A 47215-nucleotide genomic window follows, 5' to 3' on the forward strand; every position below is an offset into this window, starting at 1 on the left:
GGCCAAGCGGCCAAGCGGCCAAGCGGCCAAGCGGCCAAGCGGCCAAGCGGCCAAGCGGCCAAGCGGCCAAGCGGCCAGGCGGTCAAGCGGTCAAGCGGTCAAGCGGCCCGCGTGAGCGCGGCTCGACGGGCCGCTATCGGCGCCGCTCGGCCGCAACGGGCTCCGACGGGCCGCCGCCGGTCATGCGCGCGCGATGTGCGTCGTCAGTCGACCAGTTCCCCGCTCGGTTCATAGAACGGATAAGGCCCGTCGCCTTCGTCCACGTACACGTGATGGGACATCATCCCCGTCTCCGGCGTATGGACGTGCACCGCGAACGCGGGCGGTTCGAGCCGGAACGCCGACGGCCCGTCCGCGCGCAGGTCGAACGCAACCTGATGCGCGGGCGCCGGCACGGCAGACGCGAGCGTGCCGCCGAAGCGCGTGAACATCGTCCGGTGCACGTGGCCGCACAACACGCGTTCGACGTTCGGATAGCCGCGCAGCAGCGCATCGAGCTTCGCGGCGGCGTCGGGCGCGAGGCGCAGCGCATCCATGTGCCGGATTCCGGACACGAACGGCGGATGATGCAGCGCGACGATCACCGGCCGGTCGCGCGCGGCGTCGAGCTGAGCGGCGAGCCACGCAAGGCGCGCGTCGCACAGGTCGCCGTGGCTCGCGCCGGGCACCTGCGAGTCGAGCGCGAGCACGCGCACCGCGCCGACGTCGAGCGCGTATTGCACGAACTCGCCGTCCTGCCATTCGGGGCGATCGGCGAACGCGCGGCGCAGCCCGGCGCGATCGTCGTGATTGCCGACCATCAGGTAATACGGAATCTCGAGCGGCGCGAGCAGGTCGCGCAGATGGCGATATTCGTCGTCGTGGCCGAAATCGGTCAGGTCGCCCGTGACGAGCACCGCGTCGGGGCGCGGCACCAGCGCGTTCAGCTTCGCGATGCAGCGCGCAAGCGCGGCGGCCGTGTCGACGCGCCGGTACGCGAGCTGGCCCGGACGCTTGATGTGGAGATCGCTGATTTGAGCAAGCAGCATCGTCGTTCCTCGGAATGTCTGGTTATCGTGGGGCGCCGTTACGCGGCGAGCGCGATCAGGCCTTCCGCCGCGATCGCGATGCCGACCGCCGTGCCGCGTGCGAGCTCGATGCGGCCCGGCACGTCGATCACGAGCGCGTCGGGCGCCGCATGCTCGATCGTGAGCCGCGTGCGCTCGCCGAGAAACGCGCACGCGCCGATCGCACCGCGCAGCGGCGCATGCGCGGGATCGGCGAGCTGCGCGTCTTCCGGGCGGAAGAACCACTCGTCGGCGGCGTGCGGCGTGACGATCGCGCCACCCGTCGTCACGAGCGCGCCGTCACGCCATTGTCCCGCAAGCCGGTTCAGCGTGCCGATGAACTGCGCGACCGTGCGGTTCGCCGGCCGGTAGTAGATGTCGCGCGGCGTGCCGATCTGCTCGATGCGGCCCGCGCCCATCACGACGATCCGGTCGCCGAGCTCCATCGCCTCGGCCTGGTCGTGCGTCACGTACACGGTCGTCACGCCGAGCTCGCGCAACAGCGCATTCATCTCGCGTCGCAGCACGTCGCGCAGCTTCGCGTCGAGCGCGGTCAGCGGTTCGTCGAGCAGCAGCACGCGCGGGCGCACCGCGAGCGCGCGCGCCAGCGCGACACGCTGGCGCTGGCCGCCCGACAGCTGATCGACCGGTTTGTCCGCGTGCGCGTCGAGCCGCATCATCGCGAGCAATTCGTCGACGCGTTCGCGCAGCGCGCGCGGCTCGGTCTTGCGAATCTTCAGTCCATAGCCGACGTTGCCGCGCACCGTCAGGTTCGGAAACAGCGCGTAGTTCTGGAACACCATGCCGACCTGGCGGCGCTCGATCGGAAGCCGGGTCACGTCGTCGCCGCCGAATGCGATCGTGCCGCCGGCGTCCGGCGTGTCGAGGCCGGCGATCAGGCGCAGCGTCGTCGTCTTGCCGCAGCCCGACGGGCCGAGCAGCACGAGCGTCTCGCCCGCGCCGATCGACAGGTCGAGCGGTTCGAGCACGCGCGTGCCGCGGAACGTCTTCGCGCAGCGGGTCAGGGTGATGGGCGTGGAATCGAGTTTCATGGGATCGGTAAAGTCAGCACAGGGTCAGCGCGGGCGGCGCTTCAGCGCGCGCGTGCCGGACGGATCGACGCCGAGCCACTGCATCGCGACGAGGAGCGGCAGCGTCATCAGCAGGAACACGATCGTGTAGGCGCTGCCGACTTCGAGCCGCAGCGACGCATAGGTATCGGCGAGTCCGACGGGCAGCGTCTTCGTGTCGGGCGTGTGCAGCATCCACGTCAGGTTGAATTCGCCGATCGACAGCGTGAGCACCGCGAGCGCGCCCGCGACGATGCCGGGGCGCAGGTTCGGCAGCACGATCGTGACGAAGCGCGTGACGAACGACGCGCCGAGGCTCGCCGCGCCTTCCTCGAGCGTGCGCAGGTCGGCACCCGCCGCGACGGCCGCGACCGCGCGCACCATGAACGGCAGCGTGAACACGACGTGGCCGACGACGATGAACCACAGGCTCATCCGGAATGCGGTGAAGCCGCCGTACACGACCAGCAGCGCGAGCGCCGACGCGAGGCCCGGCAGCGCGACCGGCAGCACCAGCGCTTCCTCGATCGCGCGGGCGACGCGGCTCTTGCTGCGCGCGAGCGCATAGCCGGCCGGCACGCCGATGGCGAGCACGATCGCAAGCGTCGCGAACGCGACGCCGAGCGACAGCGCGACCGAGCCCTGGTATTGCTGCCACACCTGTTCGAGCCAGCGCAGCGTGAGGCCGCTCGACAGCCCGCGGAAATAGTTGACGGTGAGGCCCGCGAGCACCGACATCACGACGGGCACGATCAGGAACGCGCACAGCAGCAGCGTGACGCTCCATTGCAGCGCGGCGATCGCGCGCGCGCCCGTGACGCGCGGCGCGCGTCGTGCGACGCCGTTCGCATGCGACGGAGCGGGCGCCGGCGACGGCGCGGACGAACCGGAAAGCGATTGCATGAAGGAATCCTCAGGCCGCGGCGGCGGCGGTATGGCCGGTGAACCGGCGCGCGAGCGCGAGCACGACCCACGTGACGATGCCGAGCACGATCGACAGGCCGGCCGCCGTCGCGATGTTCGCGTTCAACGTGAACTCGGTGTAGATCGTCATCGGCAGCACGTTCAGGTCGGTGGCGAGCGTAAACGCGGTGCCGAACGCGCCCATCGCGGTCGCGAAGCAGATCGCGCCGGCCGCGATCAGGCCCGGTGCGAGCGCCGGCAGCACGATGTCGATGAAGATGCGCCACGGCGACGCGCCGAGCGAGCGCGCGGCTTCCTCGAGCGACGCATCGAGCTTCGACGCGGCCGCGATCACGGTGACGATCACGCGCGGAATCGAGAAGTACAGGTAGCCGACGAACAGCCCGGCAACCGAATACGCGAACACCCACTTGTCGCCGGTCAGCTTCGCGGACAGCATGCCGACCAGCCCCTGCCGCCCGGCGAGCATGATCACCATGAAGCCGACCACGACGCCCGGGAACGCGAGCGGAAACGTGAGCAGCGCGAGCAGCACGCGCTTGCCCGCGAATTCGCGGCGCGCGAGCAGCAGGCCCGAGATCGTCGACAGCGCGAGCGTCGCGAGCGTGACGCCGGCCGACAACGCAACCGTTTCGCTGAGGCTCTTCATGTAGCGCGCATTGCCGAGCAGCGCCGCGTATTGCGTGAAGAACGCGCCGTCGGCGGACACGTGCACGAGCGCCGCCATCGGCAGCAGCCAGAACGCGGCGAACACCGCGAGCGCCGGCGCGACGAGTGCGACGCGCCAGCGCAGCGGGAAAGTCAGATCGAGCATCGCGTGGTTCCGGCCGCTTACTGCGTCGCCTGCAGGTATTGCAGGCCGAACGCCTGCTGGCCGGCCGCCATCTTGCCGAAGTCGACCGGTTTCGCGCGTGCGTATTCGCTCGCCGGCAGGAACTTCGCGGCGACGTCGGCGCCGAGCGTCTGGGCGCGCACCGGACGCAGATACGCGTTGGCCCACAGTTTCTGGCCTTCGTCCGACAGCACGAAGTCGAGCACCTTCTTGCCGTTCGCGTCGTGCGGCGCGCCCTTCACGAGGCTCATCACGTACGGCACCGCGATCGTGCCTTCCTGCGGAATCACGAACTCGACGTTCGCGTGATCCTTGTACTTCGCGCGATATGCGTCGAAGTCGTAGTCGAGCAGGATCGGAATCTCGCCGGACAGCACGCGCGCATACGCGGTCTGCTTCGGCACGATCGGCGCGTTCGCCTTCAGCTTGCGGAACCAGTCGAGCGCCGGCTTGAAGTTATCGAGGCTGCCGCCGAGCGCCTGGTTCACGGCGACCGCACTCGCATAGCCGACGAACGCGCTCGACGGATCGAGGTAGCCGACCATGCCCTTGTATTCGGGCTTCAGCAGATCGGCCCACGAGCGCGGCACCGGCTTGCCGTCGAGCGCGTCCTTGTTCACGAAGAAGCCGAGCGTGCCCGAGTGGATCGCGAACCAGTAGCCTTGCGGATCCTTCAGGTTCGCGGGAATGTCGTTCCAGTGCGCGGGCTTGTACGGCGCGATCACGCCCTTGTCCTTCGCCTGGAACGCCGACGACACGCCGAGATAGACGACGTCGGCGACCGGGCTCTTCTGTTCGGCGATCAACTGCGCGATTGCCTGGCCCGAGTTCTTGTTGTCGAACGGCACGCGGATCCCGGTTTTCTGCTTGATCGCCGCGATTTGCGCGGCCCAGTCGGCCCATTCGGGCGGGCAGTTGTAGCAGATCGCGGATTCGTCGGCATGGGCGGCTGGCGCGAACGCGACGAGGGCGGCGCAGGCGACGGGCGCGGCGAGCACGCGCAGCAGCGAGGTCAGGCGAAAGGACACGGCGGGTCTCCGGGCGGGGTAAGGGTAGTGGGCCGCGCGCGCTCGCGCGGCACACGCATTCAGGCTTCGTGCAACTGCAGGTTGGCGGCCGGCGGCGCGACCGTCGCGCCGTCGCGCACCGTGTGCGGCAGGATCAGCGACGTGCGCTCGATCGTCGCGCCGCCGATGCATTCGACGAGGCGTCGCCATGCATGACGGCCGATGTCCTGGTTCGGCGTCGCGACGCTGGCGAGCGGCGGGGCGAGCAGCTCGCCGATCGCGATGCCGTCGAAGCCGAGCACCGACAGGTCGTCGGGAATCGAGAAGCCCGCGCGGCGCAGGCCGCGCATCACGACCATCGCGAGCAGGTCGTTGCTGCAGAACAGGGCGGTCGGGCGCGTGGCTTGCGCGGTGAGGTGGGCGAGCACCGCGTCGGGCAGCTCGGCCGCGTTGAAGTCGACTTCGACCGGCGGCAATGTCGCGACGCCGGCTTCCTCGAGCGCTTGCGCGTAGCCGAGATGACGCTGGCGCGCGCGGTCAGACGCGGCGAGCGAGCCGGCCAGCATCAGCACGCGGCGATGGCCGCGCGCGGTCAGCAGACGGACGCCGTCGTAAGCGGCGCGGCGGTTGTCGACCGACACCGACGGGCGGCGTTGCGTGTCGTTGTGCATCAGCACATAGTGCGGGCCGTCGCTGTCGAGCATGTCGAGCAGCGGATGCGTGTCCGCGTCGGCGACCGTCAGGATCAGTCCTTCGACGCGTTGCTCGCGTAGCGTCTCGATCGCATGGCGCTCGCGTGCCGCGTCGTATTCGGTCGTCATCAGGATCAGCTTGAAGCCGGCGGCGGTCGCCAGTTCGTCGATGCCCTGCAGGCAGTCGGCGAACACCGGGTTCGACAGCGTCGGCACGACGACGCCGACAAGGCGTGTGCGCTCGCCGCGCAACTGCCGGCCGAGCGGGCTCGGGCGGAACTGCAGCGTGTCGATGGCGGTGCGGATCGTCGTCAGCGTGGCGGGGCTGACGGTATGCGGCGCGTTGATCGCACGCGAGACGGTGGCGATCGAAAAGCCGGCGAGCGCGGCGACATCCTTGATGGTCGGGGTCATGAAATTGCGCGATGTAAACGTTTTCGTCCGGAGGATTATCGATAATGTTTGTGACTTCGCGATGACTCACCAGACATCTGTTTCGTAAAAAATACGATACAAACATCGGACGTCTGGCGCCCGGCGAGCGGGCCCACTGATTGTATCGGGGGATGCTGCGGTGCGGTACGAAATCGATGGCGGTGTCGCGTCGAGATCAACGAACGCGTATCAATTCCGCTGCGGATGGTGAAGGCAAGCATGCTGCGGCGATGCACCGCGCGTGAATCAGGGAACGCATGCGCGAAGCAATGGTAGAATCGCGTCCGCCCTTTTGCCGGGGTGATGAAATTGGTAAACATAGCGGACTTAAACGATTGAGTGCCCGACCGGAAACGGTCGGTGCAGAACCCTTCAAATTCGGCGAAACCCCTGATGCGCGCATCGAGGCAACGCCGAGCCAAGCCTCGCGGTGAGATTGCAGCGAGGAAGGTGTAGAGACTAGACGGGGGGCGCCTAAGGCGCACGGGCGGCGATCACGCCCGCGCGCGACGGTGAAGGCATAGTCCAGCGCACGAACGGCGTCGTTTCCACGATGCCGGCTTCGAAAGAAGCAGTGTGACGAAAATCCGCCGCCTTAATTGGCTTGCCGGTTCAAGTCCGGTCCCCGGCACCAAAACCGCTTCCGTGTGATTCCACGAAGTTCCAAAGACCCGCGAGAAACAAGCCTCTCTCGCGGGTTTTTTGTTTTCACGGCGTTCCGTCGGGTGCGTTTGCCATCCCGGGGTATGCGGGGGTTTGTTCAGCGGTATGGGCGACATTCGTGGCCACCTTGGTAGGCGATACCCCCAATGCCTTTCACCGATGCCTCAACGCACACTGGTTCTTGTCGCTCCCGGAGTGCTGGCGGCCCCGTTGAGTACCAGATTCGATTCGCATGAAGTTCGGTCAGCCGTCGTCCAGCATCCGGGTTCAGCTCGCGTGGGGAGGCCAAATGGGACAGTGCCGTCGCGTCTATTCACGTTTCGTCGTCACTGGCTCGATCGCCGGCCTGGCGATTCTGGCAGGCCCGGGCCACGCGCACGCCGAGGACACTCCTTCGAACTCACCGACCGCGTTCAAGCCATCGGAAAGAACGATCAATGCTTATGCGGTGTATGGCGACGGACGCGCGACCGAGGGTGGCGATATGCATTGGCGTGCCTACGAAGTCGGCTTCGGCGACGTCTTGAACGACTACTTCTCGATCTACCTCGCCTATCTGAACGAGGGGCATCCGGCGGATCACCACCGTGACGGCTTCGCCGCCCTGGGTTCGTTTCGTTGGCCGATCGGTAATCGCGTGGCGCTCGAATTGTCGGCGGGGCCGTATTTCGGCATCGACACGACCCATGTCGACAACCAGGCGCGCAATGAAAAGCGCTGGGGCGTGCGCGCGTCGGCAGCGGTGCGGTATTACCTCGTTCCCGACCGCTTCTTCGTCAAGGTGCAGTACAACCACGTCCAGATGATTGGCGGATTCAATTCCGACGCGGTGCTGTTCGGCATCGGTTCGGATTTTGGCGGCGATCCTGGCCCCGCGTTGTCGGACGGCAAGACGCAGGTTAGCGTTTGGGCCGGGACGTCGCAGACGAACCGTCCTCAAGTGCCGATCGAAAAGGGCTATATGGTCGAAGTCAAGCGGCCGCTTGGCAATGCGTGGGCCTATTCCGCGAGCTTCGTCTACGAAGGCAATAATGGTGTCGCCGGCCGAAGAGGCGTGGCAGCGCAACTCTGGTACGTCGCGCCGATCAAGAGCAAGTGGACGCTTTCGGCAGGGGCGGGTCCGTATCTTTCGCACGATCGGGACGAAGTCTCGAGCAAAACGAGACTCAACGCGTTGCTCAGCGCGCAGGTGAGTTATCAGGTCACGAATGATTGGGCGGCGAGCTTGCGCTTCAATCGTGTCGCAACCGGCAACGACAAGGACCAGGACATGTTCATGGTCGGCTTGGCACGCAATTTCTAGGGCTTCATTCTCACGCGCGTCCTCGCGGCGCAATCTGAAATACATGCGGGCTCTGGCACAAGCATCGCACCACGAGCGGTGTTGCCGGATTCCGGCGTGCCGGCGGGATGGGCCGCGCGCGCTGAGCCGGGCACGAAAATCGCTGCGACACGCAAACAAACGTTGTACTGACAACCGACCAGGGGTTCAAGTTGCCTGCGTCGGTAAAAATCTCCCGCACATCACGGAATCGCGTGCAGCGTTGAAAGGGAGCGGCTACGAAGCGCAGGTTCGTGCAATACGCGTCCGCGGCGCTCCAGTCAGCGATTTCGCGATCTCTTGTTAAGGGGCAACGCCATGAACGTATTCACTAATTTGAGCCCATTGGTCTCGCTGATCGCCGGAATTCTGATTCTGGTGGTACCGCGCCTGCTGAATTACATCGTTGCGATCTACCTGATCATCATAGGATTGCTGGGACTTTTCGGCGGACACTTGCGCTGACGAGCCCTTTCCGCCACCGGCCGGGTTCAACGGCTTTCACGTTGTTGAAGGTTACGGAAATGCATTCGGGCGTGACCGTGCACGTCGTGGTCGGCGTGGCACGGATCGGGGTGGTTCGCCATCAGGAACCTGTCGAGTTTGGCAGGCGGCATCACCGATCGCTTCAATGCGATTCGACGAAGATTTGAAAAAACCGCGCGAAAATGAATGAGGCGCTCGCGGTTTTTTATTTGGTGTGGCGCATGCATCGGCGCTGCACCGTAGCTCGCGACTGCGCCTTCACTGCGACAAAACCGGCCCCATGTGATACTTGCCGCGCACATCGCACCGCACACCGTTGCCGCCCTCGGCACACGCGCGCCGGTCGATGGACTTCAACGCAGTTTGCCCGCCTCAAGACCACCCGCCATGACCGACTCGACCCATCACTATTACGAACCGTCGCAAGGCCACGGCCTCCCGCACGATCCGCTGAACGCCATCGTCGGCCCGCGCCCGATCGGCTGGATCTCTTCCCGCGGCAGCGACGGCACGATCAATCTCGCGCCGTACAGCTTCTTCAACGCATTCAACTATCGTCCGCCGATCATCGGCTTTTCGAGCACGGCCGCGAAGGACAGCCTGCGCAACGTGCAGGAGACCGGCGAGTTCGTCTGGAACCTCGCGACGCGCGATCTCGCCGACAGGATGAACCAGACCTGTGCGGCCGTGCCGTACGGCGTCGACGAATTCGAACTCGGCGGCCTGAGCGCGATCCCGTCGCACCTCGTCAATGTGCCGCGCGTCGCGGAAAGCGGCGTCAACTTCGAATGCAAGGTGACCGACGTGATCCCGCTGCGCGATCACCACGGCGTCGACACGCCGGCCACGCTGGTGCTTGGCGAAGTCATCGCCGTGCACATTCGCCACGACCTGCTGAAGGACGGCATTTTCGACACGTTCGGCGCGGGCATCATTCTTCGCGCGGGCGGCCCGTCGGCCTACGTGCACGTCAAGCCCGACAGCCGCTTCGACATCGCGCGCCCCGACGCGTAACGCATCGCGCCGGCACGAACCGGCAAGCGGGCGCGCAAGCGCCCGGGACCCACAGAGGCCCCGCCGAGACCCCGGATTTCGCGGGGTCTCGTGCTTCGTATCGTCCGACATGATCGATGCGCAGCAATCGGTGCGGCCTCGATCCGCCAGCTCCCGGCCGTTGACGCATCGCAGCACACGCGGCCTTCATTCATCGCGCCGGCGGCGCCGATCAGCCACCTTCGCCCCCCATGGCAAATCTGCTCACCGCAATCGAGCGGCTTGGTCATCGACGTCCCGCGCGGCGAGGCATAGATTTCCAAGGTTGGCGTGCTTATCCGTGCGCCAGCCCGCGCGTGAGCCGGCAACCGGCCGCGCGTTTCCATCAGCGTGAGACACAATCGAGCGTGGAGACGACACGATGAGCCTGTCAGAGCCATTGCGTCTGCATGTGCCGGAGCCCACCGGGCGTCCGGGCTGCAAGACGGATTTTTCCTATCTGCATCTATCGCCGGCCGGCGCGGTTCGCCGGCCGCCGATCGACGTTGCCCCCGCGGACACCGCCCATCTCGCCCGCAGCCTCGTGCGTGTGCTCGACGACCACGGCGCAGCGCTCGGCCCGTGGGCGCCGGACCTCGACGATGCGCGCCTGATCGCCGGGATGCGCGCGATGCTGAAGACCCGCATTTTCGACGCGCGCATGATGATCGCGCAGCGACAGAAGAAAATCTCCTTCTACATGTTGAGTCTCGGCGAAGAAGCGATCGGCGCCGCGCACGCGATGGCGCTGCGTCACGGCGACATGTGCTTCCCGACCTACCGCCAGCAAAGTATCCTGATCGCGCGCAACGTGCCGCTCGAACGGATGATCTGCCAGTTGATGTCGAACGAAGGCGACCCGCTGAAGGGGCGCCAGCTCCCGGTGATGTACTCGGACCGCGAAGCCGGCTTCTTCTCGATCTCCGGCAATCTCGCGACGCAGTTCATCCAGGCGGTCGGCTGGGCGATGGCGTCGGCGATCAAGGGCGACACGAAGATCGCGTCCGCGTGGATCGGCGACGGCGCGACGGCGGAAGCCGACTTCCACACCGCGCTGACGTTCGCGCACGTGTATCGCGCGCCGGTCGTGCTGAACGTCGTCAACAACCAGTGGGCGATCTCGACGTTCCAGGCGATCGCGGGCGGTGAGGGGACCACCTTCGCCGGGCGCGGCGTCGGCTGCGGCATCGCTTCGCTGCGCGTCGACGGCAACGACTTCCTCGCGATCTACGCGGCATCGACCTGGGCCGCCGAACGCGCGCGCCGCAATCTCGGCCCGACGCTGATCGAATGGGTCACCTACCGCGCGGGCGCGCATTCGACGTCGGACGATCCGACGAAATACCGGCCGAGCGACGACTGGGCCCATTTCCCGCTCGGCGATCCGATCGCGCGCTTCAAGCAGCACCTGATCGCGAAAGGCATCTGGTCGGACAGCGCGCACGACGCGCTCACGGCCGAGCTCGAAGCCGAAGTGATCGCCGCGCAGAAGGAAGCGGAGAAGTTCGGCACGCTGGCCGACGACCGGATTCCGTCGCCGGCCTCGATGTTCGACGACGTGTACAAGGAGCTGCCCGCGCACCTGCGCCGTCAGCGCCAGGAACTGGGAGCGTGATCATGGCGCAACAGGAAACGACGACGGCCTCGGCGCAGCCGATGACGATGATCCAGGCGCTGCGCTCCGCGATGGACGTGATGCTCGAGCGCGACGGCGACGTGGTCGTGTTCGGGCAGGACGTCGGCTACTTCGGCGGCGTGTTCCGCTGCACCGAAGGGCTGCAGGCCAAGTACGGCAAATCGCGCGTGTTCGATGCGCCGATCTCGGAAGGCGGGATCGTCGGCGCGGCGGTCGGGATGGGCGCGTATGGATTGCGGCCGGTCTGCGAGATCCAGTTCGCGGACTACTTCTACCCGGCGTCCGACCAGATCGTGTCGGAAGGCGCACGGCTGCGCTATCGCTCCGCGGGCCAGTTCACCGCGCCGATGACGATCCGGATGCCGTGCGGCGGCGGCATATACGGCGGCCAGACGCACAGCCAGAGCCCGGAGGCGATGTTCACGCAGGTCTGCGGACTGCGCACGGTGATGCCGTCGAATCCGTACGATGCGAAAGGGCTGCTGATCGCGTCGATCGAGAACGACGATCCGGTGATCTTCCTCGAACCGAAACGCCTGTACAACGGGCCGTTCGACGGCCATCACGAGCGTCCGGTCACATCGTGGCTCAAGCATCCGGGCAGCGCGGTGCCGGAAGGCTATTACACGGTGCCGCTCGATACGGCCGCCGTCGTGCGGCCCGGCAACGACTTGACGGTGCTGACGTACGGCACGACCGTCCACGTGTCGCTCGCCGCGGCCGAGGAGACCGGCATCGACGCCGAAGTGATCGACCTGCGCACGCTGTGGCCGGTCGACCTCGACACGATCGTCGCGTCGGTGCGCAAGACCGGCCGCTGCGTGGTGGTGCACGAAGCGACGCGCACCTGCGGCTACGGCGCGGAACTGGTATCGCTTGTCCAGGAGCACTGCTTCTACCATCTGGAAGCGCCGGTCGAGCGGACGACGGGCTGGGACACGCCGTATCCGCACGCGCAGGAATGGGCGTATTTCCCCGGCCCGGCCCGGGTTGGCGAAGCATTGCGACGCGTGATGGAGGCCTGAGATGGGGATTCATGTGATCAAGATGCCGGATATCGGCGAAGGGATCGCCGAGGTCGAGCTGGTGGCCTGGCATGTGGAAGTCGGGCAGACGATCAAGGAAGACCAGCCGCTCGCCGACGTGATGACCGACAAGGCGGCGGTGGAGATTCCGTCGCCGGTGGCGGGCAAGGTGCTGGCGCTGGGCGGCCGGATCGGCGAGATGATGGCGGTCGGCAGCGAGCTGATTCGTGTCGAAGTCGAAGGCGACGGCAACCTGAAACCGGGCGCGAAGGCACACGATGCCGGTGCGGATGCGACGCCGCGTCCGGCTTCGGTCGACGCGCCTGCCCGGTCATCGAAAGTCACCGAAGCTGCGGAAGCAGCCGAAGCGCACGACGCGCCGAAGGCCGCGCGCCACACCGCTGAGCGTGCACCGGCCGAGCCGCGTCGCACGGAACACGCGGCGCCGCCGCGCGCGGCCCTCGCGCCGGGCGAACGGCCGCTCGCGTCGCCTGCGGTGCGCCAGCGCGCATGGGACATGGGCATCGAGCTGCGCTACGTGCGCGGCACCGGCGAGGCCGGCAGGATCCTGCATGCGGACCTCGATGCATACGCACGCACGGGCGGCACGGCGGCGCGTGGCTCGCCAGCGCGCGGCTACGACGAGCGCAACGATGAAACCGAGGTGCCGGTGATCGGCCTGCGCCGCGCGATCGCGCGCAAGATGCAGGAAGCGAAGCGCCGCATTCCGCACTTCAGCTACGTCGAGGAGATCGACGTCACCGAGCTCGAATCGCTGCGCAGCGAGCTGAACCGACGCCACGGCGACGCGCGTGGCCGGCTCACGCCGCTGCCGCTGCTGATCCGCGCGCTGGTGCTCGCGCTGCGCGACTTCCCGCAGATCAACGCGCGCTACGACGACGAAGCCGGTGTCGTCACGCGTTACGGCGCGGTGCACATGGGCGTCGCGACGCAGACGGAGAGCGGCCTCACGGTGCCGGTGCTGCGTCATGCGGAAGCGCGCGACGTGTGGTCGATCTCGGCGGAAATCGCGCGGCTCGCCGACGCCGTGCGCGCGAACCGCGCGCAGCGCGACGAGCTGACCGGCTCGACGATCACGATCTCGAGCCTCGGCGCACTCGGCGGCATCGTGTCGACGCCGGTCATCAACCATCCCGAGGTCGGCATCGTCGGCGTGAACCGGATCGTCGAGCGGCCGATGATCCGCGACGGCGCGATCGTCGCGCGCAAGATGATGAACCTGTCGTCGTCGTTCGACCATCGCGTCGTCGACGGCGCGGACGCGGCCGAATTCATCCAGGCCGTGCGCGCGTTGCTCGAGCGCCCGGCGCTGCTGTTCGTGGAGTGAGCGCGATGGCGAACGAACACACCACGCTGCTCGTGATCGGCGGCGGTCCGGGCGGTTACGTCGCCGCGATTCGCGCGGGGCAGCTCGGCATTCCGACGGTGCTCGTCGAGCGCGAACGGCTCGGCGGCACGTGCCTGAACATCGGCTGCATTCCGTCGAAGGCGCTGATCCATGTCGCCGACGCGTTCGAGCAGGCGTGCGCGCAGGCCCGCGAAGGCATGCTCGGGATACGCGTGCGCGCGCCGGAGATCGACATCGCGAAAAGCGTCGCGTGGAAGGACGGGATCGTCGAGCGGCTCACGCGCGGCGTCGGCGCGCTGCTGAAGAAGCACGGCGTGCGCGTGCTGCAGGGCGACGCGCGCATCGTCGACGGCAAGACGGTCGATGTCGTCGCCGGTGACGGCACGACGCGCATCGCATGCGAACACCTGTTGCTCGCGACCGGTTCGGAACCGGTCGCGCTGCCGTCGATGCCGTTCGGCGGGCACGTCGTATCGTCGACTGACGCACTGTCGCCCGCGTCGTTGCCGACGCGGCTGGTCGTCGTCGGCGCCGGCTACATCGGGCTCGAACTCGGCACCGTCTATCGCAAGCTCGGCGTCGCGGTCAGCATCGTCGAAGCGGCCGAGCGCGTGCTGCCCGCGTACGACGCGGAACTCGCGAAGCCGGTCGCCGATTCGCTCGCGCGGCTCGGCGTCGGCTTGTGGCTGGGCCACACGGTGCTCGGTCTCGCGAGCGACGGCGCGGTGCGCGTGCAGGCGCCCGACGGCACGCAGAAGATGCTGCCGGCCGATCGCGTGCTGGTCGCGGTCGGCCGCCGGCCGCGCGTGGACGGCTTCGGGCTCGAAGCGTTGCCGCTCGATCGCAACGGCCGCGCGCTGTGCATCGACGACGAATGCCGGACCTCGATGCGCAACGTGTGGGCGATCGGCGACGTCGCGGGCGAGCCGATGCTCGCGCATCGCGCGATGGCGCAGGGCGAGATGGTGGCCGAGCGGATCGCGGGACGGCGTCGCAAGTTCACGCCCGCATCGATCCCGGCCGTATGCTTCACCGATCCCGAGGTCGTCACGTCCGGCTGGTCGCCCGACGACGCGAAGGCGGCCGGCGTCGACTGCATCAGCGCGTCGTTCCCGTTCGCGGCGAACGGGCGCGCGATGACGCTGCACGCGACCGACGGTTTCGTGCGCGTCGTCGCGCGGCGCGACACGCATCTGATCGTCGGCTGGCAGGCGGTCGGGCGCGGCGTGTCGGAACTGGCCGCGGCGTTCTCGCAGTCGCTCGAGATGGGCGCGCGGCTCGAGGACATCGGCGGCACGATCCACGCGCATCCGACGCTCGGCGAAGCGATGCAGGAGGCGGCATTGCGCGCGCTGGGACACGCGTTGCACGTGTGAACGCGCGTGGCCATCCGTCGCCGGACGAAGCCCCGCTGCGGCGCCGATCCGGACGGCTGGTGCGATCGCGATCGCGCTCGAGCATGCGCGGCTCGCGGGTCGCTGTTGACCCTCTCGCGTGAACCGTTCATCGTGTCGGTATCCCGTCCGATTCATCGGCTTCGAACGGGCGGCTCCGGCGCGATCCGGCATAGCGATGTGCCCCGTCGCACGGCTGCCGCTCACGGCCGGCCTGCACCGGCTTGCACCGGCCACACACGGAACAACCGCACTTGACGTCCTCACCCGCCTAAAGGCAGGTGATTCCCACACCTGGCGATGCACGTCCGCATCGGAGAATGTTCACCGCAGCGTTGGTATCTCGATCATGCACGACCCTACAGCCATCGCAGGCCCATTCTCTTATTCTCAGTCCCGCGATACCTTTCGGCCGCGTCGTGCTGTCTCTCGACCCGCACGCCGAACTGGACTGGGTAGAACCGCTTTCGTCGACTTCCTCGAACGTGGCCCCGTGCGCGATCGCTTTGTAACGGAGCTTGTTTCGGAAGGACGACCAGGACGCGTCGTAGACGCTCTTCGCCATCCTGGTTCTGGCAAGTTTGACGGCAGACACATTGCCAACCGCGAGGTAATCGAAGCGCCCCACCAGATCGAGCGCGAGCTTGTGCTGGAAATCGGCACGGGCATTCGCGACCTTGGCGTGCAACTTCGCGATATGCCGCTTGTGCTTTCGCGCCCGTTGAGCTTTCGCCAGTTTCTCCGCCGCGCGTCGGCCGAATCGGTCGTTGGGCAGCTTCTCGCCCGTCGAAAGTGTGGCGAAGTCTTTCAGGCCGAGATCGATGCCAACACCGGACCGGACCGGGCGGGCCTGCACATCGGGCATCTCGATCACGATGTTGAGAAACCAGTTGCCACGCGCATCCTGCGCAAAATTGGTCCCGTCCTTGATCTTTCCTTCGGGAAGCGGCCTGCTGTTGAACACGCGAAACGTGTTGCCGGCGAAACGGAACGCGTCACCCTCGCGCTTCAGGTCACGCCCCTTCAGCGGCACCCAGCCCAGCGATTTCCTGCCGCGATAGCGCAGGTAGGGCCGACGGTGCTGACTGCGCGACTTCGCGTATTGCTCGCACGTCGCGTTGATCGTGCCGGAGTGGATGCCGAGCGCCTTGCTACTGCCGGTGGTCAGCACGTTCAGATCGAATCCCGTCGGCCATTTCTTGCTCCACTTGAGCGCGTGCTTCTGCGTGTCGTTGCAGAAGTTCCAGACGTAGTTCACCGCACGGCTCTGCTTGTTAAGCAGTCCGTTGAGCGACTTCACGCGATAGCGGTAGACAAGAATCATGCCGGTGATCCTAACCCGTGGAAGAAGCTGCCTGTCAACAGCACGCCTTTCCTTCCCGCCATCCGCCCCGAAGGAAGTCCCCTTGGGGGAAATGGCGGGGTTTCTCGGAGCAAATTCTGATGAAACTGCTGCTCGTCGGCGCGACCGGACTCGTCGGGCGCCACGTCCTCGACCTCGCGCTGGCCGACGCGCGGGTAGACCAGGTCGTCGTGCTCGCGCGCCGGCCGTTGTCGCCTCATCCGAAGATGCGCGCCGTGACGGTCGACTTCGATCACCTGCCCGAGGCGGCCGACTGGTGGCAGGCCGATGCAGTGATCTGCACGCTCGGCACCACGATGCGGGTCGCGGGTTCGCAGGTCGCATTCCGCCGCGTCGATCACGACTATCCGCTCGCGGTCGCGCGCCTCGCGCACCGGTCCGGCACGCCGACCTACGTGCTGAATTCCGCGCTCGGCGCGGACCCGGCGTCGCGCATCTTCTACAACCGTGTGAAGGGCGAAGTCGAGCGTGCGCTCGCGGGCATCGGGTTCGCGTCGCTCACCTGCGTGCGGCCGGGCCTGATCGGCGGCAGCCGCGACGAGTTCCGGTTCGGCGAACGGATGATGGCGCTGGCGCTCGGTACCGCCGGGCCGCTGTTGCCGCCGAAGTGGCGCGTGAATCCCGCGCCGCGCATCGCCCGCGCGCTGCTCGGTGCCGCGATCGATGCGCGCCCGGGCGTGCATGTCATCGGATCGGAACGGCTCGCCTGAACCGGAACGGGCGACGTGGTGCCGATGCACGTGGTCGGCACGGGTGAACGGACGGACGTGCGCGCGGGCTATTTGCGCATGAAGCCGTCCAGCGGAACGCGTCCAGTGTTTCGCCGCCGTCGCTGTCGCCCAGCGTCTCGAGCTGGAATTCGACCGCATGGCTCATGCTTGCTCGCGAGCGGCCCGCGCATCTTTGCTGCCGGCAAAAGTGGAAGCAATGACCGATCGACGCTCCGATCCACTTGCACACGTAAGACTGTTTCGTCATACCAGCCGATTGCGCCAACACGGCATGCACACTGACCTACGATGAAGACATCGCGTCCATCGTCTGCCGAACCGTGTGCACTCACTACCGCGCCCCCGATGAAGACCCGGGCATCAGCGAGCTGAAGCTGGGCATCGGCGACCTGTTTCGCCGCGACCCTTGGGAACCCGACGTGTATCCCGATTACGCGGCCCCCATCGCGCGTGCAGACGGCGACGGCCTCGCGGTCGTGAGCGCGGTGTTCGGCTTCTGGCCGAAGTTCATGCAGCCCGCGCGTCTCGACGAGAACGGCCGCAAGCGAAAGAAGCTCGATACGGTGAACGCGCGCGCGGAAACGGTCGGCTCGTCGCGGCTCTACAGCACCGCCTGGCGCAACGGCCAGCGTTGCCTGATTCCGGTGCGCTGGATCTTCGAACCGTGCTACGAGACGGGCCGCAACGTGTGGCACCGGATCGGCGTCGCCGGCTGGCAACCGTGCTGCGTCGCCGGCATCTGGCGCAGCTTCGTCACCGCCGACGGCCGCGAGCGAATCGGCATGACGATGCTCACGGTCAATGCCGACGATCACCCCGTGTTCGCGCGCATGCATCGGCCCGGCGACGAGAAGCGGGGCGTCGTGATCCTGCGCCGCGGCGATCACGACGAATGGCTGCACGCACGCGACGTCGAGGCCGTGCGCCGCTTGCTGACGCTCCTTCCCGCCGACGACATGGTCGCCGAGCCCGAGCAGGCGTCGCCCGCCGGCACCTGAGCTTTCATTTTTCCTACGCGCGACCGGCGACGCCGCAGGTCGGACGCGTGCCGTTTTCCGACACGTTTCATAAATCGTCGAACACCCGGGTAATCACCGATATCACGCAAGTTGTATATACAAGAATATCCGCTGGCAATGCCGGCGCACGTCGGCGACCCACGGCGCGCCGCACCCGGCGAGCCGAAAGGGCGCCCCGGCAGGTTTGCCGTTTCCCGTCTCGTCCGAACCATTCGCGATCCTCAGTATCTTGGAGATTTTCCCGTGTCAACGAATCCCAGTGGAAAAGCCGGCGGTCTGATCGAGGTACGCTCGATCGATTTCATTCCCGACGCCGAACGCCACGGCGGCCTGCTGAGCCAGTTCACGCTGTGGCTGTCGGCGAACATGCAGATCACGGCCATCGTCACGGGGGCGCTCGCGGTCGTGCTCGGCGGCGACGTGTTCTGGTCGCTGGTCGCGCTGCTGCTCGGTCAGATCGTCGGCGGCGCGGTGATGGCGCTGCACGGCGCGCAGGGGCCGCAGCTCGGGCTGCCGCAGATGATCTCGAGCCGCGTGCAATTCGGCGTCTATGGCGCGATGATCCCGATCGTGCTCGTGTGCCTGATGTACATCGGCTTTTCCGCCAGCGGCTCGGTGCTCGCCGGGCAGGCCGTCGCGCAACTGCTGCACGTCGACGACGCGGCCGGCATCCTGCTGTTCGCGGCCGTGATCGTCGTGCTGACGGTGTTCGGCTATCGCGCGATCCACTTCGTCGGCCGGATCGCGAGCGTGGTCGGCATCGTCGCGTTCGTGTACATGTTCGCGCAGCTGTTCGCGAACCATGACGTCGGCGCGCTGCTCGCGAACAAGCACTTCTCGCTCGCGAGCTTCCTGCTGTCGATGTCGCTGTCCGCGTCGTGGCAGATCGCGTTCGGCCCGTACGTCGCCGACTATTCGCGTTATCTGCCGCGCTCGACGTCGTCGGTCGCGACGTTCCTCGCGGTCGGCCTCGGCGCGGTGATCGGCGCGCAGGCCGCGATGGTGTTCGGCGTGTTCGCGGCCGCACTGGCCGGCAGCCAGTTCGCACACCACGAGGTGTCGTACATCGTCGGGCTCGGCTCGACGGGCGCGGTTGCCGCACTGCTGTACTTCAGCATCGCGTTCGGCAAGGTGACGGTGACCGCGCTCAACGCCTACGGCAGCTTCATGTCGATGGCGACGATCGTCAGCGGCTTTCGCGGCAAGCATGCGGTGTCGTCGAAGAGCCGTCTCGTCTACATCTTCGGGATGATCTGCGTGTCGACGCTGATCGCGCTCGCCGGCCGTCATTCGTTCCTGAAGGAATTCACCGCGTTCATCCTGTTCCTGCTCGCGTTCTTCACGCCGTGGAGCGCGATCAACCTGGTCGACTACTACTGCTTCACGCGCTCGCGCTACGACGTGCCGGCGCTGTCCGATCCGGATGGCCGCTACGGCCGCTGGAACGTGATGGCGATCACGATCTACGTGGTCGGCATCCTGGTGCAGGTGCCGTTCATGTCGACGCACATCTACACGGGCGCACTCGTCGACGCGCTCGGCGGCACCGACATCTCGTGGATCCTCGGCCTCGTCGTGCCGGCCGTGCTGTACTACGTCGGCGCACGTGCGTCGCGACGCAGCATCCCCGAGCGGCTGATCCTGCCGCTCGAGCGCGGCGAGGTTCACCACTGACGCATCGCGCATCGCGTCGCGTCGCCCGTCGGGCCTGCCTTGCGCCGGCCCGAGCGGCCCGCCGCGCCGCATCCGGCGCCACCGGCAGCCGCACTGCACACACCTTCGTTGTTCGCGATGCCGGCATGGCGGACCACCGTGGCCGGCGTCGTTCCCTTCAAGCACGCGGCGTTCGTCGCGCGGCAGTAGCCGAAGCACGCGACGGCGAACACGACCTTCCTTTCGCGGACGCGCATAATCGCGCAACTACATCCCCAGCCGTTCGGTAAGCGAATGACGCTGCATGCAGCGCTCCATCGCGTCGAGGAACGCGTGCTCGGCCGCGTTCATCTTGCGGTCGCGATGCCACAGCAGGAACACGTCGACGTCGACGAGGCCGTCGTCGGGCGGCAGCCGCCACAGCCGTTGCTGCGCGATGTCGTCGCGCACGATGTGCTCGGGCAGGCAGCCGATCCCGTAGCCGGCGAAGATCAGCCGCCGCACTTCGTCGAGGCTCGGCGACGATGCGACGATCCGCCCGGTAAAACCCTTCTGGTCGCGGAACACGGTGAGCGGCGACAGGCTGTCGCCGATCTGGTCGCTCGTGAACGACACGAAGTTTTCCGCGAGCAGGTCGTCCATCCGCAATTGCGTCTGCCCGAACAGCCGGTGATGGCGCCCGCAGTAGATCGCGTAGCGCTGGCGCAGGAAGCAGCGCATCTCCAGCTTGTCGTGCGGCGTGCGGCACAGGCCGAGCCCGGCGGTGGCTGTCTTCTGCAGCAGCGACGACAGGATGTCCGACGAGCGCATCACTTCGATCTGCAGATCGATGCGCGGATACGCGCGATGGAACTCGGCGAGGAATTCGTCGTAGACGGGCGACTCGATGCGGCTCACCGTCAGCAGCCGGATCGAACCGGTGAGATCGGCCGTGCTGTCGTCGAGCTCCGTTTCGAGCCGCGACACGCCGCCATAGATGTCGCTCGCGATCCGGTATACGGCTTCGCCCGCCGGCGTCGGTGCGAAGTGCGCGCCGCGCCGCTCGATCAGCTTTCGCGCGAGCGTGTCCTCGAGCCGCCGCAGCGCCTGGCTCACGGCCGGCTGCGTCACGTGCAGGCGCGCGGCCGCGCGGCTCACGCTGCGCTCCTGCATGATCACCAGGTAGGTGCGCAGCAGGTTCCAGTCGAGGCGGTCGTTGAGGAAGGGGACGAGGTCGGCGCGCATCGGGTCTCCGGGCGAAGCAGCGGGCTGGTCATTAGCAGAATTTATACGTGGAATAATAACTTGAAATTTGACTAATGATTTGCGGTCGCCGATAAAGGAGGCGCGCCGCACCGTGCGGCGCGACGCCGCGACAGACGGCCGGCCATCACGATATTGCGCGTGCCGCGGCGCGCGACAGGAGCCCGCATGACCCAGTCCCTTCCTTCCGCCCGCCAGCCGGCGCGTGCCGCGACGGCCGCGTTCATCGGCACGATGATCGAGTGGTACGACTTCTACATCTACGCGACCGCCGCCGCGCTCGTGTTCGGCGAACTTTATTTCCCGTCGCATGACCGCTTCGTGAGCACGATGGCGTCGTTCGCGACGTTCGCGGTGGGCTTCTTCGCGCGCCCCCTCGGCGGCATCGTGTTCGGCCACCTCGGCGACCGCATCGGCCGCAAGAAGGCGCTGATGACGACGCTGATGATGATGGGCGTCGCGACCGTGTGCGTCGGGCTGCTGCCCGACTATTCGCAGGTCGGCATGCTCGCGCCGGTGCTGCTGATCGTGCTGCGCGTCGTGCAGGGGATCGCCGTCGGCGGCGAATGGGGCGGCGCGGTGCTGATGGCGGGCGAACACGCGCCGCAGGGCCGCCGCACGTTCTTCGCATCGTTCGCGCAGCTCGGCAGCCCGGCCGGGCTGATCCTGTCGCTGATCGCGTTTCGCGCGGTCACGTCGATGGACAAGGCCGATTTCCTCGCATGGGGCTGGCGCCTGCCGTTTCTCGCGAGCTCGGCGCTGCTCGTCGTCGGCATCCTGATCCGGCTCGGCGTGAACGAGTCGCCGGAATTCGCGCGGGTGAAGGAAGCGAACCGCACCGTGAAGCTGCCTGTGGCCGAAGTGTTGCGCTCCGCGTCGGGGCTCGTGCTGCTCTGCATCGGCGCGAACACCATCGGGATCGCGGGCGTCTATTTCACCAACACGTTCATGATCGCGTACACCACGCAGTACGTCGGCGTGTCGCGCTCGCTGATCCTCGACAGCCTGTTCGCGGTCGCGATCATCCAGTTCATCGCGCAGCCGCTCGCCGCGTGGATTGCCGAGCGTATCGGCGGCGCGCGTTTCCTGAAGATCGCCGCGTTGCTCGCGATGCTGTCGCCGTACCCGATGTTCATGCTCGTGCAGGGCGGCACGTCCGCGTCGCTCGTCGCCGGCATCGCGCTCGCGGTCGTGTGCATGGCCGGTTTCTATTCGGTGATCGCCGGCTTCGTGAGCGGCGTGTTTCCCGCGCACGTGCGCTATTCGGCGATCTCGCTCGCGTACCAGGTGTGCGGCGCGATCGCGGGCGGCCTGACGCCGCTCGTCGGCACCTGGCTCGCGCATCGCTTCGCGGGCCAGTGGTGGCCGCTCGCGGTGTTCTACACGTGTCTCGCCGGCATCTCGCTGCTTTGCATCGTCGCCCTCGACGCGCGACGCGCGGGCCGGCCGGCCGCGGCCGAAGCGCTCGGCTCGCACTGACCCTCGACGAACGAATTCATCGGAGTGCAAATGAAAGACCTGTTGGAAATCGACGGCGCTCGCCTGTGGCGGAGCCTGGCCGACATGGCGCGCATCGGCGCGACGCCGCGCGGCGGCGTGCGGCGCCTCGCGCTGACCGACGACGACCGGCGCGGGCGCGACCTGTTCGCGCAGTGGTGCCGCGACGCGGGGATGACGGTGAGCGTCGACGCGGTCGGCAACCTGTTCGCGCGGCGCGACGGCGCCGATGCGCAGGCCGCGCCGGTGCTGATCGGCAGCCATCTCGACACGCAGCCCGAAGGCGGGCGCTTCGACGGCGTGTACGGCGTGCTCGCCGGGCTCGAAGTCGTGCGCACGCTGAACGATGCGGGCATCGTGACCGGCAAGCCGCTCGAGATCGTGTCGTGGACCAACGAGGAGGGCGCGCGTTTCGCGCCGGCGATGCTCGGCTCGGCCGTGTTCACGGGCGCGCTGCCGCTCGACGACGCGCTCGCGAAGCAGGACGCCGACGGCATCACGCTCGGCGCCGCGCTGGACGCGTGCGGCTGTCGCGGCACGCGCGCGCCGGGCGGCGCGGTCGACGCGTATTTCGAAGCGCATATCGAACAGGGGCCCGTGCTCGAGGCGAACGGCACGACGATCGGCATCGTCACGGGCGGGCAGGCGATCCGTTGGCTCGACGTGCGCGTGACGGGCGTGGCCGCGCATGCGGGCACGACGCCGATGCCGTATCGCAAGGACGCGTATTTCGCGAGCGCGCAGATGGCGCTCGAACTGGAGCGCATCGTCGCCGGCCACGCGCCGCGCGGGCTCGCGACGATCGGCCAGGTCGGCATCCGCAACGCGTCGCGCAACACGATCGCCGGCGACGTGACGTTCACCGTCGACCTGCGCCATCACGACGATGCGCAAGTCGATGCGATGGAGCACGCGCTGCGCGACGCATGCGCGCGCGTGGCCGCCGCGCGCGGCGTGCAGGTCGCGATCGATACCGGCTGGCGCAGCCCCGCGACGCCGTTCGACCGCGGCTGTGTCGACCTGGTCGCGCAGGCGGCGGATGCATTCGGCTATACGAACGAACGGATCGTCAGCGGCGCCGGTCACGATGCGATCCTGCTCGCGCGCCGCGTGCCGACCGCGATGGTGTTCATCCCGTGCGTCGACGGGCTGTCGCACAACGAGGCCGAGGATGCGCTGCCCGACGACGTGACGCGCGGCACGAACGTGCTGCTCAACGCGGTGCTCGCGCGGGCGGGCGTTGAGACGTCCGTTGCCGCAGCGGCGGCCGCGCACGATGCATGACGCGACGAATCGACGAGGACTACCGATGAAAACCTATTTCCACCCCGAACAGCTGCTGCACCATCCGCGCACCTACCTGTCGCGCGGCAGGATGCGCGAGCCGCAGGAAATACCCGAGCGCGCGGCGCGGCTGGTCGCCGCAGTGCGTTCGCTCGACTTCGACGTGCGCGAGCCGGCCGACCGCGGCACCGCGCCGATCGCGGCCGTGCACGACATGAACTACCTGCGCTTTCTGGAGGAAGCGCACCGCGACTGGAAACGGATGCCCGACGACTGGGGCGACGAAGTGATGTCGAACGTGTTCGTACGCGATCCGAACCCGCTGCGCGGCGTGCTCGCGAAAGCCGCGCGCTATCTCGCCGACGGCAGTTGCCCAGTCGGCGCGAACACGTGGCGCGCGGCGTACTGGTCGGCACAGAGCGCGCTCGCGGCCGCGGCGGACGTCAACGACGGCGCGCGCGACGCGTACGCGCTGTGCCGCCCGCCCGGCCATCACGCGCGCCGCGACGCGGCCGGCGGCTTCTGCTACCTGAACAACGCGGCGATCGCCGCGCAGGCGCTGCTCGGCCGCCATCGGCGCGTCGCGATCCTCGACACCGACATGCATCACGGGCAGGGCGTGCAGGAGATCTTCTACGGCCGCGACGACGTGCTGTACGTGTCGATCCACGGCGACCCGACCAATTTCTATCCGGTCGTCGCCGGTTACGAGGAAGAGACGGGCGCGGGGGCCGGCGACGGCTACAACCTGAACCTGCCGATGCCGCACGGTGCGCACGAGTCGACCTTCTTCGAGCGGCTCGACGACGCGCTGCACGCGCTCTCGCGGTTCCAGCCGGATGCGCTCGTGCTCGCGCTCGGCTTCGACATCTACAAGGACGACCCGCAATCGCAGGTGGCCGTCACGACCGACGGGTTCGGCCGGCTCGGCGGCGCGATCGGTGCGCTCGGCTTGCCGACGGTGATCGTGCAGGAGGGCGGTTATCACCTCGAGAGCCTCGATGCGAACGCACGTGCGTTCTTCGGCGGGTTCGCCGCCACGCGCTGATTCGTCGACACGGCGGCCGCGATGCGCGGCCCGTCAGCGACAACGCCCGCGTCGGCATCCCGGCGCGGGCGTTGTTCATTTATGGTGCCGCGTATCGGCACCATGCGGGTCGCGGTGCGCTTACGAGTTCGCGGCGACCGGCGCGCGGCGGCGTTGCATCCTCTGCAGTGCGACCAGCGCGAGACCTGCCGCGGCAATCAGCCCGCCGACGAGCGGCACGGCCGCGTAGCCGAAGCCGGCCGAGATCGCCGCGCCGCCGGCCGCCGCGCCGACTGCGTTGCCGAGGTTGAACGCGCCGATGTTGACGGCCGATGCGAGGCCCGGCGCTTCGTGTGCGGCACGCATCACGCGCATCTGCAGCGGCGGGACCACCGCGAACGTCGCGACACCCCACACCAGCAGCGTGGCCGCCGCGCCGACATGCGTGCGGGCGAGCAACGGGAACCCGGCCATCGTCACGATCAGCAGCACCAGGAAGCCGATCAGCGTGCCGTCGAGCGAGCGGTCGGCGAGGCGGCCGCCGGCGATGTTGCCGATCGAGAAGCCGACGCCGATCAGCACGAGCATCGCGGTCACGAAACCGGGCGTCGCGCCGGTCAGGTGTTCGAGCGTCGGGGCGACGTACGTGTAGAGCGTGAACATCGCGCCGGCGCCGAGCACCGTGGTCGCGAGCGCGCCGAGCACGACGGGGCGCGTGAGCACCGACAGTTCGGCACGCAGGTTCGGCATCTTGCCGGCGTCGCCCTTCGGCAGCGCGGCGAACAGGCCGGCGATCGCGATCAGGCCGAGCGCGGCGGTGGCCGCGAACGACATGCGCCAGCCGATCATCTGGCCGAGCCAGGTTGCGGCCGGCACGCCGCCGACGTTCGCGATCGTGAGGCCCATGAACATCGTCGCGACGGCGCTGGCCTGCCGTTCACGCGGCACGAGGCCGGCCGCGACCACCGAGCCGAGCCCGAAGAACGCGCCGTGGTTGAGACTCGTGACGAGTCGTGCGAGCAGCAGCGTCGTGTAGTCCGGCGCGATGGCCGACAGCAGGTTGCCGATCGTGAAGATCGACATCAGCGCGATCAGCGCCGAACGCCGCGACCAGCGCGCGAGCAGTAGCGTCATCAGCGGCGCGCCGACCATCACGCCGATCGCATACGCGCTGATCAGCATGCCGGCCTGCGGAATCGACACGTGTACGCCGTCGGCGATCACGGGCAGCAGGCCCATTGGCGAGAACTCGGTCGTGCCGATGCCGAACGCACCGGCGGCGAGCGCCAGCAGCGGCAGCGCGGCGCTGCCGCCCGGGCGGGAAGGAGAAGAAGTCGTGGGGTTCACGCGATGCGCTCCTGTAAGCGTTGGGCAACGGCATCGGCCGTTGTGGACAGGGTGAAGTGTGCCTGCATGACTTTTGCGGAAAAAGCCGTATCCGGGCGAAATTATCTTGATTTCGTGTCAATAATGCGGGCTTGTGGCGGCGGGCGCGCACGGCCGGTGGCCTGGCGCTGCCGGGGCGTCGGGGCAGGACAGCCGGCCCGTGGTGGGGCAAGCGCGTCATGCTTCCCGCCGATCCTGTACCGACGCGGCTCGTGGCAAAAAAAGCCCCGGTCACAGGGGGACCGTGACCGGGGCGGGAAGGCATCCTCTCTTTGGCACGAGGGTTGGATGCGGGCGCAGTATATTTCGCGGCATAACGATTCGAAATGACGTTAAACGGCCGTTTTTGGTGTCAATTTAAAAATAGCGATGCGGCCGTGCAGATCGTCATGAATCTGAAAGAATTTTCGTGCGTTGGAGGCGATGTTTACGTGCGATGACAGCGAAGCCGGCGGTCGTCACGCGGCGCGACCGCGAAGCCGGCCGGATCCGCGGCCGGCCATGCTGCAGAATCCGTCGCCCGCGCGCGGGTTGAGCCCGCCGGCGTTCGTTCGGTCAATCGGCGTGGTGGCCGGCCGCGTCGCGCACGGCGTCGAGAAACCGCGCGACGACGGGGGAAGCGGGCGCCGCCGCGCCGTCGAACACGAACTCGATGTCGAAGCGGCTCGCGAGTTCGTCGAGCGCGACGAGCCGGACCGTGCGCGGGCACGTCGGCGACGCGCTTTCCGGCACGAAGGCACAACCCATGCCGGCCGCGACGAGCCCGATCAGCGTCGGGATGTCGCTGCCGACCTGCGCGATGCGCGGCGTGAAGCCCGCGCGTTCGCACTGCGCCATCAGGAAGCGATGGTGCGCAGCGGAGCGCACCGCGTCGAACCACACGAACGGTTCGTGCGCGACGTCGGCGAGCGTGCGCGGCGCGTGAAAGCGCCCGCCGGGCGGCGCGGGCATCGCCAGCACGAATCGGTCGCTCAGCAGCCGCACGCCCGACAGTTGCGGTGCCTCGTCGCGGCGCCACGCCATGATGCCGCCGTCGAGCTGGCCGCGCATCAGCGCCGCCGCCTGCTCGGCCGACAGCATCGGCGCGATCGACAGCTTCACGTCAGGACACGCGTCGCGAAACGCCTTGAGCACGTTCGCGACGACCGGCAGCGGCAGGCAGTTCGGCAGCGCGCCAAGCCGCAGTTCGCCGAGCTGGCCGGCCGCGCTGCGCAACGCGCGTTCGCGGCTGTCCTGCAACGTCGCGAGCAGGCCCGTCGCATCCTGCAGGAAACTCGCGCCGGCCGCCGTGAGCGTGACGCCCGTCGTGCGGCGGATCAGCAGCGGCGTACCGATCGCGTCCTCGAGCTCGCGGATCTGCCGCGACAGCGCAGGCTGGACGATGCCGGCCGCGCGGGCGCCGGCCATCACGCTGCCGGCTTGCGCGACCGCCACGAAGTAACGCAGGTGACGCAGTTCGATCTGGCGCATGCGCGGTAGGCTCCGGTTTCGATGAGGGGGATATGCTGGTCAAGCATAGCAAGGGTCATCCGATGGTATTGGAAAGTATGGCTGGCCTGCCGTACGATGGGCGCCGTTGCCGGGCCTGTTCACAGGCTGCGTGCGTTTCCTTCGTTCCCACTGTGTCCCGCACCATGCCGCTTCATATCCCGACCCCCTATATCCGTTCGCAAATCGCGTCGCGCCGCCTCGGCACGAACATCCGGCTGAAGCTCGACGCGCTGCAGCCGTCCGGTTCGTTCAAGTTACGCGGCATCGGCGCGGTTTGCGAAGCGCGGCATGCGGCCGGCGCGCGCCGGTTCGTGTCGTCGTCGGGCGGCAATGCGGGCATCGCGGTGGCGTATTGCGGTCGTGAACTCGGCGTGCCGGTGCTCGTCGTCGTGCCGGAAACCGCGTCGGCCCGCGCGCGCGATCTGATTCGTGTCGAAGGCGCGGAGGTGGTCGTGCACGGCGCGAGCTGGACGGAGGCGAATGCGTTCGCGCTGTCGGCCGTCGGCGCGCAGGACGCGTTCGTGCATCCGTTCGACGACCCCGTGCTGTGGCAAGGGCACGCGACGATGATCGACGAGATGGCGGTGACCGGCCCGAAGCCCGACGCGGTCGTGCTTGCGGTCGGCGGCGGCGGGCTGCTGTGCGGGGTGCTCGCGGGGCTCGCGCGTAACGGCTGGCACGACGTGCCGGTGGTCGCGGTCGAGACGGCGGGCGCCGACAGCTATGCGCGCTCGGTCGCGCAGGGGCGCGCGGTCGAATTGCCGGCGATCACGAGCATCGCGACGACGCTCGGCGCGAAGCGGCCGTGCGACGCTGCGGTCGAATGGACGACGCGGCATGCGATTCATCCGGTCGTCGTGTCGGATGCGCAGGCGGTGGCGGCGTCGTTGCGGTTCGTGGACGAGCACCGGATCGTCGTCGAGCCGGCGTGCGGCGCGGCGCTGGCCGCGCTCGAACAGTCGGTGCCGGTGCTTGCGTCGGCGTTGGACATCGCGGTGATCGTGTGCGGCGGCGTGACGGCGACGGTCGAGCAACTGCAGACGTTGAACGCGACGCTGCGGTAACGTGCAGACGCAGACGCAGACGCAGACGCACGTCACGCGGCGCAGCCGGACGACGTTGCAGAAGAAGCCGTAACGGCGCCTGTACAGTTAGTTTGCGGCAGGTGCGCTGGCGCCGGACGGCGCGGACGTGGCGAGGGGAGCGGCCGGCGGCGACGCGGGCGCTTTGTCTGCGGCCGTCGCAGCGGCGCTCGACGACGCGGTTGCGGATGCCGCGGGCGCGGGCGTGGCCGATACCGGCGTTGCCGCCGCCACCGTGGCAGCCACAGGCGTCGATGCGGCCGGCATCGAAGCCGAAGCGGGTGTCGGAGCAGCAGAAGCAGGTGCCGAAGCCGGCAGCGGGGCCGAAGCCGGCACCGCTGCCCCACCGGCCCCCGGCACGATCCCGCGCATCGCGCCCGGCGCGACCACGGCCGATGCCCCCGCGGGCGCGGCCGGCACGACGGACGTACCCGGCGTCGGCGCGACGCTCGGCACCGACAGCGGCACCGGCGCGGCCGGCGGTGTCGGCACGGCAGGCGTCGTCATCTTGATCGGCTCGCCTTGCGGCGTGGGCGCGGGTTCGGGCAGCGGCGCGACGGGTTCCTTCTCGGCCGCTTTCACGGTGGCGCGATCGCGGCGGGCGGGATCGATCTTCAGGAAATGCTCGACGAGATTGAAGAAGCGCTCGTAGAACACGCCGGCGGGAATCGTCTCGCTCGCGGTCTTCACGAGCGCGTCGTCGCTCGAGCCGATCGGCAGCGACAGCGAACCGAACACGCTGAGCCCGACGCTTGCCGACGTATTCGACTTCTTCAGCGTGTAGCGGTCCTGCACCGCGTTCACGTACGCGATGCTCGACGTGCCGTCCGCGTTCGCGTCCGCGCACACGACGTGAAACTCGATCACGACGTGCATGTCGTTGTTCGGCTGGAAATTCTTGCTGCCGTCGACCGCATCGTTGCGCGACGACGACACGACATAGCCCTGGCTCAGCAGCGCGCGACGCGCGGCCTCGCAGGCCGCGTCGGATTTCGAGTGGAACGTGTGCGCATACGGGCTGCTCGTCGCGTCGAACTGCTCCTGCTGGTAGATCGGCTTGGGCGGCGACGAGCACGCCGCCAGCACGGTCGCGGCCGCGAGCGCGCACGAAACGGAAAACAGGCGAAATCGGTTGTGCATGGCGTCTTTCAAAAGGCTCGGCGAAATGCCGTGCGGGGCGGTGGGCGCCGCCCACATGATCCCGCGCAACGGCTGTGCCGGTGCACGGCGCTTGGCAATCTCGTATGGCCGGGGCGTCATTATAGTTTCGTTTGATGTCGCGCTTGCTTCAGCCGGCCGGCGCCGGCCGCGCGACGGCGAGCAATTGCGACACGAGCGGATGGTGTTCGCCGCGCCGCGAGCGGATCGCGTGGATTTCCTCGGTCACGTCGCCCGCACGGCCGAGCCGGCGCAGCCCGCGCAACAGCGACGCGTCGTTCGCGCCGAGTTCGCTGAGCGGAAACATGCCGAGGCCGCGCGCCGCGAACACGGCCATCAGCGCGCTGTCCTCGAATTCCCCGGCCACCCGGGGCACGATCCGTTCCCGCTCCAGCCAAAGGTCGAGGCGCGCGCGCAGCGCGGAATGGGCGGTCGGCAGCAATACCGGCAGCTCGGCGAGGCAGTGCGGGAAGCGCTGCCGCGCGGCGGGCGTGACGAGCGCCGCAGGGCCGTACCAGTCGACCGGCGACGCGACGAGCCGCTCGCTCGTCACGCGCAGATTCGACCCCGAAGGCGCGCCCTGGCCGGCCAGCACGAGATCGAGGTGATGCAGCGCCAGTTCCGCGAGCAGCGCGTCGTGCTCGCCCTCGTGACACAGCAGCCGAAGCGTGGGCGTGTCGAGCACCGGCGCGAGGATCGCATGCGCGGCCAGCTTCGAGATCCCGTCCGCGAGGCCGACCGCGAGCCGCACGGTCGGCTGGCTGGCCGCCGCGCGCACTTCGTCGGGGATCAGCCGGCCCATCTCGAAAATAACCTCTGCGCGCGCATACGCGGCTTGGCCCGCATCGGTCATCGTGACACCGCGCCCGGCCGGGCGCAGCAACTGGTGGCCGAGCGACTTCTCCAGCTCGCGCACCTGCGCGCTGATCGTCTGCACGGCCATGTCGAGCCGCTCGGCGGCGCGCGCGAAGCCGCCTTCCTTCACGACGACCCAGAAATAGTACAGATGGCGAAAATTCAGCATCGAATCGAGATTTCGGAAAAACCGAACCAAAGATCAGATTCTCGCTGATTTTTCCGAAGTCGTGGCAGGCCTATCATCGAGCTTTCCCACATTCGAATCGGCCCTTTTCATGGACTACCTGCTGACGCTTGCCGCCGACCCCGCCGTCTGGGCCGCGCTCCTGACGCTCGTCGTGATGGAAGTCGTGCTCGGCATCGACAACCTGATCTTCATCTCGATCCTCAGCAACAAGCTGCCGGAAGCGCAGCGCGCCCGCACGCAGCGCCTGGGCATCGCGCTCGCGCTCGTGATGCGCCTCGCGCTGCTCGGCAGCGTCGCGTGGATCGCCAGCCTCACCGAACCGGTGTTCACGCTGTTCGATCACGCGTTCTCGTGGCGCGACATGATCCTGCTGTCGGGCGGCCTGTTCCTCGTGTGGAAGGCGACCACCGAGATGCATCATCACGTGTCGCATGACGGAGACGGCTCGGGTGCGTCCGGCGGCGCGGCCGGCCTGACGGTCTGGGCCGCGATCGGCCAGATCGTGATGCTCGACATCGTGTTCTCGATCGACAGCATCGTGACCGCGATCGGCATGACCGAGCACGTCCCGATCATGTTCGTCGCGGTGATCGTCGCGGTGAGCGTGATGCTGTTCGCCGCCCAGCCGCTCGCACGCTTCATCGATCGCAACCCGACCATCGTGATGCTCGCGCTGTCGTTCCTCGTCGTGATCGGCATGACGCTGATCGCGGAAGGTTTCGGTTCGCACGTGCCGAAGGGCTATATCTACGCGGCGATGGCGTTCTCGGCGTTCGTCGAGGGCATGAACATGCTGGCGCGTCGTGCGAAGGCAAAGCGCGCGGCGCGCGGCGAAGCTCACTGAGCAAGCGGGCGGGCGAGGGCCCGCCCTCGATTCGAAATTCTCAACGAAAGGAGAAGCGCGATGAAATGTCCGGTCTGCAAGACGCCCGACCTGCTGATGGCCGAGCGCCAGTCGATCGAGATCGACTACTGTCCGACGTGCCGCGGCGTGTGGCTCGATCGTGGCGAACTCGACAAGCTGATCGCACGCGAAACCGGCGAGGTGCCGGCACGCCGCGACGAGCCGCCGGTGCGGCACGACGCGCACGCGCCGCGCGGGCGCGACGATGGCTGGGGGCGCGATGGTCGCCCGCACGACGACCGTTACCGGCACGACGGCCAGCGTCGCAAGAAGTCGATGTTCGACCTGTTCGATTTCGATTGAACGCGACGGCGGGCGTAGCACGCTGCACGCCGCACGTTGCAAAAAGCCCCGCCAGGTGTGATGCCTGACGGGGCTTTGTCATGCGCGGGACGCGATGAACACGCGCCGGCGCTTACGCGTTGCCGGCCGTCACGTCGATGCGGCGCGCGCGTGTTTCCTCGCGGCGCGGAATCGTCAATGTGAGCACCCCGTCGCGCAGGTTCGCATCGATTTTCGACGTGTCGAGATCGGGGCTCAGCACGAACGTGCGCACGAAGCGCGGCGCGCGGATTTCGGCATGGCGCACGCGCAGGTCGGCCGGCGTGTCGATGCGCGTGTCGGCTTCGATCGTCAGCGTGTTGTCGTGCACCTTCACGTCGAGGTTCTCGCGCGGCACGCCGGGCAGGTCGGCGCGCAGCGTGACGCGCCGCGCGTCTTCGACGATATCGACGGCCGGCGTGATCGCGGGCCGGCGCGCGGCTTCGGCGGCGGCCGCATGGATGGCGCCGTTCCGGCGTTCGGTCAGGTTCTGGCTCGTATTCATGTCGTTCTCCTGAAGGTTACTGAACGGTGATCGCACGCGGCTTCGATGCCTCGCGCCGGCCGACGCGAATCAGCAGGCAGCCGTTTTCATATCGGGCGCTGACGTTGTCGGCGTCGGCGTTCTGCGGCAGCTCGACGACGCGACGGAACGCACCGTGAAAGCGCTCCTGCGCGTAGGTGCGCAGGTCGTCGCCGGCGTCGTGCGGCACGGGCTTGCGCTCGCCGCTGATCGTCAGCAGGTCCTTGTCGATCGATACGTCGAAGTCGGCCGCGGCCATGCCGGGGGCGAACGCGACGATCTCGATCGCGTCATCGGTCGCGCCGACGTTCAGCGCTGGAAACGCGCTCGGGCGCACCGCGCGGATGCCGGTCGGATGCTCGCCGAACAGGCTCGCCACCTGCCGCTGCACGCGGGCGAATTCGTCGAACAGGTCGTAGCCGTAATGGATGCCGCTCATGAAGTCCTCCGGAACATGAAGTGCGAAAGACGCGACGACGCGACGCCGACGGCGTGTGCGATGCGCGGTTTTCCGCTGAGTCGAAACGGGGGCAGTGCGCGTGACGGGCACTGCCTGGCAACGGGTAATTAGAGGCCGCCGCGGCGGTTTTCAAGAGGGAAATTGCAACCGGCATCAACGCGTGGCGAGGCCAATCGATGCGACAATCGTCGCGCTATCCACAGACCACGGAGACGGGACGGAAATGGACATTCAACGCATTGCGATCGTGGGTGCCGGCGTGATCGGCGCGAGCTGGGCGGCTTTCTATCTGTCGCAGGGCTTCGACGTCGTCGCGACCGATCCCGCGCCGCACGCCGACGCGCGGCTGCGCGACGCGCTCGCCGCATTCGTCGGCGAGCGGGCCGCCGAACTTTCCGCGCGGCTGTCGTTCGACGCGGATCTCGTGCACGCGCTCGACGGCGTCGATTTTGTACAGGAAAACGGCCCCGAACGGCTCGACCTGAAGCGCGCGCTGTACCGGCAGATGGACGACGTGCTGCCCGCGCGCGTGCCGATCGCGTCGAGTTCGTCGGGCCTGAAGATGTCGGAGATCCAGACCGCGTGCGACAAGCATCCGGAACGCTGCCTGATCGCGCATCCGTTCAACCCGCCGCACCTGATTCCGCTCGTCGAGCTGGTCGGCGGCGACGCGACCGACCCGGGCGTGATCGCGCGCGTGAAGGCGTTCTACGACGCGCTCGGCAAGCAGACGATCGTGCTCAACAAGGAAATGACCGGCCACGTCGCGAACCGGCTCGCCGCCGCGCTGTTTCGCGAGGTGTATCACCTGGTCGGCGAAGGCGTGGTGAGCGTCGCCGATGCGGACAAGGCCGTCGCGTGGGGCCCGGGCCTGCGCTGGGGGCTGATGGGGCAGTGCCTGACCTATCACCTCGGCGGCGGCGCGGGCGGGATCGCGCACTTCCTCGAACACCTGTCGGGGCCGATCACGACGTGGTGGGACGACCTCGGCACGCCGTCGTTCGATCCGGCCGTCGATCGCAAGCTGAACGACGAACTGCGCGCGATCCAGGGCGAGCGTTCGATGCAGGAGCTGGCGGCCGAGCGCGACCGGCTGCTCGTCGAGCTGATCGACGCGCGGCGGCGCAGTTTCCTGCCCTGAGCGCTCGCTACAGTTCGGCGGCCGCCGCGATCAGCGTCGCCTCGAGCGCGAGCGTCGAGCGTGACGCCGCCGCCGGCCGGTCGATCACGTATTCGAGTTCGCCGAGTTCGGGCAGCCCCGCGTCGAGCCGGGCGAGCCCGGCCGGAATCACGTAGCCGGCGAACGCGCTGACGCCGAGCCCCGCGCTCGCGGCCGCGCGCAGCACCGCGATGCTGCTGCTCACCACGGCGATCCGGTAAGGGCGGCCGACCGCCTCCAGCGACTCGAGCACACGGCGGCGCGACACGCTCGGCTGCGGGTGCAGCGCGAGCGGCAGCACGGCCTCGTGGCCGGTGATCCGCGAATCGGGGCCGGTGCACCAGTACAGCGGCTCGCTGCGGATCACGCGGCCGCGCCGGCTGCCCGCGACCCGCTTCGCGAACACGAGATCGTGGCGCCCTTCGTCGAGCGCGTCGAACAGGTCGCCCGACAGCCCCGTCGAGATCGCGAGCTCGACGTCCGGATTGCGCTGCACGAAGCTCGCGAGCGCGGCCGTCAGATGCGCGGACGCGAAATCCTCAGACATCGCGAGCCGCACCTTGCCCGACAGCGGCGGCCCGCACACCGACGTGACGGCCTCGTCCATCAATTCGAGAATGCGCACCGCGTAGCGGAACAGCGCGTCGCCGTGCTGCGACAGGTGCACGTTGCGCGTGTCGCGCTCGAACAGCGGCCGGTCGAGCAGCTCCTCGAGGCGGCGGATGTGCTGGCTGACGGTCGACTGGGACAGGCTCACGCGCTCGGACGCGGCGGTGAAACTGCCGGACTGGGCGACGGCGACGAAGCTGCGCAGCAACTCGGGCGGTAAGGGACGCATTGCTAAATCCACTGAATCGGTTTCGACAACTTCATAAATGGCCGGATTTTGCGGCGCTAGTATCGGATCACGCGCCGGTGCGGCCCATGCAAGGGGCCCATCGGACGCGTAGCCCGTGTCGCGCCGCCAGTTCCATCGGTCAGTCTAAGCCATCCGGCGTCCGGCCCGAAACCGCATCATCCCATCGACCGCCCGAGAATGCGCTCGCACGACGAGCCGCCGGGTCGCGGCGCCCCGCCGCAGGAGACAGACTGTCCGCGCCCGGGACCGGCGTGCGGCCTGGCTCCCGCACGCGTCAGGCGCCCGTCACGAAGAGACTGGAGACGACTCATGATCATCTACGGAACCGCGCTGCTGGCGTTCTGCCATCTGGCCGGGCTGTTCCTCGGCGACCTGCTGGGCACCGCGATCGGCGTGAAGACCAACGTCGGCGGCGTCGGTATCGCGATGCTGCTGCTGATCTGCCTGCGCCTGTGGCTGCACCGGCGCGGCTGGCTGCCGAAGGAGACCGAGGCGGGCGTCGGTTTCTGGGGAGCGATGTACATCCCGGTCGTCGTCGCGATGGCCGCGAACCAGAACGTCGTCGCCGCGCTGAAGGGCGGGCCGGTCGCGCTGCTGGCCGCAGTCGGCGCGGTCGGGATCTGCGCATGCTGCATCGCGGTACTCGTGCGCACCGGGCGCGACGACACGGCCTTCGCGGGCGTGCCGCAATTCGAAGAACAGTGAAGGAGGCCGCCATGCTGCAGATGCTCGAAAAAACCGTCGCCCATAACGGGCTCGTCGCGTCGTTCGCGCTGGTCGGCCTGATCATGTGGCTGTCGTCGATCGCGTCGCGCAAGCTCACGTTCGGCCGCGTACACGGCTCCGCGATCGCGATCGTGATCGGTCTTGCGCTCGCTTATGTCGGCGGCGCATTCACCGGCGGCGAGAAGGGGCTCGCCGACGTGCCGTTGTTCGCCGGCGTCGGCCTGATGGGCGGCGCGATGCTGCGCGATTTCGCGATCGTCGCGACCGCGTTCGAAGTGCAGCCGGCCGAGGCGCGCAAGGCCGGCCTCGTCGGCGTCGTGTCGCTGCTGCTCGGCACCGTGCTGCCGTTCATCGTCGGCGCGTGCATCGCGCGCGCGTTCGGCTACACCGATGCGGTCAGCATGACGACCATCGGCGCGGGCGCCGTCACCTACATCGTCGGGCCCGTCACGGGCGCGGCGATCGGCGCGAGCTCCGACGTGATCGCGCTCAGCATCGCGACGGGGCTGGTCAAGGCGATCATCGTGATGGTCGGTACGCCGGTCGCGGCGAACTTCATGGGCCTGAAGACGCCACGCTCCGCGATGATCTTCGGCGGCCTCGCCGGCACCGTCAGCGGCGTGAGTGCGGGCCTCGCCGCGACCGATCGCCGGCTCGTGCCGTATGGTGCGCTGGTCGCGACGTTCCATACAGGCGTCGGCTGCCTGCTCGGCCCGTCGCTGCTGTTCTTCACGACGCGCGCGCTGGTCGGCGCATAGCCGCCGCGGGCGATTCGGGCGGCCCGCGCGTGCGGCCGACGTGCGCGGTTTCCGCCGCGCCGAATCCATCGCGGCGCCCTCTGAGTCGCATTCTTCAACATCATCAATCGACGGCGGCGCCAGGCTTAGAATGCCGCTGGACCATCGAAGCGGGAGAACTGTTCATGACGGGATGGAATCACGCGCGGCAAGCGCGCGACGCACGCCTCGCGGCCGGCGCGGCGTACGCGCAGGGCAAGCGGGTCGATGCGCGCGACACCGTCGCGTTGCTCGAAGCGGTGCTGCGGCCCGGCGATCGCGTTTGTCTCGAAGGCGACAACCAGAAACAGGCCGACCTGCTCGCGACGGCGCTCGCCGACGTCGACAGCGCGAAGATCCACGACCTGCACATGGTGCAGTCCGGCGTCGTGCTGCCCGAGCATCTCGACGTGTTCGAGCGCGGGATCGCGAAGCGTCTCGACTTCGCGTATTCGGGCCCGCAGTCGCAGCGGATCGCGAAGCTGCTGTTCGGCGGCAAGATCGCGCTCGGCGCGGTGCACACGTATCTCGAGCTGTTCGCACGCTACTTCATCGATCTCACGCCGCAGGTCGCGCTGATCGCGGCGGTCAGCGCGGACGCCGACGGCAACCTGTACACCGGACCGAACACGGAAGACACGCCGACCGTCGTCGAGGCCACCGCGTTCAAGGACGGCATCGTGATCGCGCAGGTCGACCGCATCGTCGACAAGGTGCCGCGCGTCGACATTCCCGGCGATCGCGTGCATTTCGTCGTCGAGGCCGGCCGGCCGTTCTACGTCGAGCCGCTGTTCACGCGCGACCCGGCCGCGATCACCGAGACGCAGATCCTGACCGCGATGCTCGCGATCAAGGGCATCTACGAACCGTACGGCGTCCGGCGCCTGAACCACGGGATCGGCTTCAACACGGCCGCGATCGAGCTGCTGCTGCCGACCTACGGCGCGAAGCTCGGGCTCAAGGGCAAGGTGTGCACGCACTGGGCGCTCAATCCGCACCCGACGCTGATTCCCGCGATCGAGTCGGGCTGGGTCGAGCAGATTCACTGCTTCGGTTCCGAAGTGGGGATGGACGACTACATCCGCGCGCGCTCCGACGTGTGGTTCACGGGCTCGGACGGGTCGCTGCGCTCGAACCGCGCGTTCTGCCAGACCGCGGGCCTCTACGCGTGCGACATGTTCATCGGCTCGACGCTGCAGATCGACCTGGCGGGCCATTCGTCGACGGTCACGGCCGAGCGGATCGCCGGCTTCGGCGGCGCGCCGAACATGGGCAGCGACGCGCGCGGCCGGCGTCATCCGAGCGAGCCGTGGCTGAAGGCCGGCGCGCAAGCCGACCCCGACACGCCGGCGGCGCTCAGGCGCGGCCGCAAGCTGGTCGTGCAGATCGGCGAGACGTTCGGCGACAAGAACGTGCCGATGTTCGTCGAGAAGCTCGACGCGCTGAAGCTCGCCGACAAGCTGCAGCTCGACCTCGCGCCGATCATGGTCTACGGCGACGACGTCACGCACATCGTCACCGAGGAAGGGATCGCGAACCTGCTGATGTGCCGCGACAAGGACGAACGCGAGCACGCGATCCGCGGCGTGGCCGGGTACACCGAGGTCGGCCGCGGCCGCGACCGCAGGATGGTCGAGCGGCTGCGCGAGCGCGGCGTGATCCGGCGCCCGGAGGATCTCGGCATCGATCCGCTCGACGCCGACCGCCGCTGGCTCGCCGCGCGTTCGATCAAGGATCTCGTGCACTGGTCGGGCGGCCTCTATGCGCCGCCGGCCCGGTTCCGCAACTGGTGAGGAAGAGGGCATGGAACAGTTGAACTACCGCTTCACCGCGCGCGAGCGCGCACAGGGCGAACGGGCCACGGCGCTCGTCGGCGTGGTCGCGTCCGGCAATCTCGAGGTGCTCGTCGAGCGCGTGCTGCCGGGCAATGAATGCGAGATCGACATCCGCACCGCGGCGGTCGGTTTCGGCGCGGTGTGGCAGGCCGTCGTGTCGGACTTCGTCGAACGGCGCGCGCCGGGCGGCCTGAAGCTGTCGATCAACGACGGCGGCGCGCGGCCCGACATGGTGTCGCTGCGGCTCGCGCAGGCCGTGCGCGCGATCGAGGGGGACGCATGACGACCGACATGATCCATGACGCGCCCGCGTTCGTCGCGAACGGCGCGAGCTGGTACGAAGCGTCGGCGCGCCAGCGCGTCGACGGGCTGCTCGATGCGGGCAGCTTCACGGAATTTCTCGGGCCGGGCGAACGCGTGACGAGCCCGCACCTGCCGCTGTTCGACCTGCCGCAGCAGTTCGACGACGGGATGGTGGTCGGCCACGGCCGGCTCGACGGCAAGCCGGTGTTCGTCGCCGCGCAGGAAGGCCGCTTCATGGGCGGCGCGTTCGGCGAAGTGCACGGCGCGAAGCTCACCGGGCTGCTGCGTGCGGCGCGCGAACTCGGCACGCCGGTGCTGATCCTGTTCGATACGGGCGGCGTGCGATTGCAGGAAGCGAACGCGGGCGAGCTCGCGATCGCCGAGATCATGCGTGCGCTCGTCGACGCGCGTGCGGCCGGCGTGCCGGTGATCGGACTGATCGGCGGGCGCGCGGGCTGCTACGGCGGCGGCGGGCTGCTCGCCGCGTGCTGCTCGGCGCTCGCGGTGTCCGAGCAGGGGCGCATCAGCGTGTCGGGCCCCGAGGTGATCGAGACCAATCGCGGTGTCGAGGAGTTCGATGCGAAGGATCGCGCGCTGATCTGGCGCACGATGGGCGGCAAGCATCGGCGGCTGATCGGCGGCGCGGATCGTTACGTGGCCGACACGCCGGACGCCTTTCGCGCGGCGGCGCTCGAGCTGCTCGACCGTGCCCCGACATTCGATGTGGCGATGCTGCGCGCGGAGCAGACGCGTCTCGAAGCCCGCGTCGAACGGTTCGGTGGCTGCAAGGACGCGCTCGACGTGTGGCGCGCGCTCGGCGCGGACACGCCGGAAGCGATCCCCGGCATGCCCGACGACGCATTCGCGAAGCTCGCCGACCAACTGCAGGAGCCGCAGCATGACGCTCGATGAAGTCCTGACCTCGCTGTTTCCCACAGGCCATTCGATTACGCGTAGCGGCGGCCTGCTGACGGGCCACGCGCAGTTGGCCGGCACGCGCGTCGACGTGATCGGCGTGGCCGAGCGCTTGCCGTTCGGCATCGACGAAGCGCTGACCCTCGCGTCGCACGTGCTCGACACGATCGAGCGCGGCGGCGACACGCCGATTCTCGTGCTCGTCGACAGCGACAGCCAGCGCATGAGCAAGCGCGACGAACTGCTCGGCCTGAACGAAGGGCTGTCGCATCTCGCGAAATGCCTGATGCAGGCGGAGCTCGCCGGGCACCGGACGATCGGCGCGCTGTACGGCCATACGGCCGCGGGTGCGTTCATCGCGACCGCGCTCGCGACGCGTACCCTGCTCGCGGTGCCGGGCGCCGAGCCGGAGGTGATGGACCTGCCGTCGATGTCGCGCGTGACGAAGCTGCCCATCGACGTGCTGAAGGAGATGGCGCGCTCGACGCCGGTGTTCGCGCCGGGGCTCGACAATCTCGTGAAGATGGGCGCCGTCGACGCCGTGCTCGATCCGGCCCGCGCGCTCGACGCGCAGGTCGGCGAATGGCTCGGCAGGCCGGCCGAGCGCGGCGACGGCCGTGCGGCGCGCGGCCGGCCGGTCGCGGCCGACATCGCACGACGCGTCGAGGCACTCGCGCGTGCCGCACGCTGACACACCGCTGCGCCGCCACACGCTCGTCACGCTGACGGCGGCCGGGTGGCGCGCGGCGTGCGCGCGCGATCCTGCGCTGGCGGCCGATCCGCTCGTGCAGGCGTGGGCCGCGCACGGCTGGCCGCTGATCGTGCGCCGCGCGTCGCCCGACGAGGCCGATGCGGGTCGCATTCCGCTCGGCTTGCCGCTGCCGCCTGCCGCGGGCAAGCGGCGCGTCGCGCTGAACGTCGCCGCCGACGCGGTGGCGGCGGTCGGCCCGCTGCCTGCGTTGTCCGACGTGCTCGGTGTCGCGCCCGACGCATGGCACGCGACGTTGCGCGAGCTGGACGCGCTCGGCGCGCGCTGCGGCGTGCCGGGCCGCGTGTTCGGCAGCCTCGCCTGGCAGGCGCTGACGGGCGAGCGCTACCTCAGTGCGTCCTCCGATCTCGACATCGTGTTTCCGCTGCCGGCCGCCGCCTCGCTCGCCGCGTTGCTCGACGGCCTCGCGGCGCTCGACGCGCGCGCACCGATGCGTATCGACGGCGAACTGCTGCGCGACGACGGCGCCGGCGTGAACTGGCGCGAACTGCACGCGCGGCTGCCGGAAGTCGCGGTCAAGACTGCGATCGCCGTCGAGTTGATGTCTGCCGACGCATTCACGGGAGGCATGCGATGAGTGCAGGAGCCGCGCGCCGCGCAACGGCGCCGTCCGACGCCGAGCGCATCGCCGCACTTGCCGAGCACAGCCTCGTGCTCGAAATCGACACGTATCCGAAACCGGGGCTCGTCAGTCACGTCGATACCGGCAGCCATGCGGACATGGACGCCGCGACGTTCGCGCGCAGCGCGGCCGTGCTGCGGCCATATTTCGCGGAGCTCGCCGAAGCCGGCGCGCGCGACGCGGACATGGTCCTGCTGCGCAAGATCGGGCTGCGCGCCGAGCACGCGATGCTCGCCGCGACCGGCGGCGTCAACACGCATCGCGGCGCGATCTTCGGGCTCGGGCTGCTGTGCGCGGCCGCCGGCCGCCGCACGGTGCCCGGCACGGCGGCACGCGCGATGACGCTCGGCGCGTTCGTCGCGCGGCGCTGGGGCACCGAGATCCTCGGCGGCCCGCGGCTGCCCGACAGTCACGGCGAGCGCGCGAGCCGCCGTTACGGCGTCGGCGGCGCGCGTCGCGAGGCGGCCGACGGGTTCACGACCGTGTACGGCATCGGGTTGCCGGCCCTGCGCCGCGCGCGGCGCAGTGTCCCGGGCGACCCCGAAGCCGCGCGTGTCGATGCCTGCTTTGCGCTGATCGCCGCGCTCGACGATACGAATCTGCTGCACCGGGGCGGGCAGGCCGGCCTCGACTTCGCGCGGGCCACGGCACGCGCGTTCGTCGCCCGCGGCGGCATACGCGCCCGCGACTGGCGCCTGCGCGCGGTGGCCGCACACCGCGCGTTCGTTGCCCGCCGGCTGAGCCCGGGCGGCGCGGCCGACCTGCTGGCGATGAGCGTGTTCGTCGATGCGCTCGAAGCGGACGAGGCGGCGCGATGACGCTGGCGATCCTGTGTTCGGGGCAAGGCGCGCAGCGCGCGGACATGTTCGAGCTGACCGGCGCGGTGCCACAGGCCGGTGCGCTGTTCGCGCACGCCGGCCGGCTCCTCGGCGAGGATCCGCGTAACTGGGTGCGGCACGCCGAACCGGACGCGCTGCACGAGAACCGCGCCGCGCAGATCCTCTGCACGGTGCAGGCGCTCGCGGCGGCCGCGTTGCTCGATTCGGTGTGGCCGCGGCGTCGCTGCGTCGCGGGATACAGCGTCGGCGAAGTCGCGTCGTGGAGCGTCGCGGGGATGATCGATCCGCTCGACGCGCTGGATCTGGCCGATGCACGGGCGCGCGCAATGGACGCCGCGAGCGGCGGCGATGAACGGATGGCGTTCGTGCGCGGGCTGACGCGCGCGCAGCTCGCGCAGCTGTGCGACGGACGCGATGCCGCGATCGCGATCGTCAATCCCGGCGACGCGTTCGTGGTGGCCGGGCGGCAGGCCGACGTCGCCGCGGTGGCCGACGACGCCGCACGCGACGGGGCGCTGCGCGTTGCGCCCGTGTGTGTGCGGATCGCGTCGCATACGCGACGGCTCGCGGCGGCGGTCCCCGTGTTTCGCGCGTCGCTGACCGCCGTGAACGTGCGCCGGCCGCCGCCCGGGACGCGACTGTTTTCGGGAATCGACGGCGCGTCGGTGCTGGATGTCGGCGCGGGGCTCGACAAGCTCACGCGGCAGATTGCGGAGCCGGTCGAGTGGGCGGCCTGCTTGGCCGCGTGCGTCGAGGCCGGCGCGACCGCGTTTCTCGAACTCGGGCCCGGTCGCGCACTGGCCGAGATGGCGGGCGGCGCGTATCCGGCGCTGCCGGCGCGCAGCGTCGCGGATTTCCGTTCCGTCGACGGTATCGCGAGCTGGCTCGCGCGCGTCGCGGCCGGCTGACCGGCAGCGCGCAAGCGCCCCGCAGCCACCGCGCAGCCACCGCGCAGCCACCGCGCAGCCACTGCGCAGGCACCGCGCAGGCACCGCGCAGGCACCGCGCAGGCACCAGGCAGGCACCACGCAGGGCAACCCCGCCGGGCGTCCCGCAAGCGCCCCGACAACGCGGCAAATCGACTCGGGAACCGCTCGGTTCGATAACCATTGCGCGGCGGGTGTTGCGCCGGCGCAGCACCGTTTCAGCGGGTGCTTGCCACACGAATTGGCGTCGCTACAATGGCGCCCGCCATGAGACCAGCCGCCTTCCTCCTCGCCGCGCTCGGCTGCGCGGCGAGCGCCCACGCCAGCCCGATTCCGTCCGACGCCGCGTCGGTCGGCACGTATTTTTCGTATGACAATGCGGCGGCCGACGCGACCGTCGACCTGATCGGGCAAGCGCAGCGCCGTGTGCTGCTGGCCGGCTATACGTATGTGCCGCCCGCGGTCGCGGCCGCGCTGCGTACGGCGCGCTCGCGCGGGATCGAAGTGCGGGTCGTGCTGGTGCGTTCGTCGCGTGCCGGCAAGTACAGCGGCGCAGGTTATCTGAAATCGGCCGGCATCGATGTCGCGATCGACTCGCGACACGATGATCCCGCGCCGCGCTTCGTGATCGTCGACGACAGCGTCGCGCTGACGACCCTGTCCGACGACGCCGCCGCGCGCGCGGAAACGGTGAACGTGTTCCAGCGCGCGCCGGAGCTTGCGCAGTCGTACGCGCAGTCGTTCTGGCGGCTGTACCGGCAGGCGGGCGGCCTCTGACCGGCGAGGTCCCTCGGCGAATTCCACCGTCCCTTTCCACGCGGCAAGCCCCCGCCGCAATCCGCATGCCTTCCACACCGGTGTGACCCTGCTTGCATCGGCGCGGCCGATGAACCATGCTCGTTGGACAGGCGCCGGCGCGGGTGTCGCGCATGCGGCGCAACGCAGGGAGCCGATCGTGACCGAGTGTTTTGCCGATCGCGCCGACGCGGGTCGCCGGCTTGCGCACGCGCTGCACGACTATGCGGGGCGCCGCGACGTCGTCGTGCTCGCGCTGCCGCGCGGCGGCGTGCCGGTGGCATTCCAGGTCGCGCTGGCGCTGCACGCGCCGCTCGACGTGCTGGTCGTGCGCAAGCTCGGCATGCCGTCCGATCCCGAATTCGCGATCGGCGCGATTGCGACCGGCGGGGCGATCCACCTGCAACACGCGGCGATTCGCGCGATGGGCGTGACCGATGACCAGCTGGCTGACGTGATCGCGCGCGAAACCGTCGAACTGGAGCGCCGCGACGCGCTGTATCGCGGCGCCCGGGCGCCGCTGCCGGTCGACGGCCGCATCGCGATCGTCGTCGACGACGGCGTCGCGACCGGCGCATCGATGCGCGTCGCGCTGCAGGCGCTGCGCGAGCGCCATCCCGCGCGCATCGTGGCCGCCGCACCGGTCGCGCCGGCCGGCGCGCGGCACGTGTTCGACGGTCTGGCCGACGCGTTCGTGACGGTGTCGCAGCCGCACCTATTCTTCGGAATAAGCCAGTTCTACGCGCGTTTCGACCAGACCGGGGACGACGAGGTGCGTGCGCTGCTCGATGCGTCCCGCGCGCAGGACGACGACATCACGCCCGCCTGACCCGGCGCCGGCGCGACGCGGGGCGAGCGGCTTCGGCCTGCGCGAACACCCGCTGCAGCGCCGGATGGACGTCGCCGCGCCAGCGATCGCCCGTGAACAGCCCGTAGTGATCGCAATCGTCGATGTCGACACGATGGCGCTCGTCGGCCGCGAGGCCGCCGCACATGTCGAGTGCCGCATGCGTCTGGCCGGCGCCGGTGACGGCGTCGCAACTGCCTTCCACCGTCGCCAGCAAAACGCCGCGCAGCGCGGCCGGCTCGACGCGCCGGCCGCCGACGTCCCACGTGCCGTTCGCGAGGCACATTCGCTGGAACACGACATCGACGGTATCGAGGAAGTATTCGGCCGGCATGTCGAGCAGCGCCGTGTATTCGCGCAGTGCGCGCCGCGCGTCCGTCAGCGCCGTCAGGTCGAAGCGCGACGCGGCGCGCGCGTAGTCCTCGATCAGCGTCAGGAAGCGCTGCGGATACACCAGCGCGATTTCGCCTTGCTGAAGATAGGTCGGGAACACATGCCGGCCGCGGCCGGGGAAGCAGGGCGGCACGATGTCGATCAGGTGGCGGCGGCACCACGTGAGCGAGCGCGACGCGGCGGTCGTGCCGAGCGAGGTCGGGTTGATGCGCGCGTCGAGCGGGCCGCCTATCAGCGTGACGCTCGCGGGCGGTGCGAGGCCGCGCGCGGCGCGCAGCGCGAGCGCGCCGAGTGCGGGAACGGTGGCCTGGCACACGGCGACGACATGTAGGGGCCGAGCGTCGCGTACGAGCGCGTCGACGAAGCCGTCGAGCGTCGCCACGTACTCGTCGAGCCCGAAGCGGCCCGCCGCGAGCGGCACGTCGCGCGCGTTGACCCAGTCGGTCACGCACACGTCGCCGTCCGCGAGCAGCGCCTCGACGGTCTCGCGCATCACCACGGCCGCGTGACCGGCGAGCGGCGCGCACAGCAGCATCGTGCGCCGTGCGTCGTCGCGCGCGAAGCGCCGCAGCTGGCAGAACGGCGTGTGCGCGACGATCCGCTCGTCGACGGCCGGCCGCCGGATCTCGAAGCGCGGCGGCCCGACGGCCGGCCCGAGCAGCGGCTCGAACAGGTCGTCGTAGCACGACGACGCGGCGTGCGGCAGCGTCGCGGCGGGCCACACGTCGAACGCGTGACGCGTCGCTTCGCGCCACGCGCGCATCCATTCCCGCTGCTGCTCGACGACGGCGTACCACATGGCAAACCTTGGCGCGGAAGGGGCGTGAATCTGAATTATGGTCACTCCGCCCGCACAGCGGGTGTCGAAAAAATCGTCACCGGCTGACGTGGATCAAGCATGCATCGGGCACGCGTCGCGCTAGGCAGCGACGCACGGCGCTGCTACAGTCGTCGCTCCCATTCCCCCTTCAAGCGGAGCGTTTGCGATGAAGCTGATCGGCATGCTGGATTCCCCGTTCGTGCGCCGTGTCGCCATATCGGCGAAGCTGCTCGACCTGCCGTTCGAACACGAGTCGGTTTCGGTGTTCCGCCACTTCGACCGGTTCCGGACGTTCAGCCCGGTCGTGAAGGCGCCGACGCTCGTAACCGACGACGGCACGACGCTGATCGATTCGTCGCTGATCGTCGACTACCTCGACCATCGGGTCGCACCGGAGCGGCGCCTGCTGCCCGACGCCGCCGACGCGCGGCTGCACGTGCTCGTGCCGGTCGGTTTCGCGCTGGCGGCGGCCGAGAAGACGGTGCAGGTTGTGTACGAGCAGGCGCTGCGGCCGGCCGACAAGCAGCACGCACCGTGGCTCGAGCGCGTGCTGAGCCAGCTCGAGGCCGCGTATGGCGAACTCGAGCCGCTCGTCGCGGCGGCGAACGGCTGGCTCGGCGGGGCGCGCCTGCTGCAGTCCGACGTGACCGTCGCCGTCGCGTGGCGTTTCACGCAGTTCATGACCGCCGACTACCCGGCGCTCGCGCGGATCGATCCGGCCCGTTATCCGGCGCTCGCCGCGCATTCGGCGCGCGCGGAAGTGCTGCCGGCGTTTGTCGAGACGCCGCTCGACTGAAGCCGGCGTCGCCCGCGGCGGCGCGGGATCGACAGGGCGGGGCGGGACCGGCGTGCGGGTGGGCTCGTCGGGACTTGGGCCTGCATCCGGCACGGATTCACCGGGCGTCCTTGACTGCCAGGCCGCCCGTTTTCTCGCCGGCCGTTCGGCGCAGCGTGTGCGAAACCACGGCGCGTCCGTCCGTTTTGCGGCCCCCGTCGCCCCTCTGCACCCGCTCGGCCCCGTCCGGCAAAGGGCCGGCCGATTGTTCTCGGCCTCTGACAAGTGACTTCGCATTCGTGCCGTTTATCCGGATGCGTCCGGTCCCTAGAATCCATTCCATCGAATACGCATTGTCTGATGGAGCCGAAGATGAGAGCCTTGATCGAATCGAGCCTGTACCACCCGTCCGTCGTGTTGCCGCTTGCCGCGCTGACGCAGCTGATGGTCGAGCGCGACTTCAATCTCGGCCAGGTCGGCCTGATTGTCGCCGCGCGCGGCGCGCAGGCTGCCGTGTCGCGTTCGCGCGCACTGATCTTCTGCCGCGACTGCGAAGCGCACGCATGAAAGCCCGTGCGCCGGACAGACGAAAAAAAGGCCCGGCCGGCGCAAGCGCCGGTCGGGCCGGTCGGATTCGATCGAGCCCCGGCTTCGGCCGGGGCTTTTTCATGTGCGCCCAGCATGGGCGCACTCCTGCGGGTGCAAGTCCCGCCATAAGCTGATCACGGCAAATGAAGC

The 47215-nt window shown here is 68.8% G+C and carries 46 protein-coding genes; 30 read left to right on the forward strand and 16 right to left on the reverse strand.

Features of this window, described 5'->3' with window-relative positions:
• Positions 1–203 precede the first annotated feature (203 nt).
• Genes SB786_RS32250 through SB786_RS32275 form a run of 6 tightly spaced genes read right to left on the reverse strand, consistent with a single transcriptional unit; the run spans position 204 to position 5985 of the window.
• Complete coding sequence (locus SB786_RS32250; protein WP_410730999.1) at positions 204–1028, reverse strand: phosphodiesterase; 825 nt, start codon at positions 1026–1028, stop codon at positions 204–206.
• Between the two features lie 38 nt (positions 1029–1066).
• Entirely contained in the window at positions 1067–2098 is a 1032-nt protein-coding gene (locus SB786_RS32255) for an ABC transporter ATP-binding protein (protein WP_410731000.1), read from the reverse strand.
• Positions 2099–2122: 24 nt separating this feature from the next.
• Positions 2123–3019: an ABC transporter permease gene (locus SB786_RS32260; RefSeq protein WP_410731001.1), complete on the reverse strand. Its 897-nt coding sequence runs from the start codon at positions 3017–3019 to the stop codon at positions 2123–2125.
• 10 nt (positions 3020–3029) lie between these two features.
• Positions 3030–3854 carry an ABC transporter permease gene (locus tag SB786_RS32265; RefSeq protein WP_410731003.1) on the reverse strand — a complete coding sequence of 275 codons (825 nt, stop codon included), beginning with the start codon at positions 3852–3854 and terminating at the stop codon, positions 3030–3032.
• Between the two features lie 17 nt (positions 3855–3871).
• Positions 3872–4900 (reverse strand): ABC transporter substrate-binding protein, encoded by a 1029-nt coding sequence (locus tag SB786_RS32270; protein ID WP_410731004.1) that lies wholly within the window; start codon positions 4898–4900, stop codon positions 3872–3874.
• 59 nt (positions 4901–4959) lie between these two features.
• Positions 4960–5985, reverse strand: coding sequence for a substrate-binding domain-containing protein (locus SB786_RS32275; protein WP_410731005.1), 1026 nt, complete (start codon positions 5983–5985; stop codon positions 4960–4962).
• A 973-nt stretch (positions 5986–6958) separates the two neighbouring features.
• On the opposite strand from SB786_RS32275, the gene SB786_RS32280 reads away from it, so the two are divergent.
• The 7 genes from SB786_RS32280 to lpdA all read left to right on the forward strand — a co-directional run bounded on the left by SB786_RS32280 (position 6959) and on the right by lpdA (position 14914).
• The gene (locus SB786_RS32280) at positions 6959–7972 is read left to right on the forward strand and encodes a hypothetical protein (RefSeq protein ID WP_410731040.1); all 1014 of its coding nucleotides are present in this window, start codon (positions 6959–6961) and stop codon (positions 7970–7972) included.
• Positions 7973–8308: 336 nt separating this feature from the next.
• Positions 8309–8455, forward strand: coding sequence for a DUF3096 domain-containing protein (locus SB786_RS32285; protein WP_006760359.1), 147 nt, complete (start codon positions 8309–8311; stop codon positions 8453–8455).
• Positions 8456–8863: 408 nt separating this feature from the next.
• Positions 8864–9490, forward strand: a complete 627-nt coding sequence (locus tag SB786_RS32290) for a flavin reductase family protein (protein WP_410731006.1) — start codon at positions 8864–8866, stop codon at positions 9488–9490.
• A gap of 400 nt (positions 9491–9890) precedes the next feature.
• Positions 9891–11123, forward strand: coding sequence for a 3-methyl-2-oxobutanoate dehydrogenase (2-methylpropanoyl-transferring) subunit alpha (locus SB786_RS32295; protein WP_410731007.1), 1233 nt, complete (start codon positions 9891–9893; stop codon positions 11121–11123).
• Positions 11124–11125: 2 nt separating this feature from the next.
• The gene (locus tag SB786_RS32300) at positions 11126–12169 is read left to right on the forward strand and encodes an alpha-ketoacid dehydrogenase subunit beta (RefSeq protein ID WP_410731008.1); all 1044 of its coding nucleotides are present in this window, start codon (positions 11126–11128) and stop codon (positions 12167–12169) included.
• A 1-nt stretch (position 12170) separates the two neighbouring features.
• The gene (locus SB786_RS32305) at positions 12171–13517 is read left to right on the forward strand and encodes a dihydrolipoamide acetyltransferase family protein (RefSeq protein WP_410731009.1); all 1347 of its coding nucleotides are present in this window, start codon (positions 12171–12173) and stop codon (positions 13515–13517) included.
• A 5-nt stretch (positions 13518–13522) separates the two neighbouring features.
• Positions 13523–14914 (forward strand): dihydrolipoyl dehydrogenase, encoded by a 1392-nt coding sequence (gene lpdA, locus SB786_RS32310; RefSeq protein WP_410731010.1) that lies wholly within the window; start codon positions 13523–13525, stop codon positions 14912–14914.
• A 289-nt stretch (positions 14915–15203) separates the two neighbouring features.
• Here the strand turns inward: lpdA and SB786_RS32315 are convergent, their stop codons facing one another.
• Complete coding sequence (locus SB786_RS32315; protein WP_410731011.1) at positions 15204–16256, reverse strand: RNA-guided endonuclease InsQ/TnpB family protein; 1053 nt, start codon at positions 16254–16256, stop codon at positions 15204–15206.
• A 119-nt stretch (positions 16257–16375) separates the two neighbouring features.
• Here SB786_RS32315 and SB786_RS32320 point away from each other — a divergent pair, with 119 nt between their 5' ends.
• The 3 genes from SB786_RS32320 to SB786_RS32330 all read left to right on the forward strand — a co-directional run bounded on the left by SB786_RS32320 (position 16376) and on the right by SB786_RS32330 (position 19719).
• Entirely contained in the window at positions 16376–17005 is a 630-nt protein-coding gene (locus SB786_RS32320) for an NAD(P)H-binding protein (protein WP_410731012.1), read from the forward strand.
• Between the two features lie 341 nt (positions 17006–17346).
• The gene (locus SB786_RS32325; RefSeq protein ID WP_410731014.1) at positions 17347–18024 is read left to right on the forward strand and encodes an SOS response-associated peptidase family protein; all 678 of its coding nucleotides are present in this window, start codon (positions 17347–17349) and stop codon (positions 18022–18024) included.
• Positions 18025–18288: 264 nt separating this feature from the next.
• A complete protein-coding gene (locus SB786_RS32330; RefSeq protein ID WP_410731015.1) occupies positions 18289–19719 on the forward strand; it encodes a purine-cytosine permease family protein in 1431 nt (476 codons plus the stop codon).
• A gap of 246 nt (positions 19720–19965) precedes the next feature.
• On the opposite strand, the gene SB786_RS32335 is transcribed toward SB786_RS32330, so the two are convergent.
• Positions 19966–20922 carry a LysR family transcriptional regulator gene (locus tag SB786_RS32335; protein ID WP_410731016.1) on the reverse strand — a complete coding sequence of 319 codons (957 nt, stop codon included), beginning with the start codon at positions 20920–20922 and terminating at the stop codon, positions 19966–19968.
• Between the two features lie 186 nt (positions 20923–21108).
• On the opposite strand from SB786_RS32335, the gene SB786_RS32340 reads away from it, so the two are divergent.
• Genes SB786_RS32340 through SB786_RS32350 form a run of 3 tightly spaced genes read left to right on the forward strand, consistent with a single transcriptional unit; the run spans position 21109 to position 24769 of the window.
• A complete protein-coding gene (locus SB786_RS32340) occupies positions 21109–22419 on the forward strand; it encodes an MFS transporter (RefSeq protein WP_410731017.1) in 1311 nt (436 codons plus the stop codon).
• 30 nt (positions 22420–22449) lie between these two features.
• Positions 22450–23721, forward strand: coding sequence for a Zn-dependent hydrolase (locus SB786_RS32345; RefSeq protein ID WP_410731018.1), 1272 nt, complete (start codon positions 22450–22452; stop codon positions 23719–23721).
• A gap of 25 nt (positions 23722–23746) precedes the next feature.
• Positions 23747–24769: a histone deacetylase family protein gene (locus SB786_RS32350; protein ID WP_410731019.1), complete on the forward strand. Its 1023-nt coding sequence runs from the start codon at positions 23747–23749 to the stop codon at positions 24767–24769.
• 120 nt (positions 24770–24889) lie between these two features.
• On the opposite strand, the gene SB786_RS32355 is transcribed toward SB786_RS32350, so the two are convergent.
• Together SB786_RS32355 and SB786_RS32360 are read right to left on the reverse strand one after the other, a co-directional pair.
• Positions 24890–26095 carry an MFS transporter gene (locus tag SB786_RS32355; RefSeq protein WP_410731020.1) on the reverse strand — a complete coding sequence of 402 codons (1206 nt, stop codon included), beginning with the start codon at positions 26093–26095 and terminating at the stop codon, positions 24890–24892.
• 594 nt (positions 26096–26689) lie between these two features.
• Positions 26690–27604 (reverse strand): LysR family transcriptional regulator, encoded by a 915-nt coding sequence (locus SB786_RS32360; protein WP_410731021.1) that lies wholly within the window; start codon positions 27602–27604, stop codon positions 26690–26692.
• Between the two features lie 164 nt (positions 27605–27768).
• On the opposite strand from SB786_RS32360, the gene SB786_RS32365 reads away from it, so the two are divergent.
• Positions 27769–28689 carry a pyridoxal-phosphate dependent enzyme gene (locus SB786_RS32365; protein WP_410731022.1) on the forward strand — a complete coding sequence of 307 codons (921 nt, stop codon included), beginning with the start codon at positions 27769–27771 and terminating at the stop codon, positions 28687–28689.
• Positions 28690–28776: 87 nt separating this feature from the next.
• Here the strand turns inward: SB786_RS32365 and SB786_RS32370 are convergent, their stop codons facing one another.
• Positions 28777–29847 carry a DUF2242 domain-containing protein gene (locus tag SB786_RS32370; RefSeq protein ID WP_410731023.1) on the reverse strand — a complete coding sequence of 357 codons (1071 nt, stop codon included), beginning with the start codon at positions 29845–29847 and terminating at the stop codon, positions 28777–28779.
• A 148-nt stretch (positions 29848–29995) separates the two neighbouring features.
• The gene (locus SB786_RS32375) at positions 29996–30889 is read right to left on the reverse strand and encodes a LysR family transcriptional regulator (RefSeq protein WP_410731024.1); all 894 of its coding nucleotides are present in this window, start codon (positions 30887–30889) and stop codon (positions 29996–29998) included.
• Positions 30890–30998: 109 nt separating this feature from the next.
• Between SB786_RS32375 and SB786_RS32380 the strand changes: the two genes are divergently transcribed.
• Positions 30999–31754, forward strand: a complete 756-nt coding sequence (locus tag SB786_RS32380; protein ID WP_006761077.1) for a TerC family protein — start codon at positions 30999–31001, stop codon at positions 31752–31754.
• A 60-nt stretch (positions 31755–31814) separates the two neighbouring features.
• Positions 31815–32117 carry a zf-TFIIB domain-containing protein gene (locus tag SB786_RS32385; RefSeq protein ID WP_175655951.1) on the forward strand — a complete coding sequence of 101 codons (303 nt, stop codon included), beginning with the start codon at positions 31815–31817 and terminating at the stop codon, positions 32115–32117.
• 112 nt (positions 32118–32229) lie between these two features.
• Here SB786_RS32385 and SB786_RS32390 read toward each other — a convergent pair whose 3' ends face one another.
• Entirely contained in the window at positions 32230–32640 is a 411-nt protein-coding gene (locus SB786_RS32390; RefSeq protein ID WP_410731025.1) for an Hsp20/alpha crystallin family protein, read from the reverse strand.
• 16 nt (positions 32641–32656) lie between these two features.
• Complete coding sequence (locus tag SB786_RS32395; protein ID WP_410731027.1) at positions 32657–33097, reverse strand: Hsp20/alpha crystallin family protein; 441 nt, start codon at positions 33095–33097, stop codon at positions 32657–32659.
• A gap of 244 nt (positions 33098–33341) precedes the next feature.
• On the opposite strand from SB786_RS32395, the gene SB786_RS32400 reads away from it, so the two are divergent.
• On the forward strand, positions 33342–34259 hold the full coding sequence (locus SB786_RS32400) for a 3-hydroxyacyl-CoA dehydrogenase NAD-binding domain-containing protein (RefSeq protein WP_410731028.1): 918 nt from the start codon (positions 33342–33344) through the stop codon (positions 34257–34259).
• 7 nt (positions 34260–34266) lie between these two features.
• Here SB786_RS32400 and SB786_RS32405 read toward each other — a convergent pair whose 3' ends face one another.
• Positions 34267–35115 carry a LysR substrate-binding domain-containing protein gene (locus tag SB786_RS32405; RefSeq protein WP_410731029.1) on the reverse strand — a complete coding sequence of 283 codons (849 nt, stop codon included), beginning with the start codon at positions 35113–35115 and terminating at the stop codon, positions 34267–34269.
• Between the two features lie 330 nt (positions 35116–35445).
• On the opposite strand from SB786_RS32405, the gene madL reads away from it, so the two are divergent.
• From madL to SB786_RS32460, 11 genes are all read left to right on the forward strand, one after another.
• Complete coding sequence (madL, locus tag SB786_RS32410; RefSeq protein ID WP_006761083.1) at positions 35446–35841, forward strand: malonate transporter subunit MadL; 396 nt, start codon at positions 35446–35448, stop codon at positions 35839–35841.
• An 11-nt stretch (positions 35842–35852) separates the two neighbouring features.
• Entirely contained in the window at positions 35853–36620 is a 768-nt protein-coding gene (gene madM, locus SB786_RS32415) for a malonate transporter subunit MadM (protein ID WP_410731030.1), read from the forward strand.
• Between the two features lie 164 nt (positions 36621–36784).
• The gene (gene mdcA / locus SB786_RS32420; protein WP_410731031.1) at positions 36785–38431 is read left to right on the forward strand and encodes a malonate decarboxylase subunit alpha; all 1647 of its coding nucleotides are present in this window, start codon (positions 36785–36787) and stop codon (positions 38429–38431) included.
• Between the two features lie 10 nt (positions 38432–38441).
• Entirely contained in the window at positions 38442–38756 is a 315-nt protein-coding gene (mdcC, locus tag SB786_RS32425) for a malonate decarboxylase acyl carrier protein (RefSeq protein WP_006754569.1), read from the forward strand.
• The gene (locus SB786_RS32430) at positions 38753–39688 is read left to right on the forward strand and encodes a biotin-independent malonate decarboxylase subunit beta (RefSeq protein ID WP_410731032.1); all 936 of its coding nucleotides are present in this window, start codon (positions 38753–38755) and stop codon (positions 39686–39688) included. The genes mdcC and SB786_RS32430 overlap by 4 nt, the downstream gene beginning before the upstream one ends.
• Positions 39675–40382 carry a biotin-independent malonate decarboxylase subunit gamma gene (gene mdcE / locus SB786_RS32435; protein ID WP_410731033.1) on the forward strand — a complete coding sequence of 236 codons (708 nt, stop codon included), beginning with the start codon at positions 39675–39677 and terminating at the stop codon, positions 40380–40382. The genes SB786_RS32430 and mdcE overlap by 14 nt, the downstream gene beginning before the upstream one ends.
• Positions 40369–41037, forward strand: coding sequence for a malonate decarboxylase holo-[acyl-carrier-protein] synthase (mdcG, locus tag SB786_RS32440; RefSeq protein WP_410731034.1), 669 nt, complete (start codon positions 40369–40371; stop codon positions 41035–41037). Before mdcE ends, mdcG begins: the two co-directional genes overlap by 14 nt.
• Positions 41034–41900, forward strand: coding sequence for a triphosphoribosyl-dephospho-CoA synthase MdcB (gene mdcB, locus SB786_RS32445; RefSeq protein WP_410731035.1), 867 nt, complete (start codon positions 41034–41036; stop codon positions 41898–41900). Before mdcG ends, mdcB begins: the two co-directional genes overlap by 4 nt.
• On the forward strand, positions 41897–42829 hold the full coding sequence (locus SB786_RS32450; protein WP_410731036.1) for an acyltransferase domain-containing protein: 933 nt from the start codon (positions 41897–41899) through the stop codon (positions 42827–42829). The genes mdcB and SB786_RS32450 overlap by 4 nt, the downstream gene beginning before the upstream one ends.
• A gap of 273 nt (positions 42830–43102) precedes the next feature.
• Positions 43103–43624 carry a phospholipase D-like domain-containing protein gene (locus tag SB786_RS32455; protein ID WP_410731037.1) on the forward strand — a complete coding sequence of 174 codons (522 nt, stop codon included), beginning with the start codon at positions 43103–43105 and terminating at the stop codon, positions 43622–43624.
• A 178-nt stretch (positions 43625–43802) separates the two neighbouring features.
• Complete coding sequence (locus SB786_RS32460; protein ID WP_410731041.1) at positions 43803–44471, forward strand: phosphoribosyltransferase; 669 nt, start codon at positions 43803–43805, stop codon at positions 44469–44471.
• Here SB786_RS32460 and phaZ read toward each other — a convergent pair.
• A complete protein-coding gene (gene phaZ / locus SB786_RS32465) occupies positions 44458–45681 on the reverse strand; it encodes a polyhydroxyalkanoate depolymerase (protein ID WP_410731038.1) in 1224 nt (407 codons plus the stop codon). The genes SB786_RS32460 and phaZ overlap by 14 nt on opposite strands.
• A 187-nt stretch (positions 45682–45868) precedes the next feature.
• Between phaZ and SB786_RS32470 the strand changes: the two genes are divergently transcribed.
• Both SB786_RS32470 and SB786_RS32475 read left to right on the forward strand, forming a co-directional pair.
• The gene (locus tag SB786_RS32470; protein ID WP_410731039.1) at positions 45869–46498 is read left to right on the forward strand and encodes a glutathione S-transferase family protein; all 630 of its coding nucleotides are present in this window, start codon (positions 45869–45871) and stop codon (positions 46496–46498) included.
• Between the two features lie 339 nt (positions 46499–46837).
• Entirely contained in the window at positions 46838–47044 is a 207-nt protein-coding gene (locus tag SB786_RS32475; protein WP_034177371.1) for a hypothetical protein, read from the forward strand.
• The last annotated feature ends 171 nt before the right edge of the window (positions 47045–47215 follow it).

Source organism: Burkholderia sp. SIMBA_062, from assembly GCF_046534765.1.
Classification (GTDB): Bacteria; Pseudomonadota; Gammaproteobacteria; order Burkholderiales; family Burkholderiaceae; genus Burkholderia; species Burkholderia ambifaria.

Excerpts from the sequence above, each read along its gene's own strand:
- SB786_RS32430 (WP_410731032.1), top strand. The coding sequence starts at position 38,753 with ATGACGACCGACATGATCCATGACGCGCCCGCGTTCGTCGCGAACGGC.
- SB786_RS32395 (WP_410731027.1), bottom strand. The coding sequence starts at position 33,097 with ATGAGCGGCATCCATTACGGCTACGACCTGTTCGACGAATTCGCCCGC.
- SB786_RS32380 (WP_006761077.1), top strand. The coding sequence starts at position 30,999 with ATGGACTACCTGCTGACGCTTGCCGCCGACCCCGCCGTCTGGGCCGCG.
- SB786_RS32390 (WP_410731025.1), bottom strand. The coding sequence starts at position 32,640 with ATGAATACGAGCCAGAACCTGACCGAACGCCGGAACGGCGCCATCCAT.
- SB786_RS32315 (WP_410731011.1), bottom strand. The coding sequence starts at position 16,256 with ATGATTCTTGTCTACCGCTATCGCGTGAAGTCGCTCAACGGACTGCTT.
- SB786_RS32285 (WP_006760359.1), top strand. The coding sequence starts at position 8,309 with ATGAACGTATTCACTAATTTGAGCCCATTGGTCTCGCTGATCGCCGGA.
- SB786_RS32400 (WP_410731028.1), top strand. The coding sequence starts at position 33,342 with ATGGACATTCAACGCATTGCGATCGTGGGTGCCGGCGTGATCGGCGCG.
- lpdA (WP_410731010.1), top strand. The coding sequence starts at position 13,523 with ATGGCGAACGAACACACCACGCTGCTCGTGATCGGCGGCGGTCCGGGC.
- mdcB (WP_410731035.1), top strand. The coding sequence starts at position 41,034 with ATGAGTGCAGGAGCCGCGCGCCGCGCAACGGCGCCGTCCGACGCCGAG.
- SB786_RS32305 (WP_410731009.1), top strand. The coding sequence starts at position 12,171 with ATGGGGATTCATGTGATCAAGATGCCGGATATCGGCGAAGGGATCGCC.
- SB786_RS32470 (WP_410731039.1), top strand. The coding sequence starts at position 45,869 with ATGAAGCTGATCGGCATGCTGGATTCCCCGTTCGTGCGCCGTGTCGCC.
- SB786_RS32475 (WP_034177371.1), top strand. The coding sequence starts at position 46,838 with ATGGAGCCGAAGATGAGAGCCTTGATCGAATCGAGCCTGTACCACCCG.
- SB786_RS32455 (WP_410731037.1), top strand. The coding sequence starts at position 43,103 with ATGGCGCCCGCCATGAGACCAGCCGCCTTCCTCCTCGCCGCGCTCGGC.
- SB786_RS32275 (WP_410731005.1), bottom strand. The coding sequence starts at position 5,985 with ATGACCCCGACCATCAAGGATGTCGCCGCGCTCGCCGGCTTTTCGATC.
- SB786_RS32375 (WP_410731024.1), bottom strand. The coding sequence starts at position 30,889 with ATGCTGAATTTTCGCCATCTGTACTATTTCTGGGTCGTCGTGAAGGAA.
- SB786_RS32360 (WP_410731021.1), bottom strand. The coding sequence starts at position 27,604 with ATGCGCCAGATCGAACTGCGTCACCTGCGTTACTTCGTGGCGGTCGCG.
- SB786_RS32345 (WP_410731018.1), top strand. The coding sequence starts at position 22,450 with ATGAAAGACCTGTTGGAAATCGACGGCGCTCGCCTGTGGCGGAGCCTG.
- SB786_RS32290 (WP_410731006.1), top strand. The coding sequence starts at position 8,864 with ATGACCGACTCGACCCATCACTATTACGAACCGTCGCAAGGCCACGGC.
- SB786_RS32450 (WP_410731036.1), top strand. The coding sequence starts at position 41,897 with ATGACGCTGGCGATCCTGTGTTCGGGGCAAGGCGCGCAGCGCGCGGAC.
- mdcC (WP_006754569.1), top strand. The coding sequence starts at position 38,442 with ATGGAACAGTTGAACTACCGCTTCACCGCGCGCGAGCGCGCACAGGGC.
- SB786_RS32350 (WP_410731019.1), top strand. The coding sequence starts at position 23,747 with ATGAAAACCTATTTCCACCCCGAACAGCTGCTGCACCATCCGCGCACC.
- SB786_RS32320 (WP_410731012.1), top strand. The coding sequence starts at position 16,376 with ATGAAACTGCTGCTCGTCGGCGCGACCGGACTCGTCGGGCGCCACGTC.
- SB786_RS32280 (WP_410731040.1), top strand. The coding sequence starts at position 6,959 with ATGGGACAGTGCCGTCGCGTCTATTCACGTTTCGTCGTCACTGGCTCG.
- SB786_RS32260 (WP_410731001.1), bottom strand. The coding sequence starts at position 3,019 with ATGCAATCGCTTTCCGGTTCGTCCGCGCCGTCGCCGGCGCCCGCTCCG.
- SB786_RS32405 (WP_410731029.1), bottom strand. The coding sequence starts at position 35,115 with ATGCGTCCCTTACCGCCCGAGTTGCTGCGCAGCTTCGTCGCCGTCGCC.
- SB786_RS32335 (WP_410731016.1), bottom strand. The coding sequence starts at position 20,922 with ATGCGCGCCGACCTCGTCCCCTTCCTCAACGACCGCCTCGACTGGAAC.
- madL (WP_006761083.1), top strand. The coding sequence starts at position 35,446 with ATGATCATCTACGGAACCGCGCTGCTGGCGTTCTGCCATCTGGCCGGG.
- SB786_RS32385 (WP_175655951.1), top strand. The coding sequence starts at position 31,815 with ATGAAATGTCCGGTCTGCAAGACGCCCGACCTGCTGATGGCCGAGCGC.
- SB786_RS32295 (WP_410731007.1), top strand. The coding sequence starts at position 9,891 with ATGAGCCTGTCAGAGCCATTGCGTCTGCATGTGCCGGAGCCCACCGGG.
- phaZ (WP_410731038.1), bottom strand. The coding sequence starts at position 45,681 with ATGTGGTACGCCGTCGTCGAGCAGCAGCGGGAATGGATGCGCGCGTGG.
- SB786_RS32370 (WP_410731023.1), bottom strand. The coding sequence starts at position 29,847 with ATGCACAACCGATTTCGCCTGTTTTCCGTTTCGTGCGCGCTCGCGGCC.
- mdcA (WP_410731031.1), top strand. The coding sequence starts at position 36,785 with ATGACGGGATGGAATCACGCGCGGCAAGCGCGCGACGCACGCCTCGCG.
- SB786_RS32300 (WP_410731008.1), top strand. The coding sequence starts at position 11,126 with ATGGCGCAACAGGAAACGACGACGGCCTCGGCGCAGCCGATGACGATG.
- SB786_RS32265 (WP_410731003.1), bottom strand. The coding sequence starts at position 3,854 with ATGCTCGATCTGACTTTCCCGCTGCGCTGGCGCGTCGCACTCGTCGCG.
- SB786_RS32250 (WP_410730999.1), bottom strand. The coding sequence starts at position 1,028 with ATGCTGCTTGCTCAAATCAGCGATCTCCACATCAAGCGTCCGGGCCAG.
- madM (WP_410731030.1), top strand. The coding sequence starts at position 35,853 with ATGCTGCAGATGCTCGAAAAAACCGTCGCCCATAACGGGCTCGTCGCG.
- SB786_RS32255 (WP_410731000.1), bottom strand. The coding sequence starts at position 2,098 with ATGAAACTCGATTCCACGCCCATCACCCTGACCCGCTGCGCGAAGACG.
- mdcE (WP_410731033.1), top strand. The coding sequence starts at position 39,675 with ATGACGCTCGATGAAGTCCTGACCTCGCTGTTTCCCACAGGCCATTCG.
- SB786_RS32340 (WP_410731017.1), top strand. The coding sequence starts at position 21,109 with ATGACCCAGTCCCTTCCTTCCGCCCGCCAGCCGGCGCGTGCCGCGACG.
- SB786_RS32365 (WP_410731022.1), top strand. The coding sequence starts at position 27,769 with ATGCCGCTTCATATCCCGACCCCCTATATCCGTTCGCAAATCGCGTCG.